At 33.1% G+C, this 57,671-nt stretch carries 62 protein-coding genes (1 of these 62 running past the window's edge); 33 read left to right on the forward strand and 29 right to left on the reverse strand.

Annotated features, from left to right (window positions below; all coding sequences use genetic code 11):
* Positions 1-740 precede the first annotated feature (740 nt).
* The 3 genes from asnS to ACOOWA_RS12325 all read right to left on the reverse strand — a co-directional run bounded on the left by asnS (position 741) and on the right by ACOOWA_RS12325 (position 3,566).
* Complete coding sequence (gene asnS / locus ACOOWA_RS12315) at positions 741-2,189, reverse strand: asparagine--tRNA ligase (RefSeq protein WP_421375592.1); 1,449 nt, start codon at positions 2,187-2,189, stop codon at positions 741-743.
* Positions 2,190-2,322: 133 nt separating this feature from the next.
* Positions 2,323-2,922: a CDP-alcohol phosphatidyltransferase family protein gene (locus tag ACOOWA_RS12320; protein ID WP_421375593.1), complete on the reverse strand. Its 600-nt coding sequence runs from the start codon at positions 2,920-2,922 to the stop codon at positions 2,323-2,325.
* Entirely contained in the window at positions 2,919-3,566 is a 648-nt protein-coding gene (locus ACOOWA_RS12325; protein WP_421375594.1) for an LA_2272 family surface repeat-containing protein, read from the reverse strand. Before ACOOWA_RS12325 ends, ACOOWA_RS12320 begins: the two co-directional genes overlap by 4 nt.
* Positions 3,567-3,654: 88 nt before the next feature.
* Here ACOOWA_RS12325 and ACOOWA_RS12330 point away from each other — a divergent pair, with 88 nt between their 5' ends.
* From ACOOWA_RS12330 to ACOOWA_RS12350, 5 genes are all read left to right on the forward strand, one after another.
* Entirely contained in the window at positions 3,655-4,617 is a 963-nt protein-coding gene (locus ACOOWA_RS12330; protein ID WP_421375595.1) for a helix-turn-helix domain-containing protein, read from the forward strand.
* Positions 4,601-5,401: a helix-turn-helix domain-containing protein gene (locus ACOOWA_RS12335; protein ID WP_421375596.1), complete on the forward strand. Its 801-nt coding sequence runs from the start codon at positions 4,601-4,603 to the stop codon at positions 5,399-5,401. Before ACOOWA_RS12330 ends, ACOOWA_RS12335 begins: the two co-directional genes overlap by 17 nt.
* Positions 5,402-5,467: 66 nt before the next feature.
* The gene (locus tag ACOOWA_RS12340; RefSeq protein ID WP_421375598.1) at positions 5,468-7,108 is read left to right on the forward strand and encodes a serine hydrolase domain-containing protein; all 1,641 of its coding nucleotides are present in this window, start codon (positions 5,468-5,470) and stop codon (positions 7,106-7,108) included.
* A gap of 250 nt (positions 7,109-7,358) precedes the next feature.
* The gene (locus ACOOWA_RS12345; protein WP_421375599.1) at positions 7,359-7,610 is read left to right on the forward strand and encodes a hypothetical protein; all 252 of its coding nucleotides are present in this window, start codon (positions 7,359-7,361) and stop codon (positions 7,608-7,610) included.
* Entirely contained in the window at positions 7,600-7,881 is a 282-nt protein-coding gene (locus ACOOWA_RS12350) for a type II toxin-antitoxin system RelE/ParE family toxin (protein WP_421375601.1), read from the forward strand. The genes ACOOWA_RS12345 and ACOOWA_RS12350 overlap by 11 nt, the downstream gene beginning before the upstream one ends.
* Here ACOOWA_RS12350 and rimM read toward each other — a convergent pair whose 3' ends face one another.
* The 3 genes from rimM to ACOOWA_RS12365 form a co-directional block, all read right to left on the reverse strand.
* A complete protein-coding gene (gene rimM / locus ACOOWA_RS12355; protein WP_421375602.1) occupies positions 7,882-8,424 on the reverse strand; it encodes a ribosome maturation factor RimM in 543 nt (180 codons plus the stop codon). It lies immediately after the preceding gene.
* 103 nt (positions 8,425-8,527) lie between these two features.
* Positions 8,528-9,091 (reverse strand): 30S ribosomal protein S16, encoded by a 564-nt coding sequence (locus ACOOWA_RS12360; protein WP_421375603.1) that lies wholly within the window; start codon positions 9,089-9,091, stop codon positions 8,528-8,530.
* A 559-nt stretch (positions 9,092-9,650) separates the two neighbouring features.
* Positions 9,651-10,163, reverse strand: coding sequence for a nitroreductase family protein (locus ACOOWA_RS12365; protein WP_421375604.1), 513 nt, complete (start codon positions 10,161-10,163; stop codon positions 9,651-9,653).
* Between the two features lie 21 nt (positions 10,164-10,184).
* Here ACOOWA_RS12365 and ACOOWA_RS12370 point away from each other — a divergent pair, with 21 nt between their 5' ends.
* The gene (locus ACOOWA_RS12370; protein ID WP_421375606.1) at positions 10,185-10,319 is read left to right on the forward strand and encodes a hypothetical protein; all 135 of its coding nucleotides are present in this window, start codon (positions 10,185-10,187) and stop codon (positions 10,317-10,319) included.
* Positions 10,320-10,427: 108 nt separating this feature from the next.
* On the opposite strand, the gene ACOOWA_RS12375 is transcribed toward ACOOWA_RS12370, so the two are convergent.
* Positions 10,428-10,877 (reverse strand): hypothetical protein, encoded by a 450-nt coding sequence (locus tag ACOOWA_RS12375; RefSeq protein WP_421375607.1) that lies wholly within the window; start codon positions 10,875-10,877, stop codon positions 10,428-10,430.
* A 136-nt stretch (positions 10,878-11,013) separates the two neighbouring features.
* Positions 11,014-11,547, reverse strand: a complete 534-nt coding sequence (locus ACOOWA_RS12380) for an SRPBCC family protein (protein WP_421375608.1) — start codon at positions 11,545-11,547, stop codon at positions 11,014-11,016.
* 172 nt (positions 11,548-11,719) lie between these two features.
* Here ACOOWA_RS12380 and ACOOWA_RS12385 point away from each other — a divergent pair, with 172 nt between their 5' ends.
* The 3 genes from ACOOWA_RS12385 (at position 11,720) to ACOOWA_RS12395 (ending at position 15,077) form a co-directional block, all read left to right on the forward strand.
* On the forward strand, positions 11,720-13,777 hold the full coding sequence (locus ACOOWA_RS12385) for a M3 family metallopeptidase (protein ID WP_421375609.1): 2,058 nt from the start codon (positions 11,720-11,722) through the stop codon (positions 13,775-13,777).
* A gap of 120 nt (positions 13,778-13,897) precedes the next feature.
* Complete coding sequence (locus tag ACOOWA_RS12390) at positions 13,898-14,353, forward strand: hypothetical protein (RefSeq protein ID WP_421375611.1); 456 nt, start codon at positions 13,898-13,900, stop codon at positions 14,351-14,353.
* A gap of 346 nt (positions 14,354-14,699) precedes the next feature.
* The gene (locus tag ACOOWA_RS12395; RefSeq protein WP_421375612.1) at positions 14,700-15,077 is read left to right on the forward strand and encodes a PEGA domain-containing protein; all 378 of its coding nucleotides are present in this window, start codon (positions 14,700-14,702) and stop codon (positions 15,075-15,077) included.
* Between the two features lie 110 nt (positions 15,078-15,187).
* Here the strand turns inward: ACOOWA_RS12395 and ACOOWA_RS12400 are convergent, their stop codons facing one another.
* Entirely contained in the window at positions 15,188-15,808 is a 621-nt protein-coding gene (locus ACOOWA_RS12400) for a hypothetical protein (protein WP_421375613.1), read from the reverse strand.
* A gap of 121 nt (positions 15,809-15,929) precedes the next feature.
* Between ACOOWA_RS12400 and ACOOWA_RS12405 the strand changes: the two genes are divergently transcribed.
* Positions 15,930-16,199 carry a transposase gene (locus tag ACOOWA_RS12405; RefSeq protein WP_421374688.1) on the forward strand — a complete coding sequence of 90 codons (270 nt, stop codon included), beginning with the start codon at positions 15,930-15,932 and terminating at the stop codon, positions 16,197-16,199.
* On the forward strand, positions 16,193-17,008 hold the full coding sequence (locus ACOOWA_RS12410; RefSeq protein WP_421374690.1) for an IS3 family transposase: 816 nt from the start codon (positions 16,193-16,195) through the stop codon (positions 17,006-17,008). Before ACOOWA_RS12405 ends, ACOOWA_RS12410 begins: the two co-directional genes overlap by 7 nt.
* A 364-nt stretch (positions 17,009-17,372) precedes the next feature.
* Here ACOOWA_RS12410 and ACOOWA_RS12415 read toward each other — a convergent pair whose 3' ends face one another.
* The 10 genes from ACOOWA_RS12415 to tssD (ACOOWA_RS12460) all read right to left on the reverse strand — a co-directional run bounded on the left by ACOOWA_RS12415 (position 17,373) and on the right by tssD (ACOOWA_RS12460) (position 28,664).
* Positions 17,373-18,641 carry a hypothetical protein gene (locus ACOOWA_RS12415; RefSeq protein WP_421375615.1) on the reverse strand — a complete coding sequence of 423 codons (1,269 nt, stop codon included), beginning with the start codon at positions 18,639-18,641 and terminating at the stop codon, positions 17,373-17,375.
* 2 nt (positions 18,642-18,643) lie between these two features.
* Positions 18,644-19,171, reverse strand: coding sequence for a hypothetical protein (locus tag ACOOWA_RS12420; RefSeq protein WP_421375617.1), 528 nt, complete (start codon positions 19,169-19,171; stop codon positions 18,644-18,646).
* 164 nt (positions 19,172-19,335) lie between these two features.
* Positions 19,336-19,863, reverse strand: coding sequence for a hypothetical protein (locus ACOOWA_RS12425; RefSeq protein WP_421375619.1), 528 nt, complete (start codon positions 19,861-19,863; stop codon positions 19,336-19,338).
* 1 nt (position 19,864) lies between these two features.
* Positions 19,865-20,932, reverse strand: coding sequence for a LysM peptidoglycan-binding domain-containing protein (locus tag ACOOWA_RS12430; RefSeq protein ID WP_421375621.1), 1,068 nt, complete (start codon positions 20,930-20,932; stop codon positions 19,865-19,867).
* A complete protein-coding gene (locus ACOOWA_RS12435; RefSeq protein ID WP_421375622.1) occupies positions 20,932-23,106 on the reverse strand; it encodes a type VI secretion system Vgr family protein in 2,175 nt (724 codons plus the stop codon). The genes ACOOWA_RS12430 and ACOOWA_RS12435 overlap by 1 nt, the downstream gene beginning before the upstream one ends.
* Positions 23,107-23,320: 214 nt before the next feature.
* Positions 23,321-23,725: a type VI secretion system tube protein TssD gene (gene tssD, locus ACOOWA_RS12440; protein WP_421375623.1), complete on the reverse strand. Its 405-nt coding sequence runs from the start codon at positions 23,723-23,725 to the stop codon at positions 23,321-23,323.
* A 966-nt stretch (positions 23,726-24,691) separates the two neighbouring features.
* Entirely contained in the window at positions 24,692-25,174 is a 483-nt protein-coding gene (locus tag ACOOWA_RS12445) for a hypothetical protein (RefSeq protein WP_421375625.1), read from the reverse strand.
* Positions 25,161-26,099 (reverse strand): hypothetical protein, encoded by a 939-nt coding sequence (locus ACOOWA_RS12450; protein WP_421375626.1) that lies wholly within the window; start codon positions 26,097-26,099, stop codon positions 25,161-25,163. Before ACOOWA_RS12450 ends, ACOOWA_RS12445 begins: the two co-directional genes overlap by 14 nt.
* A 2-nt stretch (positions 26,100-26,101) precedes the next feature.
* Complete coding sequence (locus ACOOWA_RS12455; RefSeq protein WP_421375627.1) at positions 26,102-28,057, reverse strand: type VI secretion system Vgr family protein; 1,956 nt, start codon at positions 28,055-28,057, stop codon at positions 26,102-26,104.
* A 205-nt stretch (positions 28,058-28,262) separates the two neighbouring features.
* On the reverse strand, positions 28,263-28,664 hold the full coding sequence (gene tssD / locus ACOOWA_RS12460) for a type VI secretion system tube protein TssD (RefSeq protein ID WP_421375558.1): 402 nt from the start codon (positions 28,662-28,664) through the stop codon (positions 28,263-28,265).
* A gap of 322 nt (positions 28,665-28,986) precedes the next feature.
* On the opposite strand from tssD (ACOOWA_RS12460), the gene ACOOWA_RS12465 reads away from it, so the two are divergent.
* The 3 genes from ACOOWA_RS12465 to ACOOWA_RS12475 all read left to right on the forward strand — a co-directional run bounded on the left by ACOOWA_RS12465 (position 28,987) and on the right by ACOOWA_RS12475 (position 30,844).
* Positions 28,987-29,112: a hypothetical protein gene (locus ACOOWA_RS12465; protein WP_421375628.1), complete on the forward strand. Its 126-nt coding sequence runs from the start codon at positions 28,987-28,989 to the stop codon at positions 29,110-29,112.
* An 86-nt stretch (positions 29,113-29,198) separates the two neighbouring features.
* Positions 29,199-29,462, forward strand: coding sequence for a hypothetical protein (locus tag ACOOWA_RS12470; protein WP_421375629.1), 264 nt, complete (start codon positions 29,199-29,201; stop codon positions 29,460-29,462).
* Between the two features lie 218 nt (positions 29,463-29,680).
* A complete protein-coding gene (locus ACOOWA_RS12475) occupies positions 29,681-30,844 on the forward strand; it encodes a thioredoxin family protein (protein WP_421375630.1) in 1,164 nt (387 codons plus the stop codon).
* Between the two features lie 278 nt (positions 30,845-31,122).
* Here the strand turns inward: ACOOWA_RS12475 and ACOOWA_RS12480 are convergent, their stop codons facing one another.
* Positions 31,123-32,145: a 3-oxoacyl-ACP synthase III family protein gene (locus ACOOWA_RS12480; RefSeq protein ID WP_421375632.1), complete on the reverse strand. Its 1,023-nt coding sequence runs from the start codon at positions 32,143-32,145 to the stop codon at positions 31,123-31,125.
* 75 nt (positions 32,146-32,220) lie between these two features.
* Here ACOOWA_RS12480 and ACOOWA_RS12485 point away from each other — a divergent pair, with 75 nt between their 5' ends.
* From ACOOWA_RS12485 to ACOOWA_RS12505, 5 genes are all read left to right on the forward strand, one after another.
* Positions 32,221-33,120 carry a CorA family divalent cation transporter gene (locus ACOOWA_RS12485; RefSeq protein ID WP_421375633.1) on the forward strand — a complete coding sequence of 300 codons (900 nt, stop codon included), beginning with the start codon at positions 32,221-32,223 and terminating at the stop codon, positions 33,118-33,120.
* Between the two features lie 150 nt (positions 33,121-33,270).
* Positions 33,271-34,857 (forward strand): patatin-like phospholipase family protein, encoded by a 1,587-nt coding sequence (locus tag ACOOWA_RS12490; RefSeq protein WP_421375634.1) that lies wholly within the window; start codon positions 33,271-33,273, stop codon positions 34,855-34,857.
* A 327-nt stretch (positions 34,858-35,184) separates the two neighbouring features.
* Positions 35,185-36,654, forward strand: a complete 1,470-nt coding sequence (locus ACOOWA_RS12495) for an FAD-binding protein (RefSeq protein ID WP_421375636.1) — start codon at positions 35,185-35,187, stop codon at positions 36,652-36,654.
* Between the two features lie 58 nt (positions 36,655-36,712).
* Positions 36,713-37,081 carry a glyoxalase gene (locus tag ACOOWA_RS12500; protein WP_421375637.1) on the forward strand — a complete coding sequence of 123 codons (369 nt, stop codon included), beginning with the start codon at positions 36,713-36,715 and terminating at the stop codon, positions 37,079-37,081.
* A 217-nt stretch (positions 37,082-37,298) separates the two neighbouring features.
* Positions 37,299-37,808, forward strand: a complete 510-nt coding sequence (locus ACOOWA_RS12505; protein ID WP_421375638.1) for a hypothetical protein — start codon at positions 37,299-37,301, stop codon at positions 37,806-37,808.
* Positions 37,809-37,876: 68 nt separating this feature from the next.
* Here ACOOWA_RS12505 and ACOOWA_RS12510 read toward each other — a convergent pair whose 3' ends face one another.
* The 4 genes from ACOOWA_RS12510 to ACOOWA_RS12525 form a co-directional block, all read right to left on the reverse strand.
* On the reverse strand, positions 37,877-38,425 hold the full coding sequence (locus ACOOWA_RS12510; protein ID WP_421375639.1) for a DNA-3-methyladenine glycosylase I: 549 nt from the start codon (positions 38,423-38,425) through the stop codon (positions 37,877-37,879).
* Complete coding sequence (locus tag ACOOWA_RS12515; protein WP_421375640.1) at positions 38,422-38,739, reverse strand: MazG-like protein; 318 nt, start codon at positions 38,737-38,739, stop codon at positions 38,422-38,424. Before ACOOWA_RS12515 ends, ACOOWA_RS12510 begins: the two co-directional genes overlap by 4 nt.
* Positions 38,740-38,890: 151 nt before the next feature.
* Entirely contained in the window at positions 38,891-39,790 is a 900-nt protein-coding gene (locus ACOOWA_RS12520) for an EamA family transporter (RefSeq protein WP_421375642.1), read from the reverse strand.
* Positions 39,791-39,887: 97 nt separating this feature from the next.
* Positions 39,888-40,418 (reverse strand): NAD(P)H-dependent oxidoreductase, encoded by a 531-nt coding sequence (locus ACOOWA_RS12525; protein WP_421375643.1) that lies wholly within the window; start codon positions 40,416-40,418, stop codon positions 39,888-39,890.
* 90 nt (positions 40,419-40,508) lie between these two features.
* Here ACOOWA_RS12525 and ACOOWA_RS12530 point away from each other — a divergent pair, with 90 nt between their 5' ends.
* Positions 40,509-40,865 carry a winged helix-turn-helix transcriptional regulator gene (locus tag ACOOWA_RS12530; RefSeq protein WP_421375644.1) on the forward strand — a complete coding sequence of 119 codons (357 nt, stop codon included), beginning with the start codon at positions 40,509-40,511 and terminating at the stop codon, positions 40,863-40,865.
* Positions 40,866-40,925: 60 nt separating this feature from the next.
* Here ACOOWA_RS12530 and ACOOWA_RS12535 read toward each other — a convergent pair whose 3' ends face one another.
* Positions 40,926-41,369 (reverse strand): hypothetical protein, encoded by a 444-nt coding sequence (locus tag ACOOWA_RS12535; RefSeq protein WP_421375645.1) that lies wholly within the window; start codon positions 41,367-41,369, stop codon positions 40,926-40,928.
* Positions 41,370-41,592: 223 nt separating this feature from the next.
* Here ACOOWA_RS12535 and ACOOWA_RS12540 point away from each other — a divergent pair, with 223 nt between their 5' ends.
* From ACOOWA_RS12540 to ACOOWA_RS12550, 3 genes are all read left to right on the forward strand, one after another.
* Positions 41,593-42,231, forward strand: coding sequence for an alpha/beta hydrolase (locus ACOOWA_RS12540; protein ID WP_421375646.1), 639 nt, complete (start codon positions 41,593-41,595; stop codon positions 42,229-42,231).
* 94 nt (positions 42,232-42,325) lie between these two features.
* Positions 42,326-43,651, forward strand: coding sequence for a PDZ domain-containing protein (locus tag ACOOWA_RS12545; RefSeq protein ID WP_421375647.1), 1,326 nt, complete (start codon positions 42,326-42,328; stop codon positions 43,649-43,651).
* A 1-nt stretch (position 43,652) separates the two neighbouring features.
* A complete protein-coding gene (locus ACOOWA_RS12550) occupies positions 43,653-44,177 on the forward strand; it encodes a hypothetical protein (RefSeq protein ID WP_421375648.1) in 525 nt (174 codons plus the stop codon).
* Here the strand turns inward: ACOOWA_RS12550 and ACOOWA_RS12555 are convergent.
* From ACOOWA_RS12555 to ACOOWA_RS12565, 3 genes are all read right to left on the reverse strand, one after another.
* Positions 44,174-45,220 (reverse strand): L,D-transpeptidase, encoded by a 1,047-nt coding sequence (locus ACOOWA_RS12555; protein WP_421375649.1) that lies wholly within the window; start codon positions 45,218-45,220, stop codon positions 44,174-44,176. The genes ACOOWA_RS12550 and ACOOWA_RS12555 overlap by 4 nt on opposite strands.
* A gap of 453 nt (positions 45,221-45,673) precedes the next feature.
* Positions 45,674-47,209 (reverse strand): RagB/SusD family nutrient uptake outer membrane protein, encoded by a 1,536-nt coding sequence (locus ACOOWA_RS12560; RefSeq protein ID WP_421375650.1) that lies wholly within the window; start codon positions 47,207-47,209, stop codon positions 45,674-45,676.
* A gap of 9 nt (positions 47,210-47,218) precedes the next feature.
* Positions 47,219-50,131 (reverse strand): SusC/RagA family TonB-linked outer membrane protein, encoded by a 2,913-nt coding sequence (locus ACOOWA_RS12565; RefSeq protein WP_421375651.1) that lies wholly within the window; start codon positions 50,129-50,131, stop codon positions 47,219-47,221.
* 373 nt (positions 50,132-50,504) lie between these two features.
* On the opposite strand from ACOOWA_RS12565, the gene ACOOWA_RS12570 reads away from it, so the two are divergent.
* From ACOOWA_RS12570 to ACOOWA_RS12590, 5 genes are read left to right on the forward strand one after another with little or no spacing between them, the layout of a single operon-like run.
* Complete coding sequence (locus ACOOWA_RS12570; protein ID WP_421372726.1) at positions 50,505-50,858, forward strand: ISAon1 family transposase N-terminal region protein; 354 nt, start codon at positions 50,505-50,507, stop codon at positions 50,856-50,858.
* 10 nt (positions 50,859-50,868) lie between these two features.
* The gene (locus tag ACOOWA_RS12575; protein ID WP_421375653.1) at positions 50,869-51,591 is read left to right on the forward strand and encodes an ISAon1 family transposase; all 723 of its coding nucleotides are present in this window, start codon (positions 50,869-50,871) and stop codon (positions 51,589-51,591) included.
* A 12-nt stretch (positions 51,592-51,603) separates the two neighbouring features.
* A complete protein-coding gene (locus ACOOWA_RS12580; RefSeq protein ID WP_421375321.1) occupies positions 51,604-51,957 on the forward strand; it encodes an ISAon1 family transposase N-terminal region protein in 354 nt (117 codons plus the stop codon).
* A 28-nt stretch (positions 51,958-51,985) separates the two neighbouring features.
* The gene (locus ACOOWA_RS12585) at positions 51,986-52,930 is read left to right on the forward strand and encodes an ISAon1 family transposase (protein ID WP_421373631.1); all 945 of its coding nucleotides are present in this window, start codon (positions 51,986-51,988) and stop codon (positions 52,928-52,930) included.
* Positions 52,931-52,968: 38 nt separating this feature from the next.
* Positions 52,969-53,238, forward strand: a complete 270-nt coding sequence (locus ACOOWA_RS12590) for a transposase (RefSeq protein WP_421376368.1) — start codon at positions 52,969-52,971, stop codon at positions 53,236-53,238.
* A gap of 650 nt (positions 53,239-53,888) precedes the next feature.
* On the opposite strand, the gene ACOOWA_RS12595 is transcribed toward ACOOWA_RS12590, so the two are convergent.
* Entirely contained in the window at positions 53,889-54,353 is a 465-nt protein-coding gene (locus tag ACOOWA_RS12595) for a hypothetical protein (RefSeq protein ID WP_421375654.1), read from the reverse strand.
* Positions 54,354-54,548: 195 nt separating this feature from the next.
* Here ACOOWA_RS12595 and ACOOWA_RS12600 point away from each other — a divergent pair, with 195 nt between their 5' ends.
* From ACOOWA_RS12600 to ACOOWA_RS12620, 5 genes are all read left to right on the forward strand, one after another.
* Positions 54,549-55,208: a hypothetical protein gene (locus ACOOWA_RS12600; protein WP_421375656.1), complete on the forward strand. Its 660-nt coding sequence runs from the start codon at positions 54,549-54,551 to the stop codon at positions 55,206-55,208.
* A gap of 91 nt (positions 55,209-55,299) precedes the next feature.
* The gene (locus ACOOWA_RS12605; RefSeq protein ID WP_421375658.1) at positions 55,300-56,004 is read left to right on the forward strand and encodes a hypothetical protein; all 705 of its coding nucleotides are present in this window, start codon (positions 55,300-55,302) and stop codon (positions 56,002-56,004) included.
* Positions 56,005-56,106: 102 nt separating this feature from the next.
* The gene (locus ACOOWA_RS12610; protein WP_421375660.1) at positions 56,107-56,952 is read left to right on the forward strand and encodes an ABC-three component system protein; all 846 of its coding nucleotides are present in this window, start codon (positions 56,107-56,109) and stop codon (positions 56,950-56,952) included.
* A 2-nt stretch (positions 56,953-56,954) separates the two neighbouring features.
* Entirely contained in the window at positions 56,955-57,188 is a 234-nt protein-coding gene (locus ACOOWA_RS12615; RefSeq protein ID WP_421375662.1) for an ABC-three component system middle component 6, read from the forward strand.
* A protein-coding gene (locus ACOOWA_RS12620) for a DUF2326 domain-containing protein (protein ID WP_421375663.1) crosses the window boundary here: on the forward strand, positions 57,179-57,671 show its beginning. Its footprint extends 1,205 nt past the window's final position; 493 of the gene's 1,698 nt are visible here — the first part of the coding sequence; the start codon lies at positions 57,179-57,181; its stop codon lies beyond the right edge, outside the window. The genes ACOOWA_RS12615 and ACOOWA_RS12620 overlap by 10 nt, the downstream gene beginning before the upstream one ends.

Raw genomic sequence — 57,671 nt, forward strand, 5'->3', positions numbered from 1 at the left:
ATATCCTATTAAATAATGCATCACCTTTCGATCACACATCCCCTAATAAAAGTATTTCTTAATGTTCCCCGCTTATCTAAAAGCTCCTCTGCGCTACTGAAGCTCTCTCGTTTTTCAGTGCGGCAAAGATATAGCAGATAAATACACGAAACAAATAATTAATAATCAATTATTTTGCTTGTGGAAAAGTATTAAAGTAAAACACTGGTTTAACAGACATTGAACGAAGTACTCAAGTTATCCACAGTGTTCATATTGCCATGCTAAAAGAGAATGATGTGATTATAATGGTTTTAATTGAAAGATTATGACACAGAATATAGAATTTTACACATCCAATAGTTTATTACAAGTTATTGTGTATAGATAAACTCAATGTAAAGAGATTACAAAAATTAAGCCAGCAAATTATTTTGATACCTTATATATTAACTAAAGATTTCACTCCTACAGAGGTCTTTATTTAATCTCTTTGTTCATTCTACAAGTTATTGCTCCTCCTTGTATTTATGTGAAATTTTATTAACTGCACCAAAATTTCTATTTATGACTAAAATCTTAGCCCCGATCGTAGCTTTGTTTGAGCTCATTTTCTTTTTCAAAGAAAATAGCGAGTGCGGAGAGCGGGAAATAGCTCCTTAAAAAATGAGTATTGGAAAAATTTGGTCTACAAAAATGGATTGTAATTAAAAATGTCCCTGAAAATTCAGAGACATTATTATATTGTATATAGTTGATAATTAAAATTCGGCATTTTTCGGAGTTCTCGGGAAAGGAATCACGTCACGAATATTTGTCATTCCGGTTACGAAGAGCACCAGTCTTTCTAAACCAAGCCCGAAACCTGCATGCGGAACTGATCCGAATCTTCTCGTATCAAGATACCACCACAATTCATGCTCGTCAACGTGCATTTCTGACATTTTAGTTTTCAGAACATCCAATCTTGCTTCTCTTTCAGAACCACCTATAATTTCACCGATTCCTGGGAAAAGTACATCCATTGCGGCAACCGTTTTATTATCATCGTTCAGCTTCATGTAGAATGCTTTGATCTCTTTTGGATAATCAAATAAAACTACAGGACATTCAAAATGCTTTTCAACCAAGAATCTTTCGTGCTCAGACTGAAGATCTGCACCCCACTCTTCAATTGGAAAGGCAAATTTTCCTTTTTTATTCTCTTTTGAGTTTAATAAAATCTCAATGGCTTCGGTGTAAGAAACTCTTTTGAAACGCTTAGCTATTACGTTTTCAAGCTTTTCGATCAAACCTTCTTTCGCTCTGTCTTTTTCCGGTTTAGATTTTTGCTCTTCTGCAAAACGTTTGTCTAAGAAATCCAAATCATCTTTACAGTTGTCTAAAACATATTGAATCACATATTTCAGGAAATCCTCTGCCAAATCGATATTGTCTTCCAGGTTATTGAAAGCAACTTCCGGCTCAATCATCCAGAATTCAGCTAAGTGACGAGTTGTATTTGAATTTTCAGCACGGAAAGTCGGTCCGAAAGTATAAATTCTTCCCAATCCCATTGCTGCAGTTTCACCTTCAAGCTGTCCGGAAACGGTTAAGTTTGTCTTTTTCCCAAAGAAATCCTGAGCAAAATCGATATCTCCCTGCTCATCTCTTGGAATATTATTTAAGTCAAAGTTGGTTACCCCAAACATTTCACCTGCACCTTCTGCATCAGCTCCGGTTACAATTGGTGTGTTGATATAAAAGAACTGGTTTTTATTGAAGAAAGAATGAATTGCAAAACTCACTGCATGACGAACTCTGAATACTGCCCCAAACAAATTGGTTCTGAACCTTAAATGCGCCTGATCTCTTAAAACCTCCAAAGAGTGTTTTTTAGGCTGCAAAATTGTTTTGTCTCTTTCTTCAGTAAAGTTATCCCCTAAAATAATGATTTTTTTAGCGATAATTTCCACCGTTTGTCCGGCTCCCTGGCTTTCTACTACCTCTCCTACTACTTTTAAAGAAGAAGCTGTGCTGATTTTAGAGATAATTTCTTCGTCAAAATTTTCGAAATCAACAACAATCTGCAAATTATTAATCGTAGAACCATCATTTAATGCAATAAAGCGGTTTGAACGGAAGGCTCTCACCCAACCGTAAACGGTAATATCATGATGTAATACTTTTTTGTAGTCTTGCAAGACTTCTTTAATCGTTTGCTTTTTCATTTCTTGATTGATAAATTTTGTCTAAAAATTAATGTTTGCAAAGTTACAAAAAAACAGCGCAAATGAAACTTTACGCCTTCCTTTTAAAGAATTATCCGATAATTTAATCTGAAAATAAGTTTTTAAGCTAAGATCAGTTAAAAAACACCGACTTTTTTCTCTCTTTTCCACTTCTGATTTTCCAGGCGTGGTAGAAACTCGGAACATCGTACTGCCACTTTGGAAGAATTAAAATAATCAGAATAACATCTAAATGAGAAATAAAACCTAAAGTTATTGTTAAATCAAAAGCCCAACCCGTTTTTTGAAAACCTATTAAAAATGTAAAAGCCAAAAGCAAACTCAATCCCCACAATTTTGAAAGCCAGGCATGAGTACAGGTTTCTTTCCTAAATTTTATCCAACTTACGATGTAGCAGAGCGCTTCCATAATAAAAATTAATAAAATACTCATCCATTCCTCGTTTATCAAATTTGGATTTAGAAAATATGCTGAAAAGCCCAATGACAACCAAAATACCAAATCAACCTGACTGTCGAGTCTTCTTAATTTTTCAGAGGAAACTCCGACTTTTCTTGCGATAATTCCGTCGAATATATCTGTAAATAAACCGATGTACATTAAAGTAAGAATGATAAATCTAGATTCTGCACCATTTAAATAAGACAGTAAAATGATTATTGGTGCAAGAAAAAATCTTATTCCTATTAATATATAAGGTATTGTATTCATGATTTTTTAGTTTTAGATTTAAAATTCCAATTCACGAATGGTAATTTTCTTTTTTGATTGACATTCCAGAATCCTATTTGAAAACCTTTGGAATCATTGCACGTATTATACAGCGCAATTTGCAATCCCCTACATTTTTGACTGATGTTCGCTAAAGGTGAAATTACCAAACCATTTGAAGTATGATGGATATTATATAGAGGTGAAACAGAGACACCATTGATTACTGAAGGAGCACCAATATTACTCGAAACATTAAATTCCAAACCATTCGTAACTGTTGGTTCCATATTAATAATTGAAATCTGAACTCCATTAATATTATTCATTTTTTCAGGAAGCTTATCCATTCCAATGTCAGAGAAACCCCAATTGTTAATACTTCCAACGTTTACAAGCATGAGAAACGGGAAGAATATGCCAAGTCCATTCATCCCTAAACCCAAACCATTAACTTTTTTCGGAGAAATTTCGGCATCAATTTCATCATAGTATTTCAGAAGAATTCCATTGACATTCTTGGTCTTTTTGGAAGGTGAAAATCCGAAAACTTTCGGCTTATCAGACTTAACATTCAAACTATCCTGCCCAAACATAAAACTGTTTAATAAAACAGCAATTATTAAAAATGATTTCGTTTTCATATTATTTGATTTTAAATTATAATTCAAAACTACCAACAGAACAATCTCACCCGAATGCGAAAAAAAATTAAAATAAATAACTACATTTGTGAAAATCGCAAAAATAATGCATCAGGAAATCTTACTCAAACAAATCAGAAAGAAAATCGGGGATAAATCTTTGAATGATGAGATTGCCAATATTCTCAATATCAGTTATGATGCAGCGCACAGAAGAACTTCTCTGAAAGCAAAATTCAGTTTTGAAGAAGCTTTGGAACTGGCAAAATATTATCAGATTTCGATTGACCAGTTTTTGGGAACGGAAAACCAACTGGTCGTTAAAAGAACTCAACCTGTAAAAACTCAGGAAGATTTATTGTATTTTTTTGAAAGCTCTCTGAAGATCTTGAATGTTTTTCAGAGTATCAATCAGTCAAAAGTATATTATTCTGCGAAAGATATTCCGTTTTTTTATACGATTTCGAATACTATTCTATCACGCTTCAAATTTTATGTCTGGATGAATTTGCTGAATGAAGATAAATTTTTAGGCCCATTTGAAGATTTTGATTTGCCTTATCATTCGCCAAAAAACGAAATGCTGAAAGATTTGTACGAAAGCCAAAATGTAACAGAAATCTGGAATGATACGACAATTATGAGTATTCTGATGCAGATTTCTTTTTATTCAGAAATGGGACTTTTGAAATACAAAGACATTGTTTTGATTTTAGAGGAAGTAAAAAGCGTTTTACAAAATATTGAACATAAAATACTTCACAATCCTGATTTTAATTTTTATGTGAATGATTTGGTGATATTAAGCAATAATATTCTGTTTAAAAATGAATATCAATCGTCATTTTTTATTCCATTTAATATGTTCGGATATATGATGACAAATGATGAAAACACCTGTAATGACACTTTGATTTATTTCGAACATGAAATTAAAAATTCAAAATCACTCAATACTTCCGGTAACAGGGAACGGAAAATATTTTTCAATAAAATGTATGAGCAGATTGAAAATTTAAAAAAGAAATTATCAAATGAATACCCTTCGTAACGGTGAGTTTTTCGGAAAAACCAATGAAACCCTAAATTTTGATGGTTTAACAATTACTGATACAGAATATACGCATTCTTTTGTTGATTGGCATTTTCACGAAAATCCGTATTTCACATTTCTTTTACAAGGAAATATGAAAGAAGGAAATAAAACCGAAATTTACGATTGCAAAGCAGGAACTTTACTGTATCATCATTGGGAAGATGCACATTACAATATAAAACCGGACGTTTTTACGAGAGGTTTTCACCTTGAAATCACGGAAAATTGGCTTGAAAAATTTCAAATTTCAAAAAATAAAGTGGAAGGAAGTTTCAATATTAAAAATCCGGCCTTAAAACTATTGATTTATCAAATTTTCAAAGAAACAAAACTGAATGATAGTTCTTTTGAGCTTTCTGTTCATCAGCTTTTGCTGAATCTATTTGAGCAAATGTCTCATCAGGAAAAAAATATTGAGAAGAAACCAGTTTGGGTAAAACAGATTGACGAAATTCTTCATGAAAGTTTCACAGAAAAACTGAGTCTGAACGAACTTTCACAAAATTTAAATATCCATCCGATTCATCTAAGCAGAGATTTTCAAAAATATTTCCATTGTAATTTGGGAGAATATATCAGAAAATTAAAAGTTGAAAAATCATTGACAATGCTCAACCATTATGAATCTTTGTCGGAAGTCGCTTTAGAATGCGGATTTTCAGATCAAAGTCATTTCATACGCTGTTTCAAAAAAAATGTAGGAATAACCCCACTAAAATATAAACAGATTTTAAAATAGCAGGATGTTAATTCCGTTCTATTTAATTCGAAACCTATCCCTTACTTTTGTTTCATAAAATTTATAATGAAATCTACCTTTTTACTTGTTCTGATCTTAGTTTTCGGATTTTCTTTGAGTCAAAATAAAAATATTGTTGAGCCTGAGAAGATTGAAAATTCTATTCAAAAAAATCATTTAAAGGAAATTGTATTTTTAGATAAAGTCATTCCATTGGAAAATCTGAAGGAATCTGATTTATTAAAAGCTATCACATTTCAGGAAAATATGGATTTTGATCTTAGAATTTTCCTGGACAACTCTTTAGTTAATTACTTACATCAAATTGATCCAGCTTTAACCACTGAAGAACTATTGAAAAAAGGAAATTATCAGTTCAATTTTTTGGTTGACGGAAAACTGATTTACACAGAAAACATAAATTCAGGAGCGGGAACAGCCGAAAGCAAAAAAATAAAAACGAATTTCAGAATTCCTTTTCTAAGTAAAACCAACGAAGATTCCTGGGGAAAATATGTATGGATGCGCTTTTACTATTCAAACGGAGGAATTGATGCTTTGGAAAGTGGAAATCACACATTGAAGATTCAAATTAAACCTTATCTGAAAACTTCAACGCTAAAGACAGGAAATATTATTGCAAAAGGAGAAATTCAACATATTATTCCACAAAAAAATATTTCTGAAGAGCAAATTGCGATTCAAAAAATTCAACCAAACAGCGGTTGGAAAGTCTCAACCGAAAAATTTAATGAGGAAAAAATTCGTGCTTTAAATAAAAAAGTTGCAGAAAACAGGTTTCGTGAAATTTCAGGAATTGTAGTCATAAAAAATGGAAAACTTTTGGTCGAAGAATATTTCAACGGATATAACAGAGACAGTTTGAATGATACACGCTCTGTCGGAAAGTCATTTTCATCAGCATTGATGGGAATTGCCATAAAAGACGGATATATTAAGAATGAAAATCAGGATCTTAAAAACTTTTACAATTTAAAATCTTTCAGCAATTATTCTTCTAAAAAAGACAGCGTGACCATCAAAAATTTATTGACGATGAGTTCTGCTTTTGAAGGAAATGATCAGGATCAGGAATCTCCGGGAAATGAAGAAAATATGTATCCTACAGAAAATTGGATAAAATTCGTTCTGGATTTGCCGATGAACGAAAATAAAATTGGTAAAAACTGGAATTATTTTACAGCAGGAGTCGTTTTAACTGGGGATATTCTTGATAAATATGTTCCTAAAGGATTGGAAAATTATGCTGATAAAAAATTGTTTCAACCTCTAGGAATTACAAATTACAAATGGCAATTTACGCCTCAGAAAAAACCATCTTTAGCAGGAGGTTTGAGAATGACTGCTTTGGATTTTGCAAAATTCGGACAGCTATATAAAAATAAAGGAGTCTGGAATGGTAAAGATATCCTTGATAACAACTGGGTGAAAAAAACTTTTACTAATTATTTTAGTGATGAAAAAGATTTCGAAGGTTACGGATATTTATTCTGGAGAAAAGTATACAAAGTCGTCGATAAAAGCTTTGAATCTTATCAATGTAACGGAAATGGCGGAAACAAAATTGTCATTTTCACCGAAATACCTTTAGTAATAGTCATTACAGCAAGAGCATACAACAAACCATATTCTCATTCACAAGCTGATAAAATGATTGAGGAGTATTTGCTTCCTGCGGTTAATTAGTAATAAAATATGAATATAAAGTTTTAATCATAATTCTAAAATCAGCAATCATTTGTCATTCCATAGGAATCTAAATCATTTTACTTCAGTGCGTTGAGATTCTTTCAGAATGACAAAAATGGAGCTAAATATTAAATTACTACTAATTACGGACATACATTAAATTTATTTTAGAATTGAAAATTCAATTAAGAAATTAAAATAAATCGATTTCAAATATAATTTTTAAATTTGATAAAATTTCAAAAAAATGACAACATTAGAGGAATCTATATATCAGGAAATTACAAAAAAATTAAAAGATGCTCCTAAAAATATTTTAGAGCGTGTTTTAGGTTATATAGATGGAATATCAGAAATAAAAAATGCTGATCAATTAAACAAATTGAAAATACAGGTCAACGAAGATTACGCTGATTATAAGTCCGGAAAAACAAAATTATTTACTATCGAAGAGGCAGAAAATAATGTAGAAAATTCAATTTCCGAGAATGAAAATTGAGATAACTGAGCTTTTCAGCAATAAGCTAAAGAGGCAAATACAATATATTTCTTTAGATAAACCTTCTGCAGCGAGAAAATTCAACAAATCTATCTTCACAAAAATTAAAGGACTTCATAAAAATCCAAAAATTAACAGAAGATCGATATTCTTTGACGACGAAAATATCCTTGATTTAGTTGTGAAAGGATATCTTATTGTTTACGAAATACTTCCTTCCGAAAAAAGAATCATTGTTTTCGGTTTTTACAAATGGGAAGAAAAACTATGATCACTCATCCTTCTTCGAAGGCACCAAAAACACATCAATCAAACCTTCCGGAAGCTGCATTTTGATAAATTTCTCATCGCGGTCAACCTCAAGAATCCAGTCTTTAATTAGTGGAATCACCACTTCTTTTCCATCAAGGTTAGTTACAAAATAATTCTGAGCCGTCTGATCATTTACAGATCTGATAACGCCACAGTTATTATCCTGCTCATCAAAAATTTCATATCCGATAATTTCGTGGTAATAAAATTGCTTTCCTGTCAGTTTTGGTAAAGAAGCCAGCGGTAAATACACATTTTTACCTAAAGACTGATCTACTAAAGCCTCAGAAGAGTTTTTGAAGGCAAGGTTGAGAGCATCCAGTTTGCTCCAAGAAGATTTTTCAATGAAAAAAGGAACCAACAAACCGTTGATTTCTACAAAAATAGAATCCAGGTTTTTATAAAGTTCGGGCTGGTCTGTATCTAATTTAAGAATCACATTTCCGGCAAGACCGTGTCTGCGGGTAATTTTCCCTAAAAAATAGCAATCTTCTTTTTTCATAATGCAAATATATAAGAAACCTTCAAGGTTTTGAAAACCTTGAAGGTTTAAATTAAAAAAGACACGAAAAAATCGTGCCTTTATTTTGTATCTTGTTGTAAGATTAAGCCTGAGTTTCTTCAGTACCTTCTGCTTCAGCAGTTGGCTCTTCTGTAGCTTCAGTAACTTCTTCTGCAGGTGCGTTTGCAGCTTCTTCAGCAGCTTTAGCATCAGCAATTACCTGAGCTGCAGCAGCAACTCTAGCTTCGTTTACTTTAGTTTCAGCATCAAAAGCAGCTTTCTTAGCATCAGATTTAGCAGTAGCCAAACCTTCTACTTTACCTTTTACTTTAGAATCTTTAGACTCTAACCACGCAGCAAATCTCTTTTCAGCTTCAGCTTCGTCAAAAGCACCTTTAGCAACACCACCTTGTAAGTGTTTTTTGTAAAGAGCACCTTTATAAGAAAGAATAGCTCTAGCCGTATCAGTTGGTTGAGCACCGTTGTTTAACCACTTTACAGCAGCGTCAACGTTCAAATCAATTGTAGCAGGGTTTGTAATTGGGTTGTAAGTACCTAGCTTTTCGATGAATCTACCATCTCTTCTAGCTCTTGCATCTGCAACCACGATGTGGAAAAAAGGTCTCCCTTTAGATCCGTGTCTTTGTAATCTGATTTTTACTGACATAATGTTTGAATTTTATGGGAACTCGTCCCGATTAAATATTTAAGTGTGCAAAGATAGAATTTTTTTTCAATTCTGAAAATTTTTATTGGAAGATAAAGCCGGAAGTTTGATATTTGTTTGCATTCATTATTTTTCAAGAGCCGGGAACCTGCTTTCCGCTGTATCTTTTTGCCAACACTTTTTTCAAGCCATACTCCAAAAAAAGGATGCCGCTGCAATCAGGGCTATTTTACCGCTTCGTTACAATTTTTGTTTATAGTCAAACAATTAGTGATTCTATGCATTAAAGTTGTTTAAAATCTCAAAAAGTCATTAAATGCTTCTTTAGAAGCAGAATCTGTGTAGAGAAATCGGAATTTAATTCATTGCAATCCGTAGGATTGCTATAAAAAACCTCCTTATCCGACATTCCAAATAGCGTTCCTACGGAACGCAGTTTGATTTTGAATATTATTTCTACACAGATAAAACTCCTACGGAGTTTCCTTTCAAAAGTAATTTCAAACTTTCATTAATTTTAAACAATCTCATTGGTAAATTGAAAAACTGTTACATTAAATTAATCAACATTTCCCATATAAAAAAGCCCTAAACATTTTTGGTTTTCCTCAATTGTCAAAGAATTTTTCAGATGGTCAACCAGTTTCGGAGAGCTCCAGTAACAGCCTACTCCATTTGCAGTACACGAAAGATACATATTCTGAACTGCCATAGAAACTGCGGCAATCTCTTCCCATTCCGGAACCATTCCACTGAAATTGACAACGATAGAAACCACCACATCTGCTTTATTGATTTTAAAACCAATGTCATTATATTTTTTCTCTAAAAAAACCTGTGGAGCCTGCGTTGATTTATAAATTTCCTGCATTTCCAAAGCTAATTTAGCTTTTTCATTGCCTTTAAAAATTTTAAAACGCCAGGGTTTAGTCCGTTTATGATTGGGAGCAAATGTCGCCGAATTCAAAATTTCATCCAAAATCTCCTGAGAAATTTCTGTTTCATTATAATCTTTCGGAAATATGCTTCTGCGTTGCTCTATGATTTCTTTTAAAACTTCTGCTTTGTTCATGGCAACAAAAATACGGAAAAGATGGAAGATGGAAGCGGGGTGATGGAAGTTTTTAGAGTTGCGAGATGCGAGATGCGAGATGCGAGATGCGTATCAAAAATAAAAGTTACATTGTTTCCAAAAAAGATTAGTAATAATTTTGATGAAATTATTTAAATACCACGAATGCACGAATATTAAAAACCCACAATCTTAAAAATTCGTGCATTCGTGGCATTCCCTTGGTACTTTTTACTTTTTCCTTGGCTCTTTTAAACTGTTTCTTTAAATAATCTCTTCAATCTTCTGATAAATCTTATTCAGCGTAAATTCTTCCCCGGCTTTCATCCCAATAATTTTTTTCGCCATCGGACTTTCGGGGGAAATAGCGTAGAAACGGTCGCCTTCAAAGAAAAATTCGCCCAAAGAAACGGAAATATAAAAACGGGCTTTGTTGGTAATGACTAACGAACCTAATTTGGCTTTTTCAGATTCAGAATTAAGGACTTTTTTCATTTGCTGCTGCATATTTTTCAGATTCGCCATCTGTTTATCCAGATGATAAATTTCATCCTGCATTTCTTCACGAATCGAGTCATATTTCGAGGTTTTCTTGACTTCACGACTGGCTTCCAAAGTGAAATTCAAATAAAACTCCAAAGTTTTTACCTTTCCAGAAATCATATCCCGTACAAAAACCCGCAAATCATTTTTATTGTAAGTCGCCTTCTGCATACATCTTTAATCTTTTACATAAAGATACTATTTTAATTTAAAAACAGATTTCGAATTTTGCATTAAAGATTCAAATATTAAATAAAAAAACTGCTTCCAGAAATTGAAAACAGTCTTTATATACATCCCGATTATCTTATTTTTCAACCAAAGCTTTCAGATTGGCAAATCCTTCATCGTAAGATTTTCCCATTTGGTAATCCATCACCGGTCGCATCATTTTCATCCAGGTTTCCTGTTTGGTATCCATACTCCAGGTTACTTTTGTAGAATTTCCTTCAGACGTTAAAATCATATCCGAAACTGCCTGTCCTTCAAAAGGTCTTTTGAAAATCATTTCCGTCTTTTGTTTTTCATTAGGCACAATTTCTTTGATTTCCTGACATCCTGCTCCAGCATCATCATTTTTACTGTCCCAACAGTATTTATCTCCCACTTCGCCAGAATTTCCGCTATAAACAAGCTTCATATTTTTATCTAATTTCATCCACGGATTCCACTCGTTAAAAGCTTTCATTGTACTGATTTGCTGCCAAACTTTTTCTCTCGGAGCATTGATAACTACTGATTTCTCATAATGATAATTTTCACCAAAAGCCAACATTGCGATTACTGAATACACCACCAGTAAAAGTAACAATCCTCCGATAATTTTAAAAAATGTCTTCATAGTTTTACATATTAATTATAATCTCAAAATTATATATTTTTTCCACATCTTCTCTTTTCCTATGACAAGATAATTTCAAAATGAGGCATTTTTGTCATAAACTGACGCGAAGGCATCTTATTTGAGTTTGAAATACGATTCAATTAATTAAATTTACCTTAAAAATAAATCAATGAATATTTTAACAGAAAAATTCAACACTCTATATCATTCTGCACCTTTTAATGAGATAGAAAATGAAGATTTTCTTCCGGCTTTCAAAGAATTGATTACCAATTCGGAAGCAGAAATTGACGCTATTATCAACAATTCTGACGAACCTACTTTTGAAAATGTAATTGAGGCACTCGCTTTTTCAGGCGAGCAGCTCGACAGAGCATCCAATATATTTTTCAATTTAAATTCTGCGGAAACCAGTGATGAATTACAGCAAATCGCTCAGGAAGTTTCTCCGATTTTAACCGAATATTCTTCAAAAATCTCTCAAAACGAAGCTTTGTTTAATAAAATTAAAAAAGTTTACGACGACAAAGAAAACTATGATCTAAACGAAGAGCAACAAATGCTTTTGAATGAAACGTATAAAGGTTTTGTGAGAAGCGGTGCCCTTTTAAATGAAGAAGACAAAGAAAAACTGAAGAAAATAAGCATGGATTTATCTTTAAAATCTCTTCAATTCGGACAAAATGTGTTGGCTTCAACCAATAATTATTTTAAACACATTACCAATAAAGAAGATTTAGCAGGAATTCCGGATGCCATTCTGGAACAATATGCAGAAGAAGCGAAGGAAAGAAATCTGGAAGGCTGGGTTGTAACTTTGCAATATCCAAGCTATATCCCGTTCATGACGTATGCTGAAAACCGTGAACTGAGAAAAGAAATTGCTTTGGCAAACGGTAAAAAATCTTTTGACGGTGGTGAATTCGACAATCAGAATTTAATTAAAGAACTTCTCAATTTAAAACAGGAAAAAGCAGAATTATTAGGTTTTAAAAATTATGCAGATTACGTTCTGGAAGAAAGAATGGCCAAATCTCCAGCCAAAGTAATCAACTTTTTAAACGAGCTTTTAACCAAAGCAAAACCATACGCTGAAAAAGAGATTGAAGAACTGAAATCTTTAGCAAAAGCCGACGGAATTGAAGAAATGCAAGGTTATGACCATGCATTTTATGCTGAAAAACTCCGTAAGGCAAAATATGATTTGAATGATGAGGAATTAAAACCTTATTTTCCTTTAGAACAGGTTCAGGAAGCAGTTTTCGGATTATCAAAAAAACTTTTCGGATTGACTTTTGCGGAAAGAAGCGACATCCCGAAATATCATGAAGATGTGAAGGTATATGAAGTTTTTGAGGCAGGAAGCGAGAAGATGGAAGATGGAAGTGATAATCCTGAAAAAACTTTCAAGTCTTTATTATATGTTGATTATTTCCCGAGAAAAGGCAAGAGAGCCGGAGCATGGATGACGAGTTACAAAAGTCAGTATCAGAAAGATGGGGAAAATTCACGTCCCCATATTTCTATTGTCTGTAATTTCAGTAAACCGACGAAAGATGCACCGAGTTTACTGACGTTTCAGGAAGTGACGACTTTGTTTCACGAGTTTGGTCATGCCCTTCACGGAATGTTGGCGAATACGCAATATCCAAATCTATCCGGAACTTCTGTGAAGTGGGATTTTGTAGAGTTACCATCTCAGTTTTTGGAAAATTTCTGTTACGAACCGGAATTTTTGAAAACTTTTGCCAAACATTATAAAACAGGAGAAGTTTTACCTGACGAAAAGATCGAAAAAATTGCTCAGTCTAAAAACTTTATGGAAGGTTATCAGACGTTGAGACAGATTGGTTTTGGGTTGTTGGATATGAATTACCATTCAAAAGTTGCAGAGTTGGAGAATATGAGCGTGAAAGAATTTGAGGACCATTACACAAAAGCTACCCAGCTATATCCTGCAAATCCGGAAACAGCAATGAGTCCGAGTTTTTCACATATTTTTCAGGGTGGATATTCTGCGGGATATTATTCTTACAAATGGGCGGAAGTTTTGGACGCCGATGCTTTCCAGTATTTCAAAGAAACGGGAATTTTTAATCCTGAAACCGCTGCAAAGTTTAAAGTTTTACTTTCTTCAGGAGGAACGAAAGATCCGATGGAATTGTACAAAACCTTCCGAGGAAGCGAACCGAAAGTGGAGAGTTTGCTGAAGAGGGCATTTGGATAAAATACTTTAAAGTCTCCAAGATTTATTTATCAAGGAGACTTTTTTTTATATTTAAACCTGTTATGTGGGTATAAATCCTGATCTTGAAAATAGAAAAATTGTACATAAAAAACCATATTGATGAAAGCTAAAAATTGCTTACCTATTTTATTATTACTATTCATCGTAACGAATACCAATTTTCCAGCTCAAAACCTAAAGACAGAACTTTTCTTAAATGAAAACCAAATTGATGATGATTTTAAATCAGATTCAAGAATAGAAAATCTTTTTACCAAAAATAGAAAAGACTCCATTTTGGTAGTTACAGAAATTAAAAATGATTCTTTATTTTCAATCTACATAAAAAATAACAGACAATCTGAAATAAAAATTATTCCACAAGATCATCAATTAAAACTTATTCAGGAAGCTTTAACTTTAGATAATAAATGGAAACCCATTGAATTTTGGGTTAATTCTGATTGCGGAATGTCTTATCTTAAAGACATTAATGTAAAGTCTGGAGAAATTGTTGGCGTGATTTCAAAAAATATGAAGGTAATTTTAAAACTAAAATCAGGTTTAAAATATTAATCGATAAAAAAATTTATTATTCGAACGCTATTGAAACATCAATCTATCCTTCAAAATTTGAAAAATCAGTTTGGTATAACAAAATAAAAGAAACTTATTATGTTGATAAAGATGAAAAGGAAGTTGATGAAATTCTGTTTTTAGATTTGTCATCAAAACAATGAGATTCATTATGTGATTTTTTAGGCAAGATTACAATTGATTGGAACGACCAAAAACTACTGTAATTAAAATATTTAATATCTTCTATAAGAAAATAATTTTCAAATCATTGTTTTTATTTAGTTTAAAAAATATATTTTCGCAGCATTGAAATAAAAAAACTAAATATATAATCAAATCAACAATGAAAAGAAATTTGTCGCTTGTCTTAGGATTGAGCATTATACTTTCTACAACATCTTGTGCGAGTATTTTTACAGGAACTAAAGACTCTATTGCATTTAGTTCAGCTCCTGAAGGTGCAAAAGTAATTCACAAAGGAAAAGAAAAATGCACAACACCCTGTACTGCAGATATTCCGAGAGGTTTGGGTAAACAAATAGTAATGTTTGAAAAAGAAGGTTTTGAAACGAAAGAAGTAAAACTTACCAAAAAGTTCAATCCTGTAACATTACTGAATATTCTTTTGGGAGGCGCAATCGGAATTGGTATTGACGCTGCGACTGGTTCACTTACAAAATACAGCCCTAAAAGCTATACTGTAAATTTAGAATCTAAATAATTTCAGCTTAAAAAAATTTCAAATCTCACATTTACTGATGATCTAAGATTAGTGATTAGTTTTTATATTGATTTGATGAATTTTTTATTACTATTTGACAAGATTTTAGATTAATCAACGGGAATATTGGCAATAATTTTACTGCCACCCGGCTCAGCTGCCAAATCTGCGGCCATTCCTTGTGCTAAATCTACTCTTGCTTCTTCAGAAAAAATAGTTCCTATGAAAGGAAGTATAAAAAGTGCCCCCTGAACCGAGTTTGACGCCAGGCTTTTCAAATTGTTCTTAGAATTGGTTGCAGCAACTGTTTGTCCATCATCTATCATGCTGGGATTCATTCTTCCGCTGTTATAATGTCTTGTGGCATTTTGCCATTCAGGATATCTTTCACTGTTTAAATCATTTAGCAACTGTCTCGCCAAAGGATTTGTACGCAATTGCTGACGATTAAGACCATCTAGACTTTCCAATTGACGCTGAAGTGTTATATTATTGGCATGTACTGTTCTTGATTCTGCAATATTTGTAATTTTACCAGCAACGGTTCCTCTTTTGTAGGAAGTAATTTTATACCACGCACCGTTTTCTTTCTTTATTTCAATAATATCTTCTGAATCCTGTACAAAATCATCCGGTTTTGATGGTAATCCCAATAAACTATTCTGATCAATATCCCTCTGCTCAATTTTTCCAGTTTCTTGATTAACAAAGTCTTCCGTATGATTATTCATCTGATCGTAAGTGTTATTGTCACTTACATCTCCGAATGTTTCATTACCCCATCTTGTAAGTCTCCAAAAAACTGGACATTTTATAACCAAATTATAAACAAAAAACAATTAATTTTAGGATATGAGAACAAGCAAATTCACAGACAGCCAAATTTTGGCTATTTTAAAGGAGTATGAGTCGGGACAAACAGCAAAAGAATTGTCTCGGAAATACGGTTTTCACTATCAGACTTTGCACGATTGGAAAAAGAAATTCAGTGGGATCAGTTCTACCCAGGAATTACAAAAGATCAAAGAATTAGAATCGGAAAACAATCGGTTGAAAAAGATGTTTGCCAACCTTAGTTTGGAACATGAAGCACTGAAAGACGTACTCTCAAAAAAGTGGTAAAGCCTGCCACAAAACGGGAAGTGGTTGCTTATCTGGTTTCAGAATATCCGATGAACATTCGGCAGGCGTGTAAATCTTTGAATTTGGAGCGAAGCAGCTATTACTATCATCCCAAAAGAAAAGATGATACGGACGTCATTGATTGTTTGAACCAACTTTCTGAAAAACATCCCAGCTATGGATTCAAGAAAATGTTTCACAGTCTTCGTAATGAAGGTTTTGTTTGGAATCATAAGAAAGTATATAGAGTTTACAAGAAACTGGGACTGAATATTTTGAGAAAAAGAAGGAGAAGACTTGCTTCAAGAGAAAGACAAAACTTGGAAGTTCCTGAAAAATACAATGAAGTTTGGAGTATGGACTTTATGAGTGATTCTTTATTTAATTCAAGACGATTTCGAACGTTGAACATTATTGATGATTATAATAGAGAATCGATTTGGATTGAAGCCGGGCTTTCCATCGGAGCGATGCATATGACCGATCTATTGGAATGGATTGTAAAGGAAAGAGGAAAACCAAAAGCAATACGAACGGATAATGGTCCCGAGTTTACGAGCTCTGTTTTCACGAATTGGTGTCATAAACACAGAATTGAAATCCGGTACATTCAACCAGGGAAACCTGTTCAGAATGCTTTTATTGAAAGGTTCAACAGAAGTTATAGGACAGAGGTGCTGGATGCAAGAATCTTCAATACTTTGATAGAAGTACGGGAAATAACTTCTGATTGGATGGAGCATTACAACTATAACAGACCTCATGAAAGCTTGGGAAACCTATCTCCAATGCAGTATTTGTTGAACTAAGCGAAGCGAATCATGAATACCATAAAAAAATATGAAATAAATGAATAAAAAGGAAAACTCACCAGACGCTAATCCCAACACTGAGTTTTCTCCTTTTCAACAAATTTTGCCAACATCAACAACAGAATGAAATATTTTATAGTTTTACAAAACAAAATGAGGGTATAATTCTGTCCAAAGTTCGGGGAGACTTACACGAAGGAGTCTAAATCATTTTATTTCAACGTGTTGAGATTCTTTCAGAAAGACAAAAACGGAGCTGAAAATTAAATTATTACAAATTACGGACATACATATTAACTTATATTGGAATTTTTATTTGCATATCCATTATCTTTTAGTCAATAATAAATTTGGGAATAACTTACATGGAGGTTCTGACATCGATATTTTCAGAATTATCTTTTACCGCAATTTCTGCCAATCTTCTTCTTGCGCTTTCAGAAAAATATCCACCAATTAAAGGGACAAAAAACAATAAGGATGAAGCACCTTTCTGTGCCAGTGAATTTGCATTGCTTAAAGACCATTTGTTATTTTTTAAATTATCATCTAAAGTACTGATTGCGCCATTTCTCATTCCGGGAGTAAATCTATTTTGATTATGAATGCTGTTTCTTCTCACGGCATCATACACATTCTGATGTCTCGGATTTGTTCTGATATCGTTCCAGACACTTCGTGCTGAAGGGTTTCTAAGAAGCTGCTGACGATTCATATTAGATAATTGATCAACTCGGTTTCTAAGCGCTTGATCTTGAATGACCACTCCCCCAGTTTTATATAAATCAACAAAATCAGCAAGATTAGGTGGTGCTAAGGAAGCTGCTGCACCACCATAAGCGTCTTTAGTTTCTTTTGCAGTGGTCATAGGATCACTCCAATCTTTTTCTTCGGCTCGATTCATACTTTGGTAAACGTCGTTATTTGCATATTCCTCATTTCCTCGCATAATATTACTTTGTGCTGTAGTCAATGCATAGGTAGTAGCTACTCCCCCGATTGTTAACAAAGCACCAGACTTTGAGAAAAGTCCACTAATTGCTTTAACAAAGTCTCCAGCTTTTCCCATAAGAAACCCTGTAGTGATGGCAGCAACAGTAGTTACAGCTGCTTCTTTGAAGTTTTCAAGTGCTATTGCTTTTGCCGCCTCTTTCGCAGTTGCCTTATCAATTATAGGTTTTAAAACACCCCCTTTATCACATGTTAATAAAGATGTTTCTATTATTGCTAATTGTTTATCAAAAAAAACATCATCTTTTTCATCTACCCATTTTCCCAGTTTCAAAGGCTCTGAACAATCATGAGTAACAGCAACAATTACAACTGAAGCCACCAATACAACTGCGCAAATTCCTACCACTACCCATCCAATTGGGGTTACAGCCAAGAATAATCCTATACCGAGACCAACTAGTCCTAAGACTAAATTCATAGGTTTTTTACAAACAAACTTCTCAGCCGTATTTCTATCTCCTACAGTAAGGAAAATACGTTCTTTATCTCCTTTAAATAAAACAGAAAATTGCTCTCTTTCACCAGGAAAATTTGTTGCAATAAGTTTTCCTGGGCTTGGATTCTGCTGCATTGTGCAAACGACCCAAGTATTTTGAGGTATATAGGCTTTACTCATAACTAACTTTTAGAAAAATAATAAATTTGCTGTCCAAAATAATAGACGACACCCAAAACAATAAAGTAAATAATAATGTAAATCAACAAATAATGTTTGGGTAATAAATCAGAAAAAAAATGATTCTTGGTCATATGATTATTTTCAAAAAATGATTCTATTTTTTGCTTTTCTGACACCGGTAAATAATAAGTATAATCATTTCTGTCTTTAGCATTAATCTTTAGCATAAAATATAGCCGTAAAGAGTTCGTTATATGATAAGACTTAATATGATGAGTAAGCAAAGAAGTTTTATTAATTATAATTTCATTATTTTTAAAATCAATAGCCTGAAGAGTGTCTTTAATTTTTGTAACAAAAAAATAATAAGGAATACCCACTATTATAATTGCCAAAAATAGTTCATGCAAATATCTTGATATCAATGCATTAAAAAACATAAATCCGAAAGATATGTATGCAGTAGTAGTGCTTATTCTTATTATTTGTTTAAAATCATATCCTTGGGTGTTAAAAGAATTCTCCATTTACATTTTCAATTTTTTAGTTGTAATTTTATATCTCACAATTTGATTTATTAAATTTTTTTAATTTTAAAATAATCTGCCACGTAAAGAATTTTGATTGTATATCAACAAAATCTGTTTTTGTCCATTTATTTTCCAACAACTAAAATATTTACTTTAATGCTTTAATGTAAAACATTATAATAAACGTAATTGTATAAACTATAAATCAACAAACAGATAATTAAATAAAGAACTAAAAATATAGCATGTCCATACTGTAAATAATGATCATAGGTTATTTTAACATTTCTAATTGAATGATTATTAAAATAAAAAGAAATAGATTCCTTTAAATTTTTGTCAACATAAATTGCTATATCTTTTTGTTCTTTTGTTCGTAATCTTAACATTAATAAGTCATTTAATGGTAAAGAAAGATGATAACTATCTATGTCCCTATAATTAAAAGACGTTCTATCTATTATAATATCATCTGCTCTAAAGTCAACTATGACATGTTTTTTCTTTAATTGTTGAAGAATATATCCATAAGTGACTCCCACAACAGTAAAGTATAAAATGAACCTTAGTTTTTCGAAAAAAGAAACCAGTAATACCACTATTGAAAATACAGGAAGATACATATAAGCTGTTTTGAAAACAACATTGTGATAATATGCTTTTCCTTCAGTAATTGTTTTTGTATTCATATTATAATTCTATTCTCCTTAATTCAAATTTGGTGATCACATCATAATTGTTCTTTACGAACTCTTTTATTGAAGTGGTAGATTTCACAATCTGTCCTGTATTTTTTTCTATTTGGTATGTAATACGGTAGATATAATCAAACTCAGTAAAAGAAAATTTTATGATTGGCTGATAGAGTTCCTCATATAATTTCTTAATTTCATCAATATTCAATTTACTTTTATCCAGAGTTCCTACCAACCTATAAGTTATAGTGTCTTCATCTTCTGAAACTAGCGATTTCACAACATTTATGTTCAGTATGATATTTGGGAACAGCTGTGACTGTTGCGCAAAAGAATATTCATTATTACCACTACTTTTGTAGGCATTAATAAGAGTATGATAAAATAAATTTTTACTGATAACTTCAGAAAAAACTTTTTCATTTGAAAATTCTTTTTTACCATTTTCTACAAAATCATTTATAGTTTCGGGCGATTTTTGGCTCAATTCATTGTAAAAAGGAATTGTTTTGCATGTTTTATCTAAAAAAAGTTTCCATTTCTCATGTAATTCATTCAAATTGATCACTTTATCAATTTTACCTTCTGAGTGTGAAAATGTAATATTATTTCTAATCTGCTCAATATGTTTTATTAATTCGAATGCGCGCTCCATACCGGCTGGTTGTACCGCGTTTACATAATCCTCCAATATTACGTTCAATAATGAAAAACCAATATCCTTTTTGTTTGAAACTAAATATTGAGTCTTAGTCTGGCCCGAAAAATTTGGATTTCCGTCTACCAAAACTAAATTATTTTGTTCACAACGATACCTTGCCATGTTATTTAAATCAATTTCACCCCCTTCAGCATGTTTAATCTCTTTATTAATGACAGATTTTTTATCAATCATAATATAATCTAGGTGTATAGGAATAACATCTGACACAATTAGGTTAGTAACCCCTCCAAAGGAATTGTGATAATTTTTAAGCTCTTCAATACTGGTTTCGTATTGTAAAGCTAAAGATTGCAATGTATCTTCTTTTTTTATTTTGTGTTTAAAAATATTTTGTTCCATTAATTAATATCAACTGTTGTACCCGTAATTTTTGTTTTCTTCTTGAATTGCGCAGTTGCTCCATCTCCACAGATATTTACCTCCTCGCTTGTAATGCTAATCTGCTTTTCGGTTATCACGATCATACTGTTTCCGACTTTTAATTTAATTTGTTTCACACCAGTAAGATCAATATTTCCATCCTTATCCATCATAAGAACACTGTTTTCTCCACCAACCGCTACTTTATGAGTATTTCCCACATCTGAGATATGATCACATCCCACTTCAAGTTTCTTATTATTTCCTACTTTGTCAGTTTTGTCATTTCCAATCGTTTTTGTGCTGTCATTATTTGCATGATGAACTACATTTCCCGCACCATCAAATTTCATGTTAGCGCCGCCTTGATCAGTTAAATAAACCGATCCGGCTCCATCATCTAACTCTAACTTATTTCCGCTTCTGCTGCTTAAACTTTTTATATTATTCCCGACACCACCACCTGCACCAACTCCTCCGTGAAACATTCCGCCCATTACAAAAGGTCTATCCGGATGTTGATGTACGAAATTAACAATCACCTGATCACCAATTTCAGGAATCGCCATAAAACCACGGTTTTTATTTACTTTATCACTGCTACCGGCATCAGGCGTCATTACCCTGATGAATTCTGAAGTATCTTGTCCGCTTTGCCAGTCAAATTGAATTTTTACTCTTCCCTGATTCAAAGGATCTGCATTCTCTGTCACTTTTGCAAACTGCGCTTCGGCTTTTGGCGCTTCAAACTCAGGACGCGGAATATAACCACTGTCTGCAGCGATTGCTTCAAAATTTCCTGTGTAATAACCTCGCGCATCGACTTCATGAGTCACTACAATCATCATCAATTTGGTAAAATAAGCTGTTTGATTAGAATCTGCTTTTCTCATTTCGACATCCGCGGCACATCCCGGATATAAAAATGGTACCGTAGTTTCTCCCGAAGTTATAAAAACCTGGGAAGCCTTACTTCCTGCTGTTCCCTTTTGCGAAGCATCAATATCCATAAAAGAAGCTGCTTTAATTGGGGCAACTCTTAAGGACGGAGTTGTAAATGTTTTCTCTGAAATTTCATATGCCCTTTTTGCTATATCAGAAGCATGGGTAATTTTTGAACCGCCGGTCGTTAATTTTTCGTTCTTACTGCTGTTATATCCATAGAAAGAAGGATTCACGTGTTGTGCTTTCATCCGTACTTTTATATCACTGACATTGCTTCCGTAAGTGAGTTTCACAGGCTGCTCTGAAGGAGGAAGTTTTCCGAAATGCAGTACTTCCCCATCATAGAAAAACTGCTCTCCATAAGCTTCTGCTATTCTGGCAAGATAATTATAGTGCGTTTCTTCATACTGTGAACTGTAAGAAACATTTCCGTATTGTGCATCTACTCTATAGTCGAACTTGTTTCCACTCAGACCTTCTTTTATAACATGGTCTGCAATACTGTTTAAGCTTATCGGCTGATGACCTCCAAAGCTTTGAATATGCGGAGCCGCATCCAATAAAACGGTAGGACTGAATCCATTTAGGACAATATTTCCCAGGCTTCCTTTTTCCTGGCTGAACCCCACTTCGGTGATGACACCGACAAAATTTCGTTCAGGGCTTTCGATAATGTCTTTATATTTGAAAACAGTTGTTAATCTTTTACCTAAAAAGTTCTGAGCTTCTTCAAGATTATGATTTTCGGGCGAACCAAGAGTATCATGAGCAAGAGTAATGCTGAATTCATGATGCTTTACAGCACTTTGATTGAGTTTAAAATGTTTAAAATGTCTGATTACTTTTCCATCTATAATCAATTCTAGTTTCACTACTCTGTTAATTCCTAAAATCTGACTTTCGGAAATTGCTTTTGCATTATGAATTTTTGATGTGGGCTGATCTGGCCAAACTTTATCTTGAATTAATGAGAGATCATTTGATTTTGTTACCTGATTCATAAACATACCTGTAGAGCTTTGAGTATTTTCTTTAAAACCTTTCTGAGAGACATTTATATCTTGAATTTGTAAAGTTGTATTTTTAAATTTCCCACCTGCCTTATCGGTTATCTCGTGAAGAGTGCCATTTTTCAGTTCAGATACATTTGTTGTTTTCTGAAAAGCATTTTGGCTCTGTAATCCTGTTGATTTATTATCCTGAAACATAACGCATAGATTTTAATAGATTGTGAAATGAGTATTTGAGTTTGAAAGCAGATATTGAACCAAAAAGATATTTTTCAAGAAAAAAAATAAAAAAAACACATGCAGTTAAATTCATAAAATTCTATATTCCAACACATTAAAAAAATGAAAAAACAGAACAACGTACTTTTATAAAGTGCAGTGTTCTGTCTTAATTTCATCTTAATAATGATAATTATACTCCCGGCCAAATACCTTCGTAAGCCGAATTACCATAATTGATTTTTTCTGCACTGATGACAAAGCTTATCAGCATTGAGTTTTCGTCAACTGCATCAAAGTCTACTTCGTGCTGAATGACATAACCATTTTCCCAGTTTAATGTAATTAAAGTTCCTTCTTCGTGAGATTTGTTGAAAGTAACTTCACCCGAAGTCGGTTTGTATTTACCATTAAGCAAACTTTCTAAAATTTCAGATTTCTCTGTTGCTTCAATGGTTAATTTGATGATTGCGTTGGAAGGATCTGAAGCTACACGTCCTGAAACATCTGTAGATCTTGATACGCTGTAGTTAAGCTTTAGTAATTTTTGCCCTTCGCTTCCGTTGAATTTTAAGATTCCTCTTGAGTTTGCTGCCATAATGTTAAATTTTTAAGCAATTAATATTTTGTGATTTGGTTGATTCAAAGATAGAGCCATTCAATTTGTAAAAAGGGATAAAAAACATAAATCTCATTTTTTGTAGTAATACTACGATTTGATGTAGTAATACTACGACTTTTGAATATTAAATAACAAAACCCTCTATTGAAAAGGGTTTACAGGTATAATTTTTAAATATTTTCACATTACTATGAGTAAATTTAAGATATTTTTAAGAATATTGAGATAAATTAAGAGTCTATGTTGCATCTATTTAATAACAGGATGCCCAATAACTAATCTTGATCCTCTTTCATTCTCATTACCTTTAAACATATTTTAAAGTCGAAAAAAGGGAGAAAAACAAGAAATTTCTAATATATGAACAACTTATACACGAAGCTGATAGTGTATTTTTATATTCACTCATAGATTACACAATTTTCACTTTTTAAGTGGCAATTTTACTTTGCATACATAATCGGAATGCTGGATGAGAAGTGTTGGATAGCAAGACTATAACAAAGTAAAATCAGTAAGAATTCTTTTTTTCATTTTTCTACCTCATTCTGAACAGATCATATTAAATTCCTATTTTACATCTATAAACAATCTATCTTTTTTCTTCAACAAAAGAATTATTCATTTTTTCCACGATGCTGATTCCAAAAGGTTTTGATCGTATCTAAAGGTTTGTTACCTTAAAAAACTATTAAATCATTTATAGAACTTTTTTGTTTTTCAAGTTTAAAGTAGCCTCCGGAAGCGGTGTGTGTACATTTATTTTTCTTTTTTTCACACACCTTCATATTTGATAAAGGTCTTATTCTTTGGTAAAAATGAAATCTTCGTAAAATTTTGGTATGGTATTACATAAATTTTTAATTCATTTTTTTAGGATCTCTGTTGAATTTGGCTTTGTATTTATACCATTTTCCTTTTTCAACACAATCTAAAAGTTTATTATTTACATTCAAAAAATAATTGATTATTCTTTTTTAGTTCTTCATCTTTCTGAATATGATTCAATTTATAATATTCATCTTTTAAGACTAATTTTTTTTGAAACCCTTCATTTACTTTTAAATCAGCTTCTCTTCCAATAAATTTCACGAAAATATTATTGTCTTTTTTCTCCAAATACAACTGATTGACTTCATCAGAAGCATTTCTGAATATATTTTCCATTTTTAAGATTTGTACATGAGAATCATTATATGAAATATAAAACTCATAAATAAAAGCAGCTTCATTTTCAGCATCTATTTTGTTGAGTTTGCCATTACAAAGTATTGTAGATGTACTTTTATGTCCCTGGTCATCAATTTTTAAAAGATTTATTTTAGTGTTTTTTAATAACTCTTCTTTTCCAAATACTTGAAAATATTGTTTATCCATTTTTTTACAACTTAAAATTAGTAATAAAGATAGTTTAACGATGATCATTAAATACCCCTTGATGTGACGATTTAATGAGTGCCCCATTTTTATAAACATTAAGATTATTTGCTTTAGGAAATTTTTTTAATTCTTCTTCTGTCTTGTCCTTCCCAGTATATGTTATTGCCTTCGATCCCTCTCCTGCATTTCCGGCAACTTGATATGTTTCGCCAACATCCCATCCCAAACCATTGCTTCCTGTACTTCTAGCAATAGTTGTAACTCTATAATCTGGGTAGAATGATGGGAAAGATGACGTTGATTGTCCCCATATTTCTATATCTTTAAAGTTTGATAATTTAGATATGTTTTCAACAAAATTATTAAATACTCCACCATTATTTCCAGTATTACAACCATAAAATACAAATTTTCCATTTGGCGACCATAAAACATCTATTTGTTCCCATCCACACATCAACATTTGTTGTTTGTAGTTTGGTTCTGGACAGATCGTTACCTTTTTATTATAAGAAATCGGTCCATCTCCTCCTGCATGAGAAAAAACTCCGATTTCTGCTATAACTACTCTTTTTTTATCATTTTCAGAGTGTTTTCTTATAATTAATGGAATTTGCTCTAATATTTCATCAACACTTTGGATGGGAATACTGAAAACTTTATACTTTTTATCTTCATACCAGGATAGTTTTTTTATATTTTTTAATCTTGTCTGGCAAGCTTCAGAAATCATTAATTTCCCTTTATGATCCTCATCTATGAAAAATAATAGAAATAAAAAAACATCTTCTTTTATTCCTGAAATTTTTGGAGCTTCTTCATTGATACCATAAGTGACTCCCGAATCAAGTCCGTTCTGTGTAAATTGATTTCCTAAGGAAGAGTTTTCAATATTTTTTCCTGCATAAGTTTTGGAAGCACCTCCCGTAGTTTCAATATAATCTCCTCCTATAAAAGATTCTTTGCCCATAACTAATGGTTTTTTGAAATTTCTGCAGAATTATTCTTAATCTCTTTTTTAGAATGTTGTTCAAAAACTCCCTGACTTTGATTGGTAATTTTACCATTAGCAACTCTCAATCGATCTTTTTCTGTATGCGATTCTTTATTTCCAGTAATAAACTCAGTCATTTTTCCTGTAACATTAGTAATAAAATCAGTTCCAACAGAAAGCATATTTAATAAACCGACAGTAGAGGTTCTATTCATACCTGCACTTTCAGAAATATTCATTCCCACAGTATTGTTTTGGTTCATTCCCACGTTTGTGTTCATACTTTCCGTCACATTAATATTCATGTTCTTACAATTCAGTGTCATCGTTTCTGGAGCAGTGATATTAATATTACTTCCCGTTGTATCCAGATGAATTTCATTCCCTGATTTATCGGTAATAATAATACTTTCGTCTTCTGTGAAAACCACTTTATGTCCACTTCGGGTCATAATCGATTTTACACGATTATCTGCAAATCCCCCCAATCCAACCCCTCCATGAAACATTCCTCCCATTACAAAAGGTCGGTCGGGGTGATTGTGTACAAAATTTACCATCACCTGATCTCCAATTTCGGGAATCGCCACATAACCCCGGTTTTGGGTAATCTGGTCTGTTCCTCCTGCATCAGGACTCATCATTCTTATAAAATGCGTTGTGTCATTGGTTTGCCAATCAAATCGTACCTGGATTCTTCCCTGCCCTTCAGGATCTGCATTGGAAATCACCGTGGCAATCTGCGGCTGTGCAATCGGAACTGTGAATTCCGGCTTGGGTAAAAAGCCTGTATCGGAGGCTATTCCACTGAAACTTCCGGTGTAATGACCGATGGTGTCAATTTCATGCGTCGTTTCTGTTACCATGATTTTAGTGAAATATGAACTTTCGTTCGTATCCACTTTTCGCATTTCAATATCTACACAACATCCCGGATGTAAAAAAGGAACAGTCGTATTTCCTGAAATATTAAAAACATTCACCGCCTCACTTCCTGCCGTACTTTTCTGAGAATATTCAACATCTAAATGAGTGGTCGCTTTGATCGGAGCAACTCTTAATGAAGGTGTTTTGTAAATTTTATCGTTGTGCTCGTAAGCGGTTTTTGCCAAATCTCCAACATGCTGAATCGGTGTTGAACCTGATTTTAAAACTTCATTTTTATTGCTGTTATAGCCATAATACTGCGGCTTGGTATGAACTGCTTTTAATTCAACTTTAATATCATTGGCGCTACTTCCGTAAATTAATTTAATCGGAGTATTTTGTGGCGGAAGTTTCCCGAAATGCAAGACTTCGCCGTCGTAATAAAACTGTTCACCATACGCTTCTGCCATTCTTGCCAGATAATTATAATGCGTTTCATCATACTGACTGCTGTAAATAATTTGAGAATAATCATTCGTATCGATTCTGATATCAAAACGGCTTTTATCTAAACCCTGCTTAATCACTTCTTCCGCAATAATTCCCATATTCACCGCCTGATTTCCACCAAAACTTTGAATATGCGGAGCGCCATCCAGCAAAATAGTCGGACTGTAACCCGAAAGCACAATATTTCCCAAGCTCATTCTTTCCTGGCTGAAACCAACTCCTGTGATGACTCCCACAAAAGTTCGTTCCGGACTTTTCTCAATATCTTTATAAGAAATAACGGCCGTTAATCTCTTGCCTAAAAACGTATTGGCTTCCTCCAGAGTATGAGTTTGGCGGTCGCCTAAAGCATCGTGAGCCAAAGTAAGGGTAAATTCGTGGTGTTTTCGGGAACTTTGAGTCAGCTTAAAATGCTTGTAATATTTGATTACTTTACCTTCGATGACTAAAGATAATTTAACCAAACGGTTGATTCCCGTATGATGATTTTCTGAGATTCCTGCCGCATTTTGTGATGGGCGGAAAGCGGAACCTCCATTTTTAGTTGAGGTATTCATATTTTTGTAATTGTGGTATATAAATATATAAAAAATTATTCAAGAAAAAAGGATTTACAAACACAAAAATCCTATGTGGAAAATAACAAACTTAAATTTTTTATTAAATTATCCTGAAAACTATATAAATTCTTGAATTGTCAAAAAAAGACCATCTAAACAGACAGTCTTTTGCGTACCATATGCTGAAAATCAGTATGATGAATTATACCGGCCAAAGTCCTTCGTATGCTGCATTTCCGTAATTTATTTTTTCTGCACTGATGACAAAGCTGATCAGCATTGAGTTTTCGTCAACCGCATCAAAGTCTACTTCGTGCTGAATGACATAACCGTTTTCCCAGTTTAATGTAATTAAAGTTCCTTCTTCGTGAGATTTGTTGAAAGTAATTTCGCCGGAAGTTGGCTTGTATTTACCATTAAGCAAACTTTCTAAAATTTCAGATTTTTCTGTTGCTTCAATCGTCAATTTGATGATGGCATTGGATGGATCTGATGCTACTCTACCAGAAACATCGGTAGATCTCGATACGCTGTAGTTCAGCTTTAACAGTTTTTGTCCTTCGCTGCCGTTAAATTTTAAGATTCCTCTTGAATTTGCTGCCATGATGTGTAAATTTTATTCGTTCGTATTTTGTGATTTGTTATACCTCAAAGATAAAACCAAGACAATTATTTTTTAGTTTTTTCAAGCATTATTTCAAAATTTGTAGTAATTCTACGATTTAATGTCGTAATTCTATGACTTTTAGCAATATGAATATTTTTTTAACAAACTTTACTGAATTTTAATATAATGTTTACACTTTTTGGAATGATAATTGGGAACTATTTTAAACACCATAAAATAAAATATTATGAAAAAATTAATGTTGTCAGCCTTTTTGATAGGCTTAATTACGATAAGTTGTGGATCAAAAGAGCCGCAAATGTCATCAGATAAAGACTCTACGATAGTTACAGGTGATACTATTTCAATGAAGGATTCAACACCAATGCAAAATCCGGACACGATGAAAATGCCTGTTGATACAGCTAATGTTCCGGTAAAATAACAGAAAAAATTTTAATCCAAAATTAAATCTGCTGAAAATTTCGGCAGATTTTTTATATTTGAATAACCAATAAATATATTTTAACTATGAAAAAATTAGGAATAGGAGCAGTGTTAATTTTAATGACTTTAGGAAGCTGTGCAGATAAAAAAGAAAATAGAGAAGAATTTAAAGCTGAGCACAACAGAGATTCTTTAAGAAATCATCTTGGAAATTCTGCTGTAGCAAATTCCGAACCTACCACACCTGAAAAAGATACTCCAAAAGCATTAAAAGATACCGCTGCATCGCCAACAGATTACAGCAGTAAAGAAAACAAACCCAATACGAAAGTTGGGGGCTCCAGATAATAAAATAATCCGTAGAAATCATCTGCGGATTTATTTTTGAAAATTTTTCAAAACTTCCCAGTTATTTTCACTAAAAAAAGAAAAATTCTTTAACATAATTATTACATTTGCATCCAACGAAAACATTCATCGATCACTGTAGATCTTGATAAATATATGCTGTGATGAAGATGATGCAATTCAATGAAACAAATAAAAAAACAATACGTATTTATCAAATGAAAAAAACAGCAATATTATCATTCCTTTTCTTTGCAGCACTTGCATTTGCACAGGGAATCAAATTTGAAGAAAGCAGCAACTTCAAAACTATTTTAGCAAAAGCAAAAAAAGAAAACAAACTTGTTTTTATTGATGCGTACGCAGTTTGGTGCGGACCATGTAAATTGATGGTGAAAAATATTTTCCCTTTAAAGCCTGTTGGTGATTACTATAACGAGCATTTTGTAAATGCAAAAATCGATATGGAAAAAGGGGAAGGAATTGATCTGGCTAAAAAATATAATGTAAAAGTATTCCCGACCTATCTTTTCATCAACGGAGATGGTGAAGAAGTTCACAGAACAATCGGATATGTTGAAGAAAAAGATTTTATTCAGTTTGCGATGGATGCAGGAGATCCTAGCAAAAGACTGACTGCTTTGAAGCAAAAATTTGAAAAAGGAGAAAAAGATCCAGCGTTTTTATTAAATCTTGCGGGACTTACCATGTACAACGATACAGATTTTTCAAATAAAGTTATTGAGCGTTATTTTGCAGCAAAACCTGAATTTAATCAGGAAAATTTAGGCCTTCTTTTTCAGGCTATGAAAAGTACAGAAGGCGCTCCGTATAAAGTTTTTACAGAAAGAAAAGCCGATATAACAAAATTTGTTCCCGAACAACAATATGTGGCTATGGATAAGAATGTAAAGGTAAATACAGTAATGGCAAAAGCCTATAATGCTACAACTAAAAAACTGGATGAAGCATATTTCCTTGCAGAAACTCAAAAGTTTTTGGCGAAAGATGAATCTGAAAACCTTTTTAAGAAAGTAAAAGCAAGCAGAGCTCTGAAAGATAAAGATATTGCAACATATGAAAAATTAACTCTTGAACTTAATAAAGATATTTCAGCTTTAAGTTCAGATCAGCTGAATTCTTTAGCTTGGAATTTCTTCGAAAATGTAAACACAAAATCATCATTAGAAACTGCTGTAAAATGGGCACAGGAATCTGTAAAAAAGAATGAAAATTATGCAAATACAGATACGCTTGCCAATCTTTATAATAAAATCGGTGATAAGAAAAATGCTAAAATCTGGGCTCAGAAATCACTTGACCTTGGAAAAACTGCGGGTGAAGATACTGCAGACACAGAAAAATTATTGAAGACGCTTTAATCTTTAATTTAAAATAAAAAAAGTCCGCTGAAATAAATTTTCAGCGGACTTTTTTTTCTTAGTGACATTGAATGTTTTAAATTCCGTCTCAAATATCTAAGCGTATCAAGAATTTTAGGTAACTCAATGAAATTTATCGCTACAGTTTTCTTTAAAAATTTACCCAAAATAACGAAACTTGAAATTCATACTATAATTTTGGCTTTTTTGCCCCGAATGCACGAATTGATTATATATTAAATATTTTATTCGTTTATTCATGGCAATTTTTTTTAATTTTAATACTCAAACAAAATACTTCCCCATGTAAAACCACTTCCGAAAGCCGAAAGAAGAACAAGATCTCCTCTTTTAATTTTCCCTAATTCAATTGCTTCGTGCAAAGCAATCGGAATAGAAGCAGCCGTTGTATTTCCGTATTTCTGTATATTATTGTGAATTTTTTCATCAGGTAAAGCAAATTTCTGCTGTACAAACTGGGCAATTCTCAAATTCGCTTGATGCGGAATAAACATATCCAAATCTTCAATTGTTTTTCCCGCTTTATCTAAAGCTTCCTGCATTGTTTCAGGAAATCTTGTCACGGCGTGTTTAAAAACAAAATTCCCGTTCATAATCGGGTAAACCTCTTTATTCGTTACATTTTCAGGTTCTTTTCTCATTCTGTCGCTCCAACCGTATTTTGAACCTGGAAACTGTGTACATAATTCATCGGCATATTTTCCTTCAGAATGCATATTCATGGCTAAAATATCTCCTGCACTTTCATCTTCGGTTGCAGAAAGTACAATCGCTCCTGCCCCATCTCCGAAAATGACAGAAACTCCTCTTCCTTCATCCGAAAAATCAAGTCCGAAAGAATGAACTTCTGCTCCTACAACCAAAATATTTTTATACGTTCCGGATTTAATAAAAGCATTCGCAACACTCATCGCATACACAAAACCCGAACATTGGTTTCTCACATCCAAAGCTCCGATGGTATCACAACCCAACATATCCTGCAACAAAACGCCACATCCTGGAAAATAATAATCCGGAGAAAGTGTAGCAAATATAATATAATCGATATCTTTTACAGTAAGTCCAGCCTTTTCAATCGCCTTTTCAGAAGCTTTAAAACCTAAATAAGCAGTAGTTTCCTGCGCATCATTTCTGTTAATTCGGTGTCTTCTTTCTTTAATTCCGGTTCTTTCTGTGATCCACTCATCATTGGTGGTCATCAGTTTAGACAAATCATCATTGGTAACCACATGATCCGGAACATGAAATCCAATACCTTTTATTATACTTTTAATCATATTGATTTTCTAATTTTGGTAAAGATAAAATTTATTTAATACATACAATTTCAATTTTTACTGTAAATTTACTTTATGCCTATTGATACAATTTACAGAGATTCGGGATGCGAATGGATAGACGTGGAAGCTCCTACTGAAGAGGATATGAGATATCTTCACGAACGTTACGAAATCAATAATTTACTTCTGGATGACACTTTGGATCCCAATCATCTGCCAAAATATGAAGAAGATGGAAACGTGAAATTTTTCCTGCTTCGTGAGAGTACAGAGCTGGAGAGAAAAAATCTCAACTCGATAAGTGATATCAGTACAAAAATCGGACTTTTTCTTTTGGATAATATCATTATCACAGTACACCGAATGAAGGCTAAAAGTATCTCGGAAACTAAAAAGGAACTTTCTTTACACCAGAAAGTCTGCTCTCCCGAAAAGATAGCTTTGAAAATAGCATTGGTCATTATGAAAACTTTTGATGATGAATCGCTGAGTTTATTTGAAACGATGGACAACATTGAAAACGAAATTTTCCTCAAAAACACCAATCATACCAATCAGATTCGAAGATTGTATAAATTAAAAAGAAAATCAGGTTTGAATTCAAGGGTTCTTACGATTTCTACGGATGCTATTGATAAATTTAAACTGCTTAACCTTGCAGAGACCGAATTTTTTGATTTAAAAGATAAACACAAAGATGTAGTTGCCGATTTTGATCATCTGAATATTCAGATTACCAACCTTATATCAATGTTTTTGGCATTGTCTGACCAAAAAGCCAATCAGGTAATGAAAGTTCTGGCGATTTATTCGGTTTACTTTTTACCAATTACATTTATCGCCGGTTTATATGGAATGAACTTCGATAATATGCCCGAACTGCATACCAAACACGGATATTTTTATACTTTGGGTTTAATGGGATTAATTGTGATTATTACTTTTATATATGCGAGAAGGAAGCAATGGTAATTCATTTTAAGTATAAGTATTTTTGTCATTCCGGAGAAATCTCAGCAGCAAAAATTTTAAGTATTTAGATTCATCCGGAATGACAAAATGAGTATAGATTTTTTTTAATAATTAATAGAAATTCAATATCAAAAAAACCACACCAAAATCATGAAACCCGAAACTCTCCAAAAAATTCTTGATGAAGATATCCTTTCTCAGGAATCCAAAGAAAAGCTGAAAGCACTGCACGAAAATATTTCGAAAAGAGAATTTTCTGACCTTCTGGATGCTGAAGGAAATCAGTATGTAGAATTTGTACAGGAAGGGGGCGGAGTTTGGGGAAGTGCTTTAGTCGGTTATCTTTATGGCCTGGAAATTTTCGGAATTCGTTTTCTGAAAGTGGCAGGAACCAGTGCAGGAGCCATCAATACCATGCTGATTGCAGCCTGTAAAACAAAAGAAGAAGCCAAGAGCGAAATTATTAAAGAAATATTATTCAATTGGAATTTCGCCGATTTTATGGATGGAAAAAGCTACGTAAAAAGCACTTTTCATGCGATGCTGAATAATAAAAATTTCTTCAAAATCAATTTAATTATTGCTGTAGTTCTTACCGTTGCATTGGTCAGTTTACCGTTTATTTTATCTTCGGAAACTATCTGGAAAGCCAAGCTTTACTTTCTCATTCCGCTTGTACCGTTAATTATTCTGCTCTTAATTCTTAAAAAGCTTTACCGTAATTTCACCAAAAGCAACAGCGGCCTTAATCCCGGAAATATTTTTGAAAATACCATGAAAAAAGTGCTTGATGACTTCGGAATAAAAACTGTAGCTGATCTCAACCAGAAATTTATTCAGAAAGGATATGATTTAAATCTTAATTACCGCTATGGCAACGGAATGGAATTTTACACCAACGCCCTTAACGGAATTGAAGAAATTAAAATGAATAATCTGGAACACATCGATGAAACGCAATACAGAATTTATTTTGACAGCATTGAAAACAATGATTATTATAAAAACAATCCGTTTTATCAGTTAAAATCCGAATATATTGTCGTTACCACCGACATCAACGCCAAGATAAAAGTACAGTTGCCTACAATGGCCAATTTATATTGGTCTGAGGAAGAACTGAAACACATCAGTCCGGCAGAATTTGTGCGTGCCTCGATGTCTGTTCCTTTCTTTTTTGAACCGATGCAAAAGCTCATCAACAAAGATGATGACTCGGTGAAATATGCCTGGAAATTCTGGATGAATACTACTAAAGAAAACATTTATCCTGTAGGAATTTTTATTGACGGCGGAAGTATTTCCAATTTTCCGATTGATGTTTTTCACATGAACGATATTTTCTATCCGCGACTTCCGCTATTTGGTGTACAGCTCACCAACGATTCTGACATACAGAAAGAAAAAGGGAAAACCAGCGAACAGATTATGAAAACTCCCCTCTCCTACGCCGGGAATATTATAGATACTTTACGAGGTTTCAACGATAAATCTTTCCTCACCAAAAACTCATTCTACAATCTCTACAGCATAAAAACCGTCAACTGCGGAACGAGCAACTGGCTGAATTTCTTTATGAAAAGAGAAGAAAAAGAACAACTCTTCAATGCCGGATTTATTGCCGCCCTCGATTTCCTCAATCAATTCGACTGGACGAAATATAAATACGAAAGAATGATGGTGGCGATGAAAGAGAAAAAGATTCTGAAGGAGGAGGATACGCCGACAGTGGGGTGAGTTTAGTATGTATTTTTATTTATAACAACAACTCTATTTGATTGCAATAGGATTGTGAATTAGGAACGGCGTCAAAAATTAAAAATTTAAGAAACGATAATGCTTTATGTCATTTTTTACCGAGAAAATGCATCTTCTTCTGGATTTATTTACAACACTTCCTATAAAGATTTCGAAAGCAATTAAAGAAAAATATGATGAACTAAAATTTTAGATTCTTTCAGAATGACAAACTAAGTGTCGATTATATCTCTAAAAACATAAAGTTACTTTTTTAATAATAAAGATTTATTTTCCCTATTTTCGTTCCTTATTATTCAACAAGAAATGAAAAAAAAACATATTTTTATTATTGGAATTGTGGCAGTTCTCATATTTCTGGCGGTGCCTGTTATTCATGTTTTTAAAACAAAATGGAATGAAACTGATAGTAAAACTGAAACTCCAAAAGGTTTTACCAATGATGCAAGTCAATTGAATCTTACGGAAATTGATACTTTAATCATCGTTCCTAATAATAAAAAGGAGATTGAAAATCAGCTGAAGCAGGTTATACAATACACCAAAGAAAAAAATCTAAAAATTTCTATTGCAGGAGCTCAACACAGTATGGGTGGACATTCTATCTATCCCAAAGGAATTCTTCTCAACATGCTTCCTTACAAACAAATGGATCTGGATGAGAAAAATAATATTCTCACGATTGGTTCGGGTGCATTGTGGGAAGATGCTATCAAATATCTTGATAAATATGGTAAATCTGTTGCGGTGATGCAGGCTTTCAGTTCGTTTTCCATTGGCGGTTCGATAAGTGTGAACGGACATGGATGGCAAAAAAATCTTCCGCCGGTTTCTTCCAGCGTGATTTCTTTCACTCTGATGAATCATAATGGTGAGATTATAAATTGCAGCAGAGAAGAAAATCCTGAACTCTTTAAACTTGTCATCGGCGGATACGGACTTTTCGGGATTATTTTGGATGTAAAACTGAAAGTTGTCGATAATGTGGCTTTAAAATATAAATCGGTGGCTATGAATTCTGATGAATATCTTTCTTACTATAAAAAATACATCACAGATAATCAAAATGTGAATCTGGTTTTCGGAAGACTGAGAGTTTCAGATAAGAAATTTTTGGATGAAGCAACGATTATTTATTTTGAAAAATCAGACGAAAAACCGCTTTCACTTTCGGCGCAAAATCAAAATAATAAAGAAATAAGACGTATTGTTTTCAGAAGCACCGTCAACAGTGAATATGGAAAAAGACTTCGCTGGGATCTGGAAACGGGAATGAATGCTGTATTAGACAATTCTGTTTTTACCCGAAATGAATTACTGAACGGTCATGTTTCATTGATAGAAAACAAAGATCCTAATTCAACAGATCTCTTGCACGAATATTTTATTCCGGAACGAAATTTTTATCAGTTCATCAAAGATATTAAGCCCATTCTCAAAGATTCTGAAATCGATCTTCTCAATATTACGCTTCGTGCCGTTGATAAAGATCATGACAGTTATATGAATTATGCGAGAGAGCATGTCTTCGGTTTTGTTTTGTTATTCAACCAAAAGAAAACGGAAAAACAGGAAAAGGAAATGAAAATTCTCACCAACAAATTAGTTGACATGACTATTAAAAATGAAGGAACTTTTTATCTTCCCTACCGTCTTCATATTGACAAGATGAAAATGAGAAAAGTATATCCTCAATCTGATACTTTTTTCGAAATGAAAAGAAAATATGATCCGAAAGAGGTTTTTGAGAATAAATTTTACCTACATTATAAATAATTTTGTTATCAATAAATTTGAAATAAGCTATCTTTCAAATTCCAATCATTATAGAGTTATGACAACCAAAATAAATTTAAGAGAATCTCTCAATATTCCCATTTCAGAAACATCCACTCCGGAAGAAAAGTTTCAAAATCAAACTTTACGTCCGATTTTAAAATTGCAAAATGAACTTTATCTTTCACTATTTACCAATTTTACCATCCGTCAAAATGCAGATTTCAATTCGTTAACAGAAGAGAAAAAAAATATTTTTATTGAACAAAGTCTTCAGAAAGATTCAGTCTTAAAAAACACTTTTATCGGAATGACGATTGGGATGTTTAATTTGGAGGAAATGGAAATTTATAATGCTGAAACTAAAATTTTCAATAAAAGAATTGTTACCATGCTGATTGAGAGATTGAAAACTCAAATAAATTAATGAGCCATTTTTTTTAATTATAGCGTTAAAATCAACATTCAATTTGTATTTCATCAACAATCTAACATTCATAATGTGCTTAGATTCTTACGGAAAGACAAAAAAATATCTAAAAACTGTGCTATATTTATTACTGACTTTCAGTAATAAATTAGAATGACATAAATTCAAAACTCTTTCATTACCTTTACTCTGCCAATCACCAAAAATCAAAACCATGAAAAACTCTTTTCTTTTACTTTTTATTTTATCATTTGTAAGCTTTGGAAATTTCATTAATGCTCAGAAAATTTCTGATGGAGAAAATATCGATGTCAACGGAATGAAAGTTACTTTTAATATAACCAACAAAGAAAGCATTGAAGTTGGCGGAAAACCTTATGATCGCTACAAAGTTTCTGCAGCAGTACAAAATACTTCCGACAAATCTTATAATATCCGTTTAACCTCATCACCGCAAATTGTCACCAATATCGGAATTGTAGAACTCGACTGCATCAATGCAACCGGAGCAAAACTTACTTCGAAGAAAATTCAGCTGAAAATGAGAACTCAGATGATTAATGCCACATATTCAGCTTATGATAAATCCGGGAAGTTTATGACCAATATTTTACCGGTAATCGGAAGTTATTATTTCGATTCCGGAGATACAATCAATGACAATGCAATTTTTATTGTTCCGCAAGGTCAAAAACCAGATGTAACGGTAAGAAGTCTTCGATAAAATAAATATCCTTTGAATTTTCAGAGGATATTTATTTTACAAAGAAGTTGAATTCCAATTCTACAACCTTAATTCTTCCACATCGGATTGTGCTTTGAAATCTCTTGATTTACAGAACAATTTTCGGCATGTGCACCTTTCAGAAATCCAATACTCATTAAAAATTCATTAACAATTTCTCCGCCTGTAAATTTGAAAGTTTTTTTGAAGAGTTTCATCCATTCCTCTAAGGTTTTTGGATGATGATGTTCAAGCCATTTTTCAAAAGAACCAAATTCTTTTTGTAGTTCAATAATGGTTTTTGCGTTTTCTATGGCTGCGTTTACCTTTAATTTATTTCGGATAATTCCGGGATCAGCCAGTAATCTTTCTCTGTCTTCTTCAGAATAAGCAGCTACTTTTTTAATATTAAAATTGTCATACGCATTTCTGAAACCTTCTTCTTTTTTAAGAATAGTTTCCCAGCTCAAGCCTGCCTGATTGATTTCCATAATTAATCTTCCAAACAATTCGTTGTCATCATGAATGGGAAAGCCATAATGGTTGTCGTGGTAGTTTTTGTGCAGTTCTTTTCGGCTTTCAGGCTGCATTCCTTCGATGGCAGAACAATAACTCATAGTAGATTTTCAGTTTTGGTTAAAAATTTTTCAAGTGCCACTTTAATATCAATTCCTGTACGGTTTGCTATAACAATAAGCCACCAGATATTTTCACCTAATTTATGTTCAAGTTCAGCTTCAGAATCTTTTTTGATCCATCTTTTTTGATGTGACATAATATCTCTTCCTATTAATCCTGTATCAGATAAAAAAGCCAAGGTATCTTCTTCCAACGTCCATTTACTTCCATGATGCTGAATTTCCAGTTCGTGATATTTTTCTCTGATGTTAAGCGAACGTTTTACGATGTCATCAAAACTATTTTGATCCATATCTTCATTTATTTGATAAAGATAATACAAACTGGTGACAACTGTTTGTCAGCAGAAGTTTTTTACTGTAATGAGAATTTAATGTAAACTAAAACGCTTGTTTAAGAAAAGAATATAATTAATTTGGAATTATCTGGATGTAATTAAAATACTAAGCAGCTTCTATCCTTTTTAGACCAAAAATTTCCTTGGCATTAAAAATAATTACGGCAATAAATATTATAGAATATGATACGATTTGCAAACCGCTGAGTGCTTCGTGAAAAACTGTTCCTGCCAAAATAAAGGCAATAATGGGATTGATGTTGAGTATCATTCCTACTTTTGAGGACGCAATTCCCGACATTGCGAAAAGATTTAAAAGCAAAGGAACGATGGTATACATTACAGCAATGATTTCGATATAGAAATAAAAAGTAAAATCTGTAGGAATTTTTCCTGAATAATCTGGAAAAAATGGTAATAAAATCAATGCTGCGAGAATCATATGAAAATTCAAAACCAAAAATTTATCAAACTTTGAATTCACACTTTGAATAATCAGATAACAAGCGTAAGTAGAACCAATGAGACTGCTGTAAACCATATCTAACAGATTGGAATACGATAGCAAAATACATCCTACTCCACTCAGAAAAACAGAAAGCCATTGTAATTTGGTAAGTTTTTCACGAAGAATGAAAAAAGCCAGAATTGTTGTAATAATCGGACAAACGAGATAGGCTACAGAAGTAGCTCTTACACTGATATGATTCATCACATAGATAAATGAAAACCAGTTTGCTGTGAGTAAGATACTGCTTAAAATGTTTAGAACAACAATCTTTCTTTTGTCATTTTGAGGAAGGTTTTTGAAATATTGTAAGTTATTTTTCAGCTTTAATCTTCTGAAAAACAATGTAACTACAGTCATTATAATTGCGCAACTGAAAACTCTGTAAAAAAGAATATCTAAAGACGCATAAGAGTGTAAAGGTTTCAGAACTAAACTAAAAGTTCCCCACAGCGAAAATGCAGTTATAGCTGCGAGATAATGTTTCAGATTCTTCAATTGGAGGTTGATATTTTTATTGCTTTAAAGTGGCGCAAAGATAATAAAACAAACTGTCGCCGAATCATTATCGACAGTCTGTTTTTTAAGGAATGTTTTATAAATTATCGATAAAATCTAAATACAGAGGAACACTTTTTTCTATCCATTCCTCTGAAACATTATGCTCCAAACCATAATAGACAAAAGGTTTCTGATAATCAGCTTTTACATAGTCAAAGCTCAATTCAAAAGGTTTTGTAAATTCTATTACTGTATGACGATATTTTCCTTGAGAACCGAAATCTTCATTATCTACCCCTGCAGATATTGCCAAAGCAATCTTTTTTCCGCCAACTTTATATCCGCTTTTACTTCCATAAGCCCAACCGTGCAGAAGAACTTCATCCATCCATTTTTTCAATAAAGACGGACTGCTAAACCAATAGAAAGGAAACTGAAATATTATTTTCTCATAAGATTCAACTAATTCCTGCTCTTTTTTAATATCAATAATTTCATCAGGATAAATTTTATAAAGCTCGTGCACCGTATATTTTTCAGGGAATTTATTTAATTCTTCTACCCATCTTTTGTTGATCAAAGATTCTTCCATTTTAGGATGAGTTACAATTATTAATGTTTTCATATTTTAAAATTTCTTTTACAAAAATAATAGATGTAACTTACATTTCTGATATTAGCAACCCATTGTATGGTACTATAAAAAATGTAAGTAATGACTAAAATAAAAGAAACGTCGACCAATTTTGCCAATAAAAAAGCGCTCACAGACGAATGTCCTGAACTATATGCCTCCAAAATGATTGGCGGGCAATGGTCTCTTGCCATTTGCAGTTATTTGATCAACGGAAAACTCAGATTTGGAGAATTAAGAAAAAGTTTAGGAAACATCACTGAAAGAATGCTCACTCTTCAGCTGAGAAGACTGGAAGAAGACAAGATTATTACAAGAACGGTGTATGCAGAAGTTCCGCCACGAGTAGAATATGAACTAACAAAAATTGGTTATAAACTAAAACCCGTCATCGAAGAATTGGAAAGATGGGGAATTATGCACAAGGAAAGCGTTTAAAAAAAAGACCTCTGAAATAATCAGAGGTCTATATAATTGATTTTCTAATGATCAGATTAACTATAATTCTAAGAAACTATGTGCTATTGCAGCTTCTTTTGTACCGTTACCTGTAACAGTTTTAGTTTTTGCAACTTCACCATCAATATAAATTGTTACGGTTAATTTTGAATCGGAATTTAAAAGATTTGCATTTGCAGACAAATTCAATTGCGACTGACTTGAATTTACAAAAAATTCACCGCTTGACCATGTTAAACCAGGAGAATCAAACAAAGTTTCCTGCTTTATTCCCACCTGACTAATGATTGTTTTAAATGTACTAACAGGAGGAGTAGGTGCTGTACCGCCATTAACGATTTTAGCCTCAAACTGTACTAAATGATCTTTAAACTCGACCTCGTCATCTTCTTTACAAGAATTAAATACAGAAGCTACTGAAAGTAATATCGCTGCTAAAAACGAAAGTCTGAGTAAATTTTTTGATTTGTAAAATTGCTTCATTTCTCCAAATAGATTTTTTAATGTTTCAAATATAGGTTTTTTATCAATATAAAAATAACTTTTATGAAAATTTTCCAACAAAAATTTCTAAATAATATCAAATCAATAAAAGTGTCACAGTACTTATCTGTACTCTTATTCAATAAATTATTCTTCTCAGTTTAAATCATTTCGGCAGAAAATTATCAATTTAAAATCACTCATTATTATTTATCTTTGTCTTATGAATTTAGATTACATCGTAAGAGAACCCGAAAATATTACACCCGAAACATCCATCCTTTTTATGCTTCATGGTTATGGCAGCAACGAGCAGGATCTTTTCAGTTTTCGGGAAAATCTTCCTGAAGACTGGATTATTGTAAGCTTCAGAGCACCGAAAAATACGCAGTTTGAAGGATATTCCTGGTATGATATCGATTTTAATAATCCAGAGCAATTTATTGATATTGATCAGGCTAAAGAATCACTAACTGCTGTAACCGAAAATATTATGGCAATTGTTAATAAATATGGTCTTACTGCCGGAAAAACACACCTTTGTGGCTTCAGTCAGGGAGGAATCTTGTGTTATGCTCTGGCTTTAAAGTATCCACAATTATTTAATCTGGTTGCCTGTCTGAGCTGTTATCCTGAAGAAAAACTTCTGACAGATATTGTAAAAGAGAAAAAGAAACTGGAAAATCTCAGGTTTTTTGTTTCACACGGAACAGATGATGCCATCATTCCTTTTGAATGGGGTAAAAAAGCAGCCGATTTGCTGTATGATTTAAGCTGTTATTTCACGTTCAGAGAATATATGAGCGGTCATGGCGTTAACCAAAAAAACTATATTGATCTGATGGAATTCTTTTCTAAATAACAAATTTCTACCTGTTCAATTTTTTCAAAACAAAAACATTCTTCCACAAGAATGTTTTTTTGTTGCGTATGATATAATTCACTAATTTCAGTTGATGAAACTACAGATTTTTATATCAATTTTATTTTTCAGCATTTTAATGAATGCTCAGAATAATTTTGAAATTAAAGATGCCAAAAAAGTGGTTATTCCATTCAAGTTTATCAACAATCTGATCTTTATTCCGATGAATGTGAATGGTGTTGAACTTACCTTTCTTCTGGATACAGGAGTTGCCGAAAACACAATTTTCAGTCTTGAAAACAAAGAAATGGCTCTTACTTCAATGGAAAAAATGAAATTTTCGGGATTGGGAGGCAATGCAAGTATTGAAGGTTTTAAATCTGATAAAAATATTGGGAAAATCGGCAATCATTTTGTAAATAATTCATTATCACTTTTTATAATTCTTGATGAAAGTTTCAATATTTCTCCACACGTCGGAATTCCTGTAAACGGTATTATCGGCTATCATTTTTTTAAAGATTATCCGATTATTATTGATTACAGTTCAAAGAAAATCACTGTTTTTAATGACTTGGAATTATTCAGAAAAAGGATTAAAAAATTTGATCAGCTTTCCATTTCTGTTGAAAAGAACAAACCTTACATCAATACTGAGGTTGAAATGACGAATGTAAAAAATGAGTCAAAACTTTTAATTGATCTTGGAAACAGTGATGCAATCTGGCTTTTCCCGGTTTTGATTAAAGATTTTGTTTACAATCGGCCCAATATTGAAGATTTTTTAGGGAGAGGTTTTAATGGCGATATCTTTGGAAAACGCAGCAGAATTCACAATTTTTATTTTGGAAAGTTTAAATTTAATAAACCTTTAACTGCAATGCCGGATGAATATTCAATTCAGCATTTAAGTTTAGTCAAAGACAGAAAAGGTTCGCTTGGTTCGGAAATTATGAGAAGATTTACTGTCGCTTTTGACTATCCTAATGAAAAATTATATCTTAGAAAAAACAAGAATTACGAAGATCCTTTCCATTTTAATATGAGCGGACTCGATTTTAAACAGGATGGATTGCAATGGGAAAAAGATTATCTTACTTTCAGAACTGCAAATGAAAAATCTACTTCAGTAAGTAATCAAACTTACAACAGCAGTCTTCAGTATAAGTTTGTTTTAAAACCCTTGTTTTCAATTGCAGGAGTAAGAAAAGATTCTCCTGCAGACAAAGCCGGTTTGAAAAAAGATGATGAATTAGTCATTATTAACGGAAAGAAAACTTTTGATATGACTTTAAACCAAATCATGGAGATGATGAAATCTGATGAAGGTAAAACAATTAATATGATTGTAAAAAGAAAAGGGATAGAACTAAAATTTTCCTTTATCTTAGAAGATCCAATTCCCTATCAAGAATAATATGGAAACCACAGAAACTACTTTAGATAAGATAAGAAACCGCCCGAGATTTAAAATGTACACCCATCTTACGAAAGAATCTTATGCCGAAAATCTAAAAAAATATTTAGTCGAACATAAAGACGAATTCAGCGGAAACGTAAACACTGAAGTCGCAACAATTTCAGTATCTACGACAGAAGACAATTATTGGAAACCCTGTTTGGCACTCAGAACTGAACTGGACGAAGAAATTACAGTTGTAAGAGGCGTTTTTGGACCAAGTTCGGCAGTCTGGACGTTTTTCATGTTTCTTTATTTCCTTTTCACCATTTGCTGGATGACTTTTTTCACGATGTATTATGTGGAAAATCAAATCAACAGCCATGAATTTCCGTGGGCCTTAAACGCTTCCTTTTTGATGCTGATTTGTATCGCAGCAACGTATGCAGCGGCAAGATTCGGACAAAGCAAAGCGAAGGATGAAATGAAAAAACTCCGCAAATTTGCGGAGGAATCTACTTTAAAATTCGAAAAAACTCTTTAATTCTCAGAAACTTCAGGTTCCTGAATTACTGCTGCCTGTGAAGCTTTTGCTGATTTAATAGAATCGGTCACTTTTTCACGGTTAGTTTGCTCAAAGAGCATTTTTTCAACATTTGGCTGAATCAATTTTGTCATTTCTTCTACAGAAATATTATTTGCATTGGGATCGTTCAAAAGATTTCTCCAGGGTTTTCTTTTTCCCCAGCCGTAATCTCCGAAAACCATTACCGGAGTTCCTTTCGCTTTGGTTGTTGCCCCACCCGGATTTAAAACCCATGTATCAGCGTAATTATATAACCAAATTGCATCTTTCATCAACAATCTTAAACAAGAATGCGATGCAGGATAACCCGGAAGGTCATATTGATGCCATCCAATGCCGTGAGTATTGTGAATATTGAAGTTGTAAGGAAGTTTCCATTCGCTTTTTACGGTGGAAATTGCCAATTTTTTCTTCCAGTTGGCAAACATTAACCCTCGATCGGTCTGTGCTGTCTTTTTACCCATACTTGTTGGTCCCCATTTTACCAAAGCACCATTTGAATATACTCCGTAAGCCTGAATCGGATATGAAAATACAACAAATTTCTTCACATTGCTCAACACATCAAGCTGTAATGGAAATGGTGAATAAGACATCAAAGTTGTGTCAATTTTTGCAGGGACAACCAAAGTATCAGAATTCCATTTGCTTTTGGAATCTAACCTGTTTAATGCCAAAATTGCATAACGTTCTCTTTCATTATATTTTTTGCTGAAAATCGCATACAGCGAATCTCTCATTTTTTTATCTTTCGGAATTGCAAAGGCATTGTAGAAACCATTTTCCTGTATTATCGGAGGTGCAGATTCTTTCACCGGTTTTACTTTTATTGAGTCAGGATCTGCTGCATTTTTTGCAATTTCAGAGGCTGTTTGACTTTTTTGAGACTGATCGTTTGATGAGACCTCATCTTTTTTACATGAAGTCAGAATTAAAGCAAAAAATAAAGTGTAAAGAATTGATTTTTTCAAAGCTCGGTTTTTCATAAATAAATAGCTCATTTGAGTTTGATATAGACTTACAAATATCAGACCTAATTTTCAATATAAAAGATTTTTAATTCTATAAGTCTTGATTAAATTTACATAAAATATCTTTTGTTTAAAAAAATAAATTTAATTTATTCGAATGTTCGTTTTTAATTATAAAGCTAAAATCAGCAGTCCTTTTGTCATTTCATAGGAATCCGGACTGCTATAAGAAAAATAAAATGTTAAAACCAAGTTATTACTATATTACGGATATTCATTTAAATTATCTGTTCACATTTTAAAGAATAAACTTTAGCACAAACTCTGCAGAGCTTCTGATTATTAGCTTCTTTAAATTAAATAAATAAATGTTCGCAAAGTTTCTTTAACTATGGAAGATTCAAGAATTTCATTATAGACATAAAAACAAAAAACCTTCCGTTTCTGGAAGATTTCTTGAAGTATGAAAATATAAGTTAAATTTTAAGGATTTTGATCGTAACCAGCAATCTGAATCTGAGATAAAGGAACCTGATATAAATAATCGTTCGTTGTGATGGTAAAGTTGTAGTTTAAATCCGCAGCAGCCTGGTTGATTACAGCAACTCCTGTGTTCCAACGTACCAAGTCATGCCAGTAAATACCTTCTCCTGCAAATTCTACCCTTCTTTCTTTACGAAGCGCTGTTGTAAAATCTGCTGCAGAAATTGATGCAGAAACCGCTGAAAGACCAGCTCTCTGACGAATTCTATTCAAATATGGAACGGCAGTACTTGTGCTTCCCTGAGTATTTAGAACTTCAGCATACATTAAGAGAACATCTTCATAACGGATAATCGGGAAGTTAATCGGCCAATCGTAACGGTTGGTAATCACTTTCCCCGGTTCACGGAATTTGATGAAATAATTGGCATTATCTACCAAACCATTCTGAGCGATAAATTGAGTTTTAACCGTTACGGCTTTTCTTAAATCTCCCGGTTCATAAGCATTAACTAACGATTGAGAAACACCCAATTCACCTGAGCTGTATAAACTGCTTTGCGCATTGTACAAAGGATCTGCAGTTCCGAAATTCGGTGAAACATAACTTGGTAAATAAGAACCTTGTGACAAACCTCCACTTATGTGCTGGATTTCGAAGATATGATATTTGTTGTCATTGGCACTTTTAAACAAATCTGCATAATTCGGTGACCAGGTAACATACTGACCTTCACCCTGAATTACGGTAAATAAATGATCTTTCGCTTTTGCTATATAAGAGCTGTTATTTAAAGGATAACCCGATCCTGTAAGATAAATTCTTCCTAACATTGCATGAGCTGCAGACTTGGTAATTCTTCCTTTGTTGGCTGCATCATGTGTATTTTTTAATCCTCCTACGGAAGCCTCAAGTTCTGAAGTAACGAAGTTGTAAAGTGTTGCTAAATCTGTTCTTTGTATTGCAGCCGCTTCGGTAGGACTCACCGGTTTTTCGATCAAAGGAACTTTCCCGAAAGAACGCATTAATTCAAAATAAGCATAAGCTCTCAAGAAACGGGTTTCTGAACGGTATTGTTCTTTGGTTGCTTCACTTGCAAAAGGGACATTATCAATTCTTGCTAAAATATTATTAGCATATGTAATCATTTGATAGGCGTCTTCCCATAAAATTTCCATTTCTTCGGTGGTAGAGTTATCCTGAAAACGGTTAATAGCATAATAATCCCTGTTCCCATTTTGTGAAAGCGCGGTGTAATTATTAGAACGAACTTCTGATGCCAATAAGTAAAAATTCACATCATAACCACCTCTTGAAGAAGCATTAATCATCGCCGAGTATACTCCCGTCAACGCCTGCTGAATCTGTAATTCTGTGGTGTAAAAAGACGTTTGCGTGATATTATTTTCAGGTTCAAGCATCAAATCTTCTCTGCAGCTTAATGTACTTAACGTTAAAGCTCCAAAAATCAATGCTTTTCCTAAATTTTTCATATTAAATTGTAATCCTGATCTCTTTATTGTCGTTGTCTTCATTGTGAAATTTTAGAAATTAAAGTTTAAGCCCATCATATACACTTTTGCATTGGGATATGCTCCGTAATCGGTACCGTCTGACTGTACAGATTCCGGGTTGTAACCACCGTAATAATTATCTTTTCTCCAGACATTTTCTAAACTCACATAAAGTCTGAGATTAGAAATTTTTAGTTTACTTACCAGTTCCTGTGGAAAATTATATCCCAAAGTCACATTTTTAAGCTGAATATAAGAGGCATCGTATAACCATCTTGTATCTAAAAGACCTCCAGTTGTTCCATCCAATCTGGGAGTTTTTCCGTCTCCCGGATCTGCATCAGAACGCCAACGATTTGCCCAGTTCCCCATTACGTTGGTTGTGGTTCCCATTCCCGGCCTGTCGATTGCACGACCTAACAATGCGTAACTGTACCCTCCTTTCTGACCTTGGAAAAACACGGAAAGATCGAAACCTTTATACGAAAATGTATTCGTGAATCCCCAGTAATAATCAGGAGTCGGACTTCCGATAATATGACGGTCATTTTCATCAATTTTACCATCCCCGTTAAAATCTTTGTATTTCACGTCTCCTGCAATAGCACCTGTTGTTTTTGCAACACCTGCATTATTAATATCTGCCGTTGAAAGAATTCCTATCGCTTCGTACAGATAAAAAGAATTCAGTTCTTCACCTACCTGAATAATATTCGTTAAACTGCTAAAACCTGTATAAATAGGCTTATTGTTGTTTCCTAATTGTAATACTTTATTATTATTGAATGCAATGTTTGCTGAGGTATTCCATTTGAATTGACCTGTTAAGTTTTTGGTGCTTAATTCCAATTCTAAACCTCTATTTTCTACAGAACCTACGTTTCGCCATGCTGTAGTATAACCTGATGCTGAAGCAATGGGTTCCTGAAGAAGAAGATCGTTGGTTTTTTTAATATAATAATCTGCTGAGAAATCAATTCTGTTGAATAATCCCAATTCAAAACCAAAATCTGAAGACTGTGTTTTCTCCCAGGTTAGATTTTTATTTTCAATCGTATTGGGTACTAAGCCATTTGATAAATTATTTCCAAAAGAATAGTTGCCTCCCGCCAATGTTCCGAAAGCTCTGTAATCACCAATGGCATTATTCCCGTTTTCTCCCCAACTGTATCTTAATTTCAGGTTACTTAACCAGTTTTGATCCTTTAAGAAATCTTCTTTATCTACTTTCCATGCTCCGCCAAATGCTGCGAAATTTCCGTATAGATTGTCCCATCCAAATCTGGAAGAACCATCTCTACGAATACTTGCAAATAGCATATATTTCTTTTGATAATCATAATTTAAACGCCCAAATAATGAGGTCAGCATCCATTCTGAAGCAGTATATTCTGAATTTAATACAGAAGCAGACTGTGTAAAGTTGAATGTTTTCAAATCATCATTTGCAAAACCTTTGTTACGGTTATATTGGCTTGTTGTTCTGTAATTTTCCGCACTGTATCCTGCAAGAGCTGTAATCGTGTGAGATCCGAAGGTCTTTTTATAATTTAATAAAGCTTCTCCTAAATATCTGTTGTAGTTTACCGTTCTACGGCTTGCAATACTTACCTGCCCCGGAATATTGGTAACTAAGTTGAAGGTCGGTGTATATCCGTTATTAATATTAAAATTATTGGTTGCTGCCCCCGAGATTTTAAAGTTTAAGTCTGGTAAAATGTCGTAAGACATATACAGGCTGGATAACATTCTAAATTCGTTGGTGTTATTGGTTGTATTCTCTAAAGTTCCGATAGGACTTACTGTAGAACCCGCCCATCTGTATCGAATGTTGTTCCAGAAATTGGTGTAAAGTCCTGCTCCTAATTCTGCTACAGGAACCATAGAAAGCATTTTATGTGCTTCATTGTCTTTTCCGTCAACTGTTGCTCCGTAACTTTGTGCGTAACTAGGTCTTAATGCAATTCCTGCTTTCCATTTACTGGAAATATTAACATCAACAACTGCACTTAAATTAAATCTGTTGAAACCGGTATTCAACGCCATACCTTCCTGATCAAAATAAGCTGCTGAAATTGCATATTTTACATTGCTACTTCCACCACGTACCGATAACTGATAGTTTTGAATTGCAGCCGGACGATAAAAAGCGTCCTGCCAATCAATATATGCCACCTGATTGGTTCCCCATCTTGGATCGATCATTGTATTGATGTTTGCCAGATTATAATCGGTTGTATTGGGTAAATTATAATAATTTGCTCTCACCGCATAACTGTCAGAAGCGGAATTCCCAGGAGCCAAAGCCACCCATCTTTTATTGATCGCTTCGGTAGCATAATCAATCCACTCTGCGCTGTTCATAATATCCAGCTTTTTCTCGATAGTTTGTACGCCATAATATTGAGAAAATGTAAATGACGGCTTTCCAGATACACCTTTTTTTGTGGTAACAATCACAATACCATTAGAACCTCTTGATCCGTACATTGCTGTAGAAGCTGCATCCTTAAGCACTTCAATCGATTGCACATCATCTGGCGAAATATTGGCCATATCATCGGCTACGATCCCGTCGATAACATAAAGAGGCGAATTATTTGCAGAAATAGAAGCTGTACCACGAACCCTGATTTCTAAAGCTTCTCCCGGTTTTCCCGTTGTAGAACGTGTTTTCACCCCAGCAATCTGTCCCGTTAAAGCCTGATCTACTCTCGCAATCGGACGATCTTTGAAGCTTTCTGCACTCACTCTACCTACAGACCCGGTAACTTCACCTTTTTTTTGAGTTCCATAAGCAATAATGACTACTTCCTCAATATCTTTCGTTTTATTCTTAGATTGTACCGTATCTTTTACTGTACCCGTACTTTGCTTTTCCTGTGCAAAGATAAAACTTGTGGTACTTAGCAAAATACCCAGAGTCATTATAGATTTCTTCATTCTCTGATAGGTGATTATTAATTATTTGACATTTACTTATATGCTTTTTCTTAAAATTAGAGCACAAGAAAAATTAAATCTGAAAAGACATGATATTTCTCATATTTCTATTTCATAAAAGTATACTTATCGTAAATTTCTGCTATCCTGTGGTTACCTGCCAATATTTCCTGTAGAATAATTATTTATTAATAATCGTTAAGCTTAGAGGAAATATTGAAAATTTTCAATGTTTGAGAATACATTGTTGAATACTTAAGATTGCTTTTTAGTACTCCAAAAAAATACACATCGTTATATTTCGTCAAATAACCGCAAAATGGATCAATCACAAAACCTGGGGAGAATTGTTGAAAGTTTTTAACTTTTCTTCATGTCTCAAGATCAAGAATTATTAAAACTGTTACTTCCCGAATATTTAGTGGCGTATTTCGATTTCGTAAAATCTGAAGAAAAAGAAGGACTTCTTCATCTTTACTTTGAAGAAAAAAACAGTGTTCCTAAAGAGTTTTCCTCATTAAATCTTCAATCGAAAGGATTTCACGAAGAAATTGCCGTTGATGATTTTCCGCTTCGTGGCAAAGCCGTAAAACTCAACATTAAGCGTAGAAGATGGACGGATATGAAGTCTGGAAATATTGTTCAACGAGATTGGAATCTCATCGCTAAAGGCACTCGCATGACACAGGATTTTGCAGAGTTCTTAAAAAAAATCAGCCGATACTAAAGCGCTTCCTTTGGAAATCATTGGCGAGATGTATGGTGTCAACGGAAAGAAATTTCGCAGACAGTACAAAAAATCCCTCAGTGAATTTAAAGACTGGAACCAGAAATCCCATGCCGAAGATTACATTTTATACCCCGCAAACTGCCTCTCACAACTCTCTTTAGACGAAGTAGCCTTGTCTCAGGGCGAACTTTACACCGTGCTTACATCCAAGCATGCCAAGGGCAGGAAAGGCAGTATTGTTGCCGTCATTAAAGGAACAAGAAGCGAAGATGTTATTGATAAACTCTTAAAAATAAGCAGAAAATTAAGGCAAAAGGTAAAGGAGGTTACCTTGGATATGGCGGGCTCTATGAAGCTTATTGCCAAGCGGTGTTTTCCCAATGCCGTGCAGGTTGTCGACCGTTTCCATGTACAAAAACTAGCCATCGAAGCTGTTCAGGAATTAAGAATCAAACATCGTTGGGCAGCCATAGACAAGGAAAATGAAGCATTAAAAACCGCAAAAGAAACCAAAGCAAGAGCGAAAATCGAAATCTTTGAAAATGGCGATACCCAAAAACAACTTTTAGCCAGAAGCCGATATTTGCTCTACAAAAGCAGAGAAAAATGGACTGAAAACCAATCTGCCAGAGCCAAAATTTTATTTTCTCAATATCCGGACTTGGAAAAAGCTTACAACTTATCGGATAATCTGGATCAATCTCAAAACTTGGGGAGCAAAATAAAATAATAACTTTGCAGGATGTTAAACAATGCCGAACTTTTTAAATTATTTTTACCGGAACTCTTGATTGAACATTTTGAGATTGTGAAATTTGAAGAGGAAAATAAAATTCTCCATATTTATTTTGAAGAGAAAAATACAGCTCCCAAAGAGTTTTCCACACTCATTTTGCAGTCAAAAGGATTTGTTCCTGAAATTACGGCAGATGATTTTCCTCTCCGCGGAAAAACCGTAAAACTCCATATTAAACGCAGAAGATGGACGGAAACAAAAACCGGAAAGATTATTCAGAGAGACTGGAATCTTATTGCCAATGGAACGCGCATGACACAGGATTTTGCCGAGTTCTTAAAAAAAATCAGCCGATACTAAAGCACTTCCCTGCAAAACAATTGGCGAGATGTATGGCGTGGATGGTAAGAAATTCCAAAGGCAGTATAAACAAAGCCTCAGCAATTTTAACGATTGGGAACAAAAACCGCATGCTGAAGAACAGATTCTTTATCCTGAAAATATCTCATCACAGCTCTCCATTGACGAAGTAGCACTTTCCGAGGGTGAACTCTACACCGTTTTAACCTCAAAAAAGGCAAAAGGCAGAAAAGGATGTCTTGTTGCTGTTATCAGGGGAACAAAAAGTGAAACCGTCATTGAACATCTTTTAAAATTAAGTAGAAAAACACGAATGAAAGTTAAAGAAATCACTCTTGATATGGCAGGTTCAATGAAGCTGATTGCTAAAAGATGTTTTCCGGCTGCAACGCAGGTTATAGACCGTTTCCACGTTCAGAAGCTTGCCACCGAAGCGCTGCAGGAGATAAGAATAAAACACCGCTGGGAAGCTATTGAGCTGGAAAATGAGCTTTTGGAAAGATCTAAAGAAAAAGAAGTAAAAACAGAAATTGAAATTTTCAGCAATGGCGATACCAGAAAACAGCTTTTGGCAAGAAGCAGATACCTCTTATACAAAAGCAAAGAGAAATGGACTCTGGAACAAACTCACAGAGCGGAAATTTTATTTTATCAGTATCCCGATTTGGAAAAAGCATACAGTCTGTCTGATGGACTTCGCAAAATTTACAATCAAAATATCACGAAATCGGTGGCGATGCTCAAGCTGGCGCACTGGTTCAAGAACGCTGAGGAATCCGGATTTAAATCTTTCAACACCTTAATGAAAACAATAATGCTAAACTATAATGGTATTCTAAATTACTTTAATGCACGCAGTACAAATGCTTCAGCAGAATCTTTCAATGCAAAAATTAAAAACTTCAGATTACAGCTGCGAGGCGTAAGGGATAAATCGTTTTTCCTATTCAGATTATATAAACTTTTTGCTTAGTCCCCAGATTTTGTTACTGATCCGATAATCTCAGGAAAATTTACAACCAAAACATGACAAAGTCTGTAGCCATGCTCAAATTGGCTCGTTGGTTTAAAGACGTAGAAGAATCCGGTTTTAAATCATTTTCTATACTCAAAAATACTATTATGAATCATTATAATGATATCCTTAACTATTTTGAACAAAGAAGTACCAATGCCTCTGCAGAAAGCTTTAACGCTAAAATCAAAAACTTCAGAATGCAACTTCGAGGAGTAAGGGACAAATCATTTTTCTTATTCAGATTGTCAAAACTTTTTGCTTAGTCCCCAGATTTTGTTACTGATCCCGCAAAATTCTTTTAAAACTTCAGATTACAGCTGCGAGGCGTAAGGGATAAATCATTTTTCTTATTCAGATTGTCAAAACTTTTTGCTTAGTCCCCAAGTTTTGAGATTGATCCGATTTTGTTACTGATCCTTTTTTAGCCTATTTTGAAATGATATAAAAACTAAAAAAGCTTTAAAACGTATGTTATAAAGCTTTTTGTACTACTTTGATATTGTAGTTGCGATCCGGACGGGACTTGTACTCTTAGTAAAAATTCCCTATCCATAAGCTTTATACTATTATCTTGTTGTGAAGGTCACTGAATAGGTCACTATTCTAAACAAGATTAAGAGTGTTTGTTTTTACTTGTGCAAATATAGGTGTTTTTTTAGTTTTTCCAAAAAAAAGACAATTTTTTGATTACTAAATTTCACTAAAACGCAGAATTTCAAAGACAAAAATTAATTTCTCTTATTTTTTAATGCTTAAATATTGATCAAAAAAAAATGAACATTATATATTTGAATGAAATGCGTCAAAAAAAAAAATATCAATTACTTTATATTCTAATCTTCTCTTTAAAAGTGAAATTAGACTTTGCATACACTTAAGTATAAAAACAACTCAGATGTATTTTCGTAATCTCTTACTTAGCCACTGTTAATTCACCATTCCCCATAATAGTAAGAAAATGACCTTTCCTAATATTTGTTCGGATATTGTGCATTGTTGAAAAGTCACCAGAAAACAATATTTGATCAAATAGTGTTGAATCAGGGGAATCGAATTTCATTGCGCAATCTAAAGATTTTGTTGTAATACTATCAACTTGCATTTTGGAATCTACATCTACTCGTTCAAGTCTTGCATAACTGATACGGAAACACCCTTCAGAATCTTTTGAAGTAATCCAAATTATCTTTAAAGGTTCTTTAGTATCTTCAAACTTAAGATCAAATTTTTTCACCAAAGTGTCTCCTGAAACCCTCCCATAACGATGATTTGTGGAAAAATCTTTTTCAAAAAGAACTTTTGAATTATTTTCTTTACTACAAGATGTTGTGATTAGGAGCAATAAAATGACACCTACAGTATTTTTTATAATTTTCATGTTTACAGGTTATTAGCTTGACCTAATTTAATAAAAAAAATCATTATTTAATATTAATTCTCTGATAATAAAAAATTTAACAATGCTATAAAAGTTATAGAAACTAAAGAAGAAAATTATATCGTAATTTTCTGATCATCTAAAATCGACAATTTTGTATTTTTACACTCCTCACCAAAAACTTATAACAATATTATGAATGATTATGTAAACAGAAAATTTGAACTTTTAAAAAGAACAATTGACCATTTAAGAAATCCTTACCAAAGAGATAAAATAAGAGTTCAAGTTGAAGAATTTTTCGAAACTATTGTTGATGAAAGTCAAAAAAAGGACATTATAGATTATTTTAGAGTTAAACTTGACGAAGGATTAGTAAATCACAAAGAGATTTGTACTGCAGTAGATGGCGACTGCGTTATTGAGAAAAACTACGAAGCAACTCATTTTTTTCTAGATCAGGAGTTAAAAAAAGCCGAAAAAGAAAATGCATCTGCTTTTAAAAATTACATTCAAAATCTTACAATCCATGGAACAGGAAATATCGTCAATATTGGAGGTGTTAATGGTGATATAGTAAATAACATATCCCTTTTAAAAGAGAAAGGCGAAGAGAATATTGCTGGCGCATTTGAAAGGCTTGCAGAAGTAATCAATAATGAAACTCCCGAAGACCAAAGAGAATTGCTGCTAGACAATATTAGCACACTTTCTAATCAAGCTACATTGGAAAGATCAGAACGTCTACCCATTAATGTTATTAAAACCATATTTTCCGGAATCAATGTATTAAGCTCCATTTCAACTGTAGCGGGTGTGGATCTAAAGACCATATTTACCTATTTAATACAATAAAACGTAATCTGCGAACTTTCCCAATAGATTACGGTTTTCCGTAATATAATTTATCTTTATTTCTATATTTTAGCGTTTAAACTTCTATGCCGTGGATGAAAAATTAAAAAAGCTTATTACCAAAAATAAAAAAAGTCTTGTAGACTGGACAAATGCTATCAATAATCATATTGAAAATAAGAATAGAGATATAAACACGAAAGAAGCGATTGAAGATGTTTACAAATTGGTTGAGGTTTTTTCTGATATAACAGATATTATAATAAGTTATGGCAGATATAAGGACGAGTTTGAATATGAAAAATTCTCTTTAGGATATCATGGTCCTGAATTAATCATTAATGCTATCAAGACAAAATCCACTTTTTATATCGGATTAGACTATGAAGGTATTTATTTAACAACGCACCTTCGCAACAATTTTAATATTAGAAATATGGATGATAAGTTTTGGATCGATCTCTTATCACTATATAATTATGGAAATTTTGAACTGGAGCAAACTGAAGGTTTTGATAGCAATTTCAAAAAAGAATTTCCTGAAATCTTTAATATCAAAAAAAGTATAATTTTTAATATTTTCAGAAAATTCTTTGTGGATACCATTTTAGAGAAGGACAATTATCGGAAATATGACAAAGTTGGGGACTTTGGAGTTTTTAAAGTTTGTTGGGATGAAACATTTGCTCTTGATAAGATAATAGATGAGCTGACCGCTGTTTTTAAAATTATGTATTCTTTAAATTACAAGCTGTGGAAAATTGAGGACTTACAGAATAACAAAATAAAAAATTGATCCCTATCATAAACGTAGATCATCGCATGATTAATTAATAAGTCTATTTAATAATTAGTCATTTGAAAAAACATTAAATTTGCAAACTCAATTTTGAAAAAAATGGAACCTAATAAGCCGAAAGATAAAGCAAGACAATATAAACCTTCTACAGTTAGAAGGCTTGATACTCTTTCGGGCAATGAATGTGCTGAACCAACCTGTCAAAAAAGGCTAATTGCAAGTGACGGAATAAGTATTATCAGCAAAATCTGCCATATTGAAGCTGCTAGCAAAGAAGGCCCGAGGTATAATTCTGACATGACGGATGATGAACGTCGCGGCTTTGACAATCTAGTTTTACTTTGTGATGAGCATCACACTATTATTGATAATAAAGAAAATGAGAAAGATTATTCTGTGGAACTTTTAAAAAGTTGGAAAGCAGAGCATGAGAAAAAAATACTAGAGTTGATATCAAGTAAAAACTTGCTTACAAAGCATCCACTCGCTTTAAATAAGGTCATCAATGCTGTTGGAAACAACATAAAAGAAGTCCTTTCATTACCAGGTGCAGAAAATGCGCCTGACCCTGAAGCTAAAATATTGCACAATAATGTCCTTCGATATGAGGACACCATAAGGGAATTTGCCCCTTATCAAGGTAAGCTGAACAAAATATATGAGGAGATTGAAAAGCAAGGTTCCGTTAAAAAAGAATTAGTTTTATATAATATCAAAAGCACCTATCTCAAAATCAAAAAAGATTATCCTAACTTAGATGCGGTTAGGAAAAATGCAGACATAATTTTTGATGAAGTAATAGAGGAAGTCTGGGAAAAGATTCATAATGCTCCAAACAAGCTTGAAGAATTTGATCAGGAAACAATCAACTTCGGCTTAATGATTGTCATTATTGATGCTTTTATGCGTTGTAATATTTTAGAAGAACCTCCAAAAATTTCTTAAGAATGATCGTAGATAAAAATATTAATCCGGAAAGAGATTTATATTATCTGGGAGGAAAACTTATAGAAGTTCTGTCCCAGAAAAGAAAGAATGAAATTGATTATTTAGAATTATATCGTCTTTTTAATAAGAAGGAAAATGTTTCTATCAATCTTTACTCTTTAACTTTAGATTGGTTGTTTGTGTCAGGTGTAGTAACAAAAGGTGAAACCGGGAAAATTAAAAAATGTTTTTAAAAGAACTTACAATAGAAAATAAATTCGGTAAAATTCGTACAATCGAGTTCAAAAAAGGATTGAACTTAATCGTCGACGAAACTATTGAAAAAGATAAAAAAAGCACCGGAAACAACGTTGGTAAAACAACTGTGCTACGACTTGTAGACTTTTGTCTTGGTTCTGATGGTAAAAACATCTACCAAGACAGCGAATTTAAAGAACAGGAGAACAGTGTCATTAAAGATTTTTTGATGAGTACTGAGGTAGTTATTACATTAAGGTTGGATAATGATCTTGATTTCCCATCAGAGTCAGTAATTATTCGTAAAAATTTTTTGAAGTACGGAAAAAAACTTCAAGAATTGAATGGTGAAAATATTAAGGATAACAAAGAGTTTGATTTAGAACTTAAGAAATTAATATTTAAAACGGAAGTTGAAAAACCTACTTTTAAGCAGATCATCTCAAAAAATATCCGAGATGAAAAAAATAAATTAGCGA

It is taken from the genome of Chryseobacterium sp. GP-SGM7 (assembly GCF_049166575.1).
Lineage (GTDB): Bacteria > Bacteroidota > Bacteroidia > Flavobacteriales > Weeksellaceae > Chryseobacterium.

Coding starts and splice junctions, on each gene's coding strand:
- asnS (WP_421375592.1), bottom strand. CDS start 2,189: ATGAAAAAGCAAACGATTAAAGAAGTCTTGCAAGACTACAAAAAAGTA.
- ACOOWA_RS12320 (WP_421375593.1), bottom strand. CDS start 2,922: ATGAATACAATACCTTATATATTAATAGGAATAAGATTTTTTCTTGCA.
- ACOOWA_RS12325 (WP_421375594.1), bottom strand. CDS start 3,566: ATGAAAACGAAATCATTTTTAATAATTGCTGTTTTATTAAACAGTTTT.
- ACOOWA_RS12335 (WP_421375596.1), top strand. CDS start 4,601: ATGAATACCCTTCGTAACGGTGAGTTTTTCGGAAAAACCAATGAAACC.
- ACOOWA_RS12340 (WP_421375598.1), top strand. CDS start 5,468: ATGAAATCTACCTTTTTACTTGTTCTGATCTTAGTTTTCGGATTTTCT.
- ACOOWA_RS12345 (WP_421375599.1), top strand. CDS start 7,359: ATGACAACATTAGAGGAATCTATATATCAGGAAATTACAAAAAAATTA.
- ACOOWA_RS12350 (WP_421375601.1), top strand. CDS start 7,600: ATGAAAATTGAGATAACTGAGCTTTTCAGCAATAAGCTAAAGAGGCAA.
- rimM (WP_421375602.1), bottom strand. CDS start 8,424: ATGAAAAAAGAAGATTGCTATTTTTTAGGGAAAATTACCCGCAGACAC.
- ACOOWA_RS12360 (WP_421375603.1), bottom strand. CDS start 9,091: ATGTCAGTAAAAATCAGATTACAAAGACACGGATCTAAAGGGAGACCT.
- ACOOWA_RS12365 (WP_421375604.1), bottom strand. CDS start 10,163: ATGAACAAAGCAGAAGTTTTAAAAGAAATCATAGAGCAACGCAGAAGC.
- ACOOWA_RS12370 (WP_421375606.1), top strand. CDS start 10,185: ATGGAAGATGGAAGCGGGGTGATGGAAGTTTTTAGAGTTGCGAGATGC.
- ACOOWA_RS12375 (WP_421375607.1), bottom strand. CDS start 10,877: ATGCAGAAGGCGACTTACAATAAAAATGATTTGCGGGTTTTTGTACGG.
- ACOOWA_RS12380 (WP_421375608.1), bottom strand. CDS start 11,547: ATGAAGACATTTTTTAAAATTATCGGAGGATTGTTACTTTTACTGGTG.
- ACOOWA_RS12385 (WP_421375609.1), top strand. CDS start 11,720: ATGAATATTTTAACAGAAAAATTCAACACTCTATATCATTCTGCACCT.
- ACOOWA_RS12390 (WP_421375611.1), top strand. CDS start 13,898: ATGAAAGCTAAAAATTGCTTACCTATTTTATTATTACTATTCATCGTA.
- ACOOWA_RS12395 (WP_421375612.1), top strand. CDS start 14,700: ATGAAAAGAAATTTGTCGCTTGTCTTAGGATTGAGCATTATACTTTCT.
- ACOOWA_RS12400 (WP_421375613.1), bottom strand. CDS start 15,808: ATGAATAATCATACGGAAGACTTTGTTAATCAAGAAACTGGAAAAATT.
- ACOOWA_RS12405 (WP_421374688.1), top strand. CDS start 15,930: ATGAGAACAAGCAAATTCACAGACAGCCAAATTTTGGCTATTTTAAAG.
- ACOOWA_RS12415 (WP_421375615.1), bottom strand. CDS start 18,641: ATGAGTAAAGCCTATATACCTCAAAATACTTGGGTCGTTTGCACAATG.
- ACOOWA_RS12420 (WP_421375617.1), bottom strand. CDS start 19,171: ATGGAGAATTCTTTTAACACCCAAGGATATGATTTTAAACAAATAATA.
- ACOOWA_RS12425 (WP_421375619.1), bottom strand. CDS start 19,863: ATGAATACAAAAACAATTACTGAAGGAAAAGCATATTATCACAATGTT.
- ACOOWA_RS12430 (WP_421375621.1), bottom strand. CDS start 20,932: ATGGAACAAAATATTTTTAAACACAAAATAAAAAAAGAAGATACATTG.
- ACOOWA_RS12435 (WP_421375622.1), bottom strand. CDS start 23,106: ATGTTTCAGGATAATAAATCAACAGGATTACAGAGCCAAAATGCTTTT.
- tssD (WP_421375623.1), bottom strand. CDS start 23,725: ATGGCAGCAAACTCAAGAGGAATCTTAAAATTCAACGGAAGCGAAGGG.
- ACOOWA_RS12445 (WP_421375625.1), bottom strand. CDS start 25,174: ATGATCATCGTTAAACTATCTTTATTACTAATTTTAAGTTGTAAAAAA.
- ACOOWA_RS12450 (WP_421375626.1), bottom strand. CDS start 26,099: ATGGGCAAAGAATCTTTTATAGGAGGAGATTATATTGAAACTACGGGA.
- ACOOWA_RS12455 (WP_421375627.1), bottom strand. CDS start 28,057: ATGAATACCTCAACTAAAAATGGAGGTTCCGCTTTCCGCCCATCACAA.
- tssD (WP_421375558.1), bottom strand. CDS start 28,664: ATGGCAGCAAATTCAAGAGGAATCTTAAAATTTAACGGCAGCGAAGGA.
- ACOOWA_RS12465 (WP_421375628.1), top strand. CDS start 28,987: ATGTCATCAGATAAAGACTCTACGATAGTTACAGGTGATACTATTTCA.
- ACOOWA_RS12470 (WP_421375629.1), top strand. CDS start 29,199: ATGAAAAAATTAGGAATAGGAGCAGTGTTAATTTTAATGACTTTAGGA.
- ACOOWA_RS12475 (WP_421375630.1), top strand. CDS start 29,681: ATGAAAAAAACAGCAATATTATCATTCCTTTTCTTTGCAGCACTTGCA.
- ACOOWA_RS12480 (WP_421375632.1), bottom strand. CDS start 32,145: ATGATTAAAAGTATAATAAAAGGTATTGGATTTCATGTTCCGGATCAT.
- ACOOWA_RS12485 (WP_421375633.1), top strand. CDS start 32,221: ATGCCTATTGATACAATTTACAGAGATTCGGGATGCGAATGGATAGAC.
- ACOOWA_RS12490 (WP_421375634.1), top strand. CDS start 33,271: ATGAAACCCGAAACTCTCCAAAAAATTCTTGATGAAGATATCCTTTCT.
- ACOOWA_RS12495 (WP_421375636.1), top strand. CDS start 35,185: ATGAAAAAAAAACATATTTTTATTATTGGAATTGTGGCAGTTCTCATA.
- ACOOWA_RS12500 (WP_421375637.1), top strand. CDS start 36,713: ATGACAACCAAAATAAATTTAAGAGAATCTCTCAATATTCCCATTTCA.
- ACOOWA_RS12505 (WP_421375638.1), top strand. CDS start 37,299: ATGAAAAACTCTTTTCTTTTACTTTTTATTTTATCATTTGTAAGCTTT.
- ACOOWA_RS12510 (WP_421375639.1), bottom strand. CDS start 38,425: ATGAGTTATTGTTCTGCCATCGAAGGAATGCAGCCTGAAAGCCGAAAA.
- ACOOWA_RS12515 (WP_421375640.1), bottom strand. CDS start 38,739: ATGGATCAAAATAGTTTTGATGACATCGTAAAACGTTCGCTTAACATC.
- ACOOWA_RS12525 (WP_421375643.1), bottom strand. CDS start 40,418: ATGAAAACATTAATAATTGTAACTCATCCTAAAATGGAAGAATCTTTG.
- ACOOWA_RS12530 (WP_421375644.1), top strand. CDS start 40,509: ATGACTAAAATAAAAGAAACGTCGACCAATTTTGCCAATAAAAAAGCG.
- ACOOWA_RS12535 (WP_421375645.1), bottom strand. CDS start 41,369: ATGAAGCAATTTTACAAATCAAAAAATTTACTCAGACTTTCGTTTTTA.
- ACOOWA_RS12540 (WP_421375646.1), top strand. CDS start 41,593: ATGAATTTAGATTACATCGTAAGAGAACCCGAAAATATTACACCCGAA.
- ACOOWA_RS12545 (WP_421375647.1), top strand. CDS start 42,326: ATGAAACTACAGATTTTTATATCAATTTTATTTTTCAGCATTTTAATG.
- ACOOWA_RS12550 (WP_421375648.1), top strand. CDS start 43,653: ATGGAAACCACAGAAACTACTTTAGATAAGATAAGAAACCGCCCGAGA.
- ACOOWA_RS12555 (WP_421375649.1), bottom strand. CDS start 45,220: ATGAGCTATTTATTTATGAAAAACCGAGCTTTGAAAAAATCAATTCTT.
- ACOOWA_RS12560 (WP_421375650.1), bottom strand. CDS start 47,209: ATGAAGACAACGACAATAAAGAGATCAGGATTACAATTTAATATGAAA.
- ACOOWA_RS12565 (WP_421375651.1), bottom strand. CDS start 50,131: ATGAAGAAATCTATAATGACTCTGGGTATTTTGCTAAGTACCACAAGT.
- ACOOWA_RS12570 (WP_421372726.1), top strand. CDS start 50,505: ATGTCTCAAGATCAAGAATTATTAAAACTGTTACTTCCCGAATATTTA.
- ACOOWA_RS12580 (WP_421375321.1), top strand. CDS start 51,604: ATGTTAAACAATGCCGAACTTTTTAAATTATTTTTACCGGAACTCTTG.
- ACOOWA_RS12585 (WP_421373631.1), top strand. CDS start 51,986: ATGTATGGCGTGGATGGTAAGAAATTCCAAAGGCAGTATAAACAAAGC.
- ACOOWA_RS12595 (WP_421375654.1), bottom strand. CDS start 54,353: ATGAAAATTATAAAAAATACTGTAGGTGTCATTTTATTGCTCCTAATC.
- ACOOWA_RS12600 (WP_421375656.1), top strand. CDS start 54,549: ATGAATGATTATGTAAACAGAAAATTTGAACTTTTAAAAAGAACAATT.
- ACOOWA_RS12610 (WP_421375660.1), top strand. CDS start 56,107: ATGGAACCTAATAAGCCGAAAGATAAAGCAAGACAATATAAACCTTCT.
- ACOOWA_RS12615 (WP_421375662.1), top strand. CDS start 56,955: ATGATCGTAGATAAAAATATTAATCCGGAAAGAGATTTATATTATCTG.